The organism is Neobacillus sp. DZ-9 (assembly GCF_059587065.1).
In genome coordinates, this window is record NZ_JCAIOL010000016.1 from 1 (window position 1) to 57,671 (window position 57,671).

The 57,671-nt window shown below is 40.4% G+C and carries 32 protein-coding genes and 1 rRNA gene (1 of these 33 running past the window's edge); 25 read left to right on the forward strand and 8 right to left on the reverse strand.

Going from position 1 to position 57,671, the window contains the following annotated elements:
- Positions 1 to 149 precede the first annotated feature (149 nt).
- Positions 150 to 266: ribosomal RNA gene (gene rrf / locus AC59HZ_RS28270) — 5S ribosomal RNA — on the forward strand.
- Between the two features lie 121 nt (positions 267 to 387).
- On the opposite strand, the gene AC59HZ_RS28275 is transcribed toward rrf, so the two are convergent.
- From AC59HZ_RS28275 to AC59HZ_RS28285, 3 genes are all read right to left on the reverse strand, one after another.
- Positions 388 to 2,235 (reverse strand): diguanylate cyclase, encoded by a 1,848-nt coding sequence (locus AC59HZ_RS28275; protein WP_496549096.1) that lies wholly within the window; start codon positions 2,233 to 2,235, stop codon positions 388 to 390.
- A gap of 172 nt (positions 2,236 to 2,407) precedes the next feature.
- Entirely contained in the window at positions 2,408 to 3,004 is a 597-nt protein-coding gene (locus AC59HZ_RS28280; protein ID WP_496549154.1) for a DUF5317 domain-containing protein, read from the reverse strand.
- A gap of 215 nt (positions 3,005 to 3,219) precedes the next feature.
- Positions 3,220 to 3,525: a DUF4359 domain-containing protein gene (locus AC59HZ_RS28285; protein WP_496549097.1), complete on the reverse strand. Its 306-nt coding sequence runs from the start codon at positions 3,523 to 3,525 to the stop codon at positions 3,220 to 3,222.
- 356 nt (positions 3,526 to 3,881) lie between these two features.
- Here AC59HZ_RS28285 and AC59HZ_RS28290 point away from each other — a divergent pair, with 356 nt between their 5' ends.
- On the forward strand, positions 3,882 to 4,808 hold the full coding sequence (locus AC59HZ_RS28290) for a CPBP family glutamic-type intramembrane protease (protein ID WP_496549098.1): 927 nt from the start codon (positions 3,882 to 3,884) through the stop codon (positions 4,806 to 4,808).
- A gap of 17 nt (positions 4,809 to 4,825) precedes the next feature.
- Here AC59HZ_RS28290 and AC59HZ_RS28295 read toward each other — a convergent pair whose 3' ends face one another.
- Positions 4,826 to 6,733, reverse strand: a complete 1,908-nt coding sequence (locus tag AC59HZ_RS28295) for a hypothetical protein (protein ID WP_496549099.1) — start codon at positions 6,731 to 6,733, stop codon at positions 4,826 to 4,828.
- A gap of 584 nt (positions 6,734 to 7,317) precedes the next feature.
- On the opposite strand from AC59HZ_RS28295, the gene AC59HZ_RS28300 reads away from it, so the two are divergent.
- From AC59HZ_RS28300 to AC59HZ_RS28380, 17 genes are all read left to right on the forward strand, one after another.
- Positions 7,318 to 12,093, forward strand: a complete 4,776-nt coding sequence (locus tag AC59HZ_RS28300; RefSeq protein ID WP_496549100.1) for a 5'-nucleotidase C-terminal domain-containing protein — start codon at positions 7,318 to 7,320, stop codon at positions 12,091 to 12,093.
- A gap of 503 nt (positions 12,094 to 12,596) precedes the next feature.
- Entirely contained in the window at positions 12,597 to 16,754 is a 4,158-nt protein-coding gene (locus AC59HZ_RS28305) for a S8 family serine peptidase (protein WP_496549101.1), read from the forward strand.
- A gap of 260 nt (positions 16,755 to 17,014) precedes the next feature.
- Positions 17,015 to 17,434, forward strand: coding sequence for a VanZ family protein (locus tag AC59HZ_RS28310; RefSeq protein WP_496549102.1), 420 nt, complete (start codon positions 17,015 to 17,017; stop codon positions 17,432 to 17,434).
- Positions 17,435 to 17,744: 310 nt separating this feature from the next.
- Positions 17,745 to 21,962: a S8 family serine peptidase gene (locus AC59HZ_RS28315; protein ID WP_496549103.1), complete on the forward strand. Its 4,218-nt coding sequence runs from the start codon at positions 17,745 to 17,747 to the stop codon at positions 21,960 to 21,962.
- A 426-nt stretch (positions 21,963 to 22,388) separates the two neighbouring features.
- Positions 22,389 to 25,223, forward strand: coding sequence for a glucosaminidase domain-containing protein (locus AC59HZ_RS28320; RefSeq protein ID WP_496549104.1), 2,835 nt, complete (start codon positions 22,389 to 22,391; stop codon positions 25,221 to 25,223).
- Between the two features lie 126 nt (positions 25,224 to 25,349).
- Positions 25,350 to 27,104 carry a M14 family metallopeptidase gene (locus tag AC59HZ_RS28325; RefSeq protein ID WP_496549105.1) on the forward strand — a complete coding sequence of 585 codons (1,755 nt, stop codon included), beginning with the start codon at positions 25,350 to 25,352 and terminating at the stop codon, positions 27,102 to 27,104.
- Between the two features lie 156 nt (positions 27,105 to 27,260).
- Positions 27,261 to 29,141: a phosphotransferase gene (locus AC59HZ_RS28330; protein WP_496549106.1), complete on the forward strand. Its 1,881-nt coding sequence runs from the start codon at positions 27,261 to 27,263 to the stop codon at positions 29,139 to 29,141.
- Positions 29,125 to 30,096, forward strand: coding sequence for a DMT family transporter (locus tag AC59HZ_RS28335; RefSeq protein ID WP_496549107.1), 972 nt, complete (start codon positions 29,125 to 29,127; stop codon positions 30,094 to 30,096). Before AC59HZ_RS28330 ends, AC59HZ_RS28335 begins: the two co-directional genes overlap by 17 nt.
- 33 nt (positions 30,097 to 30,129) lie before the next feature.
- Entirely contained in the window at positions 30,130 to 30,822 is a 693-nt protein-coding gene (locus tag AC59HZ_RS28340) for an NTP transferase domain-containing protein (protein ID WP_496549108.1), read from the forward strand.
- 677 nt (positions 30,823 to 31,499) lie between these two features.
- The gene (locus AC59HZ_RS28345; protein WP_496549109.1) at positions 31,500 to 32,993 is read left to right on the forward strand and encodes a glucosaminidase domain-containing protein; all 1,494 of its coding nucleotides are present in this window, start codon (positions 31,500 to 31,502) and stop codon (positions 32,991 to 32,993) included.
- 337 nt (positions 32,994 to 33,330) lie between these two features.
- Complete coding sequence (locus AC59HZ_RS28350; RefSeq protein ID WP_496549110.1) at positions 33,331 to 34,077, forward strand: C40 family peptidase; 747 nt, start codon at positions 33,331 to 33,333, stop codon at positions 34,075 to 34,077.
- A 143-nt stretch (positions 34,078 to 34,220) separates the two neighbouring features.
- Complete coding sequence (locus AC59HZ_RS28355; protein ID WP_496549111.1) at positions 34,221 to 36,269, forward strand: leucine-rich repeat domain-containing protein; 2,049 nt, start codon at positions 34,221 to 34,223, stop codon at positions 36,267 to 36,269.
- Positions 36,270 to 36,554: 285 nt separating this feature from the next.
- A complete protein-coding gene (locus tag AC59HZ_RS28360; protein WP_496549112.1) occupies positions 36,555 to 37,829 on the forward strand; it encodes a nucleotide sugar dehydrogenase in 1,275 nt (424 codons plus the stop codon).
- A 77-nt stretch (positions 37,830 to 37,906) separates the two neighbouring features.
- A complete protein-coding gene (locus AC59HZ_RS28365; RefSeq protein WP_496549113.1) occupies positions 37,907 to 38,614 on the forward strand; it encodes a WecB/TagA/CpsF family glycosyltransferase in 708 nt (235 codons plus the stop codon).
- Between the two features lie 67 nt (positions 38,615 to 38,681).
- Positions 38,682 to 39,422: a LicD family protein gene (locus AC59HZ_RS28370; RefSeq protein ID WP_496549114.1), complete on the forward strand. Its 741-nt coding sequence runs from the start codon at positions 38,682 to 38,684 to the stop codon at positions 39,420 to 39,422.
- A gap of 60 nt (positions 39,423 to 39,482) precedes the next feature.
- Positions 39,483 to 40,937: an oligosaccharide flippase family protein gene (locus AC59HZ_RS28375; protein ID WP_496549115.1), complete on the forward strand. Its 1,455-nt coding sequence runs from the start codon at positions 39,483 to 39,485 to the stop codon at positions 40,935 to 40,937.
- Between the two features lie 225 nt (positions 40,938 to 41,162).
- Positions 41,163 to 42,608 carry a flippase gene (locus AC59HZ_RS28380; RefSeq protein ID WP_496549116.1) on the forward strand — a complete coding sequence of 482 codons (1,446 nt, stop codon included), beginning with the start codon at positions 41,163 to 41,165 and terminating at the stop codon, positions 42,606 to 42,608.
- A 151-nt stretch (positions 42,609 to 42,759) separates the two neighbouring features.
- Here AC59HZ_RS28380 and AC59HZ_RS28385 read toward each other — a convergent pair whose 3' ends face one another.
- Complete coding sequence (locus AC59HZ_RS28385; RefSeq protein ID WP_496549117.1) at positions 42,760 to 43,131, reverse strand: GtrA family protein; 372 nt, start codon at positions 43,129 to 43,131, stop codon at positions 42,760 to 42,762.
- 247 nt (positions 43,132 to 43,378) lie between these two features.
- Between AC59HZ_RS28385 and AC59HZ_RS28390 the strand changes: the two genes are divergently transcribed.
- The 3 genes from AC59HZ_RS28390 to galU all read left to right on the forward strand — a co-directional run bounded on the left by AC59HZ_RS28390 (position 43,379) and on the right by galU (position 46,877).
- Positions 43,379 to 44,437 carry a glycosyltransferase family 4 protein gene (locus AC59HZ_RS28390; protein WP_496549118.1) on the forward strand — a complete coding sequence of 353 codons (1,059 nt, stop codon included), beginning with the start codon at positions 43,379 to 43,381 and terminating at the stop codon, positions 44,435 to 44,437.
- A 24-nt stretch (positions 44,438 to 44,461) separates the two neighbouring features.
- Complete coding sequence (locus tag AC59HZ_RS28395; RefSeq protein WP_496549119.1) at positions 44,462 to 45,892, forward strand: O-antigen ligase family protein; 1,431 nt, start codon at positions 44,462 to 44,464, stop codon at positions 45,890 to 45,892.
- A 94-nt stretch (positions 45,893 to 45,986) separates the two neighbouring features.
- Positions 45,987 to 46,877, forward strand: coding sequence for a UTP--glucose-1-phosphate uridylyltransferase GalU (galU, locus tag AC59HZ_RS28400; protein ID WP_496549120.1), 891 nt, complete (start codon positions 45,987 to 45,989; stop codon positions 46,875 to 46,877).
- A 65-nt stretch (positions 46,878 to 46,942) separates the two neighbouring features.
- On the opposite strand, the gene AC59HZ_RS28405 is transcribed toward galU, so the two are convergent.
- Both AC59HZ_RS28405 and AC59HZ_RS28410 read right to left on the reverse strand, forming a co-directional pair.
- On the reverse strand, positions 46,943 to 48,046 hold the full coding sequence (locus AC59HZ_RS28405; protein WP_496549121.1) for a hypothetical protein: 1,104 nt from the start codon (positions 48,044 to 48,046) through the stop codon (positions 46,943 to 46,945).
- A gap of 12 nt (positions 48,047 to 48,058) precedes the next feature.
- Positions 48,059 to 49,501, reverse strand: coding sequence for an MBOAT family O-acyltransferase (locus tag AC59HZ_RS28410; RefSeq protein WP_496549122.1), 1,443 nt, complete (start codon positions 49,499 to 49,501; stop codon positions 48,059 to 48,061).
- 185 nt (positions 49,502 to 49,686) lie between these two features.
- On the opposite strand from AC59HZ_RS28410, the gene AC59HZ_RS28415 reads away from it, so the two are divergent.
- Together AC59HZ_RS28415 and AC59HZ_RS28420 are read left to right on the forward strand one after the other, a co-directional pair.
- Positions 49,687 to 50,799: a glycosyltransferase gene (locus tag AC59HZ_RS28415; protein ID WP_496549123.1), complete on the forward strand. Its 1,113-nt coding sequence runs from the start codon at positions 49,687 to 49,689 to the stop codon at positions 50,797 to 50,799.
- A gap of 232 nt (positions 50,800 to 51,031) precedes the next feature.
- Complete coding sequence (locus AC59HZ_RS28420) at positions 51,032 to 52,093, forward strand: glycosyltransferase family 4 protein (protein WP_496549155.1); 1,062 nt, start codon at positions 51,032 to 51,034, stop codon at positions 52,091 to 52,093.
- Positions 52,094 to 52,198: 105 nt separating this feature from the next.
- On the opposite strand, the gene AC59HZ_RS28425 is transcribed toward AC59HZ_RS28420, so the two are convergent.
- Positions 52,199 to 53,281 (reverse strand): LCP family protein, encoded by a 1,083-nt coding sequence (locus tag AC59HZ_RS28425; RefSeq protein ID WP_496549124.1) that lies wholly within the window; start codon positions 53,279 to 53,281, stop codon positions 52,199 to 52,201.
- Between the two features lie 392 nt (positions 53,282 to 53,673).
- Here AC59HZ_RS28425 and AC59HZ_RS28430 point away from each other — a divergent pair, with 392 nt between their 5' ends.
- Positions 53,674 to 57,671 carry the 5' portion of a bifunctional 2',3'-cyclic-nucleotide 2'-phosphodiesterase/3'-nucleotidase gene (locus tag AC59HZ_RS28430; RefSeq protein WP_496549125.1) on the forward strand. Its footprint extends 73 nt past the window's final position, so only the first 3,998 of its 4,071 coding nucleotides appear in the window; its start codon is at positions 53,674 to 53,676; its stop codon lies beyond the right edge, outside the window.

Sequence of the window (57,671 nt, forward strand, 5' to 3'; positions counted from 1 at the left end):
TTGATAGGTCAGAGGTGGAAGCGCGGTGACGTGTGGAGCTGACTGATACTAATCGTTCGAGGACTTAACCAAGTCATTAAGGTGAACTCGTTTTTACAAACTTCTTCTGCATTATCTAGTTTTGAGGGAATGAACCCTTATTAATATAGTCTGGTAATTATGGCGAGAAGGTCACACCCGTTCCCATACCGAACACGGAAGTTAAGCTTCTCAGCGCCGATGGTAGTTGGGGCACGCGCCCCTGTGAGAGTAGGACGTTGCCAGGCACGAAAAGGGACAGCTAAATAAGCTGTTCTTTTTTGTATACCCAAAAAAGCAATGAAAATTAAAAACAAAGGCAACGGATTTTCTCCATCGCCTTTGTTTTTTTATGGCTGTAGTGCGATTTTAACTATTCACAGCAGGTGATATCTCTTCTAATTCTTCCCCCGAGTTATCAAGCTGCTTAATTAGTTCAATAAATGGCTCGACGAATTGTGGGTCAAATTGTTTCCCGGAACAGGCCCGTAATTCAACAATGGCTTCTTTAAATGTTTTCGTCTTTTGATAGGGCCGCTCGGTGGTCATGGCATCAAACGAGTCAATGACGCACAAGATACGGGCTAACTTTGGGATAGATTTCCCGGCTAGACCATACGGGTAGCCTTTACCATCAAAGCGCTCATGATGGAGCTCGACCAATGGGATTAAATCCTCTAATTTCTTATTGGTTGAAATAATTTCTTTACCCCAAGTCACGTGCTTTTTCATCATTTCCCATTCATGCGGATCGAGCTTTCCTTTTTTATTTAATATATCCCTTGGGATTTCAATTTTTCCAATATCATGAATTAAAGCACCAAGGATTAGCGTTTTCCGTTCGTGGTCAGTTAAATGAAGCAGCCGTGAAAAGTCAACAGCATATTGGTAAACCCTTTTACTATGACGATAGGTATAAACATCCTTCGAAAGGAAAATTTTTAATTGCTGTTCTGCTTCTTCCAGCTCTTTTTCAAGAGCGAGAGAGCGCTGGACCGAATACTCAGAGTGTTCATTGTATACCCTGACCAAATTTTTTCCTTGGTCTTTTGCCACGTACATTGCCTGATCTGCCTTATTGAGCAGCTCAGAAATACTGTATGTTTCCTTTTCACATTCAGCAATTCCAGCAGAAAATGAAAGACAGCCATAGGGAAGTTTCTCGACCCCTTTATAATAGGTATCATTTGCTTTCTTCCTAAGACCATTCATAAAGTCTAAGGCTGTTTTGCGGTTCGTGCTGGGCATCAAAATTGAAAATTCTTCGCCTCCGTATCTAGCAACGGTATAGTTGTTTGCTTCTGATTCCATTTTTAAAAGTGTCCCAAATTCCTGCAGAAGATGATCCCCTTGAATGTGTCCAAATAGGTCATTGTATTTTTTAAAATCATCCAAATCCAGAAGGACAAGACTTAAGGAGTGTTCATTTTCTTTTGCAAAGGAAACTTCTTTTTCTAAAAGTTCCTTAAAATAGCCATGGTTATTAAGTCCAGTAAGGAAATCCTTATTCGCTTTGTCCAGTGTAGCCTGATATAACTGAAAATGCTGATTAAAAGCCACTGATAAAAGAATAGCGATACAAACAAAGAGAAAGGGGCCAAAAATTTTATGATGCTGCAATAAAATTCCAAGTACCATCGAGAGTAATAATGTACTCAAATAGCTTACTAGAAAAGTTTTATCTTTAACAATGCCCCTCATTAATTTGATGGAGCTTTCTGTTTGTTGAAGAAAGAAGTACATACTAATTAATGCTGTATTTAAAATAAAATAAATACTTAAAGAAATGATATATGGTATTAAATGAACCGTTTTTATTACCCCAACATCACCTGTTGAAAGAATAAAAGAATAAAAGGAAAGGATAATCATAATACAATAAATGGAGAAATTAAATAAATGCTTCCACCAGGCAATCCTCCGTTTATAAAGCAAATAAATAATGGAATTTAGCAATAAAATATCTAAAGTAAAATCTAAACCGAAATAAAAAATGCTGGCCAAATATATGGCGGAGTCCATCGAAATGGAATTTCCTTCAGGCGGAATGGGAATCGTGTAATGGTTAAGAAGTAAAATTGCCCCAACTAAAGCGAAGATTGTTAAAATCTTATCCCCCACATTATAATCAAATGGGTTTAAGATGAGGAATCCCAAACACCCAATTAACGTTACAAAAAATAAATAAAGGTTAGCAGGTTGTTTCATTTTATCCATTTTCAACCACTTCTATCTAAAAATTTTAGAGGGGAGAAGTAAATATGTTTACTTCTCCCCTTTCCTAATTAAATAAGTTTCATTCCTGATGTTAAAGCAACGATTAAAGAACCGATAATAATGGCATTGTAAAGAATGCCTGTTAATTTAATTCCTTCAGGCTTTTGCTGTTTCATCCTGTCTCACCTCCCTTAATGGAGGATGAAAATTTATCACGCCTTCCTGCTCTAGCATTTTTAAGCATTAAATACTGTACAAAGAGGAAGCCCCCGATATTCATAATGATATCTCCGATACTAATAATTTGAGTTTTGGGATATGGCTTGGTAATCGGGATGATATCTCCCAAAATGCCCAGTTTTGTTGATTCCGTCAATACGGCGTGCTTTGCGTATAATTCCTCTTTAAGTACATCCAGGTATCCTGGCTCCAAAACCTTAGCAGCCTCCAAGGACACCGGCATTCTGCCACCATTGACCGCCATCACTAAAAAGTTGAGAAAAACCCCAATTAAAATTAGTAGAAAACCAGGATTTTTACGATTCAAAAATAAAAATATTAATCCTAATACATATACGGCCATGTAAATGTAACCGCTTAATTGACCAAGGAATTTATAATCATTTTGTAATGTAAAAATGACAAGTTCTATTACTAGTAATAGTGGGAAGATCCAACCGCATTTTAGATTTAACTGTGCTAAACCTCTTAAATTACCTTTTCTCAAAAAACCAATAACAAATGAGAGAATAATTCCGTCAAAAACCATCAACAATTAACCTGCCTATCAGCAAATTTTAAATAAAATGTATATATTTGGAAATTATTATATAGGAATAATATCCTATAAATATAATAGTTTTTAGAATTGTCGAATACAAGAGTGAATTTTGAAAAAATATAGTATTTTTTGAAAAATTTTATCGAACTGGAAAAAGTCGAATAAAATCAAAAAGGCCGAGTGGGTTACCATTCGGCCTTTTATTATTGCTTTTCAAAACTCGACAGCGGAATAAATTGATGAAAAATTCCAATGGATTTGACTTTTCCCATTCCTACATCGGAAAAATCTGTTTCGTAGATGGAAAAAATAAAGTAATCGGATTGTTTAGTTCCTGCATCGAAAATAGGTTTTCCAGCAAGTGAGAGAATGCCTTTTTGCAGCAGATTTGATGACTTGTCCATCGTTTTGTGATTAATCCAGTCGATATATTCTGCGCGATCAGGATTAGTGGAGGATAATACAAAAATCACCACAGCCAGCAGAATAATAGAAGCAAACTGTTTCATTTTAAAGACCCCTATTCGTAATAAAATGTGAAAACTAGTATAAGATGTATTAATGCTTGGAAATAAACTCACACTGCTTGTACATTCATATGTTAAAAGGGCTGAAAAAATAACGATTAAATGATTAAAATGGAAACAATATTTTGGTGATAATTGCCTTCCAGTATGTTAAATTATAACTATTATAATCTTGTAAAATGTTAAAGGAGAATTGCCATGTCAAGAAAATGGAAGTGGGTCATAGCCTGCTCTTTATTCCTGCTTTTATTTAACGGACTCGGAATCCTGGCAGCCAATATTCTTGGTAAATAACAGGAGATTTTTCACCCAAAAATCACAGGCAAGGAATGACGCGGATGACATCAAATTTAACTAAACCGATATCGAAAAAGTTACTCTTTGCGATGCTCATTGTGGCGATTGGCGCTGAAGTCCTTCTTTATCTAGCCCGTTACAGTTATATGGCCAGTACCCTGTATGATGCGGTTATGGTTTCATCCTTTTTTGTTGGATGGAAGCTATACCGGCGGCTGGGTTATGAGAGTGCCCAACAGAAAACCAACCGGCAGCGGATTCTGCAATTCACCGGTTCTTTTCTGATATTTTTCGTCGGAAGCACGATCATTAATATATACTCCAGTATGATGTTTACGGATTTCAACGATGATTATGACCAATACGTTGAGGATTATACCGACTATCAATCCTTCGCCGCGGAAGACGATAAGACAGTCGCAACGGATGGTCCCGTTTGGGCCTTTTTTGATAAGATCGATACGATTGGCGAGGATTTATATACGGATGCCCTTGCCGGTTTAGAAGAGGTCTGGCGCCTATGTTATATCATTTTGCTGCTAATGGTGTTTAAAAAAATCTTCCGCCGCCGCTGGGAAAGCGGCTCTAGAGACAGATTCCTGATGATCGCCTTGTTCTTGACCTCGATTATGTTCGGAATTGACCACACCTTGGATACAGAGCAGCCGTGGTCGATTAAATTAGGGGCAATCGTCACGTTCGGCAACATGGGTTTATTGTTAGGCCTCATCCTCCTGTGGACGCGAAGCTTGTGGTTAACGGTTATCGTCCACTCGCTTTACGATATCACGGCCACCTTGTCATGGTATTATATCGATTATGCCGTTGAATATTTTGCGCTTGTTGTTCTTTTTGTCCATCTGGTGCTGTATACATTGGAAAAAATGCATCAAAAACGCCCGAAACACCAGATGGGTATGCAGGAATTATCAAATTTGCCCGAAGAAAAAGGTACGGAATCATTTTGATTCCGTACCTTTGTTTTTTATTTTATCCAGGCACCATCGGCACCAAGTTTATATCCGCCAATCACCGTATTTTTGGCCATTTCCCCGCTTGGGTAGAAATAATACCATTTTTTGTTGATTAACAACCAGCCCCTAGCCATCGCGCCGCTGGTATTTAAATAGTACCATTTCCCGCCGTCGAACAACCAGCCAGTCATCATCGACCCGCTACCGTTAAAGTAATACCACTTTCCGCTCACGGACACCCAGCCGGTCTTCATGATGCCGTCCGCATCAAGGTAGTACCATTTGCCTCCATCCTGAAGCCAGCCGGTTCTTTTTTTGAAGGTTTTTGGATCGAAATAATTCCAATTGTAGTCAAACTGACTCCAGCCGGTAATATTCCATGATTGGGTATAAAGATTAAACGTATCGGCCTCATAAGTATCCTCATCGCCTACTGCAATCAGGTCAAATGTATGATATCCTGCGTAAGGCTTCAACCCTTCCCACTTATAATAATGGGTGTTTCCATCCATTTCGGCCAATAATTCATCATCCATATACAATTCAAAGCTGACAGGTTCTACCCCGTTAAAGTACCAGGCCAATTCCCACGTATTATTTGTATAACGGTTTCCAGTATATTCAAACACATTCACATAGACACCGCGATTAATCAGCTCGGTTACAATCTTATCCGCAGGACTACCCTTTTTCCAAACGATATTATATAAATCATCAATGTGTACTTCCTGCAGATTTGGAATCGATTTTAATGGTGCAAGGTCTGTTGCAGGATTGTAGGAAACATCGAGATATTCTATACTTGGCAGCTGGCTGATTGGTTTAAAGTTTGCAATTTTATTCATATTAACATCTAAATATTGAAGCTGCTTTAATTGCGAGAGAGGACTTAAGTCAACCACTAAATTACTCGGCACTTCTAAGACAGTCAAATTAACTGCAAATTCCAAACCCTTCAGGGATCGGATACCGAGGTCTTTTTCAACAGAAAGCTCGGTCAGGCTCTCTAAATCGCTTATCTGTAAACTACGGTTAAAGACCAAGAGTTCCTCTTTTACAATTCCCTCAAGAACCTTATCTTCCATCGAAATGATTTTTCCGGAAGGAAGCGGCTCTGTCGTAAACTCAATGGTTTGTTCTTCACCTGTTTCGACGCCATCTTTTAGGACTGCAATCGTTACCGAATAATCGGTATTTGCCTTTAAGCCTTTAATCGTGAAGGTTTTTTCCTCGCTTTTTCCATACTCTCCGTCATTAAGGAAAATTTTATAGCTTGTATTTTCTGCCCAATCGCCATGGTATTCCCATTCGATTCTTATGGCGCTTTCACTTGTTACGGCATCTAAAATTTCCACAGGCCCATAAGGCGGACAATCGATTTCAACGCCTGCTTCGAACAGTATATCAAGTGTTTGCCAGGCATTTCTATCGTTGTACCAATCAATATCTAAGTCCATCACAGATACATAAGCTAAATTAGGCAGGGTGGTTAAGCGGTAAATATTTGTGATATTTGTCCCGCTGATGTCAAATTCCTCTAGGGAGATTAACCGCATCAAATACCCAAGGTCTTCAATCGGGTTATAGGAAATATTAGCTGCCTGTAATTTTGTCAAATTCAGGATTGGTTCAATTGATTCTATATTATTGTCAGAGACATTGAGCTCTTCTAGGTTGATTGCTTTCTCTAAACCTTTCAAGCTATGAATCTCGAGCCCCTCGGCATCAAGAGTAACGAGCCCTTGGAGTTTCTGTTCTGTTATTGGCTCCTCATCCGTTAAGGATAAGGCCTCTCTGACTGATTTTTCAAGTGTCTTATCCTCGAAAAGAACGACAGAATCGGCAGCCGCTTCCGATAGATTTGGCAGCGAGAATATCGCTCCAAGGAAAACTAGTAAAAATAAAAGATTCTTTCTCATTTCATCCCCCTAAAACAAGTAATACTTGTATTATACTTTATAGCTAATTTTTAAAAATACTGGAATTTTTAGGGATATTTTAAGAAAAATAAAGAAGTCTAGCATTAGACTTCTTTACGAAAAGATTTTTTTCCGAGGTCTGTTCCGGACCTTTATGTAGGTATTGCCTTCTTTACAGCGAAACACTTTAATCCCTATTAGTTTTAGGGGAGTGAATATCTCCTTCATATGCAAAAGCGGCATACCTTCAGCCTCCTAAAATAGTAGTTATTTCCATTATAATGGATTTCCAGGAATGGGAAAACTGATATATCTCGATAAAAATCGACTGGATTCACGAAAATGCAACGTAAAACAGTGGGATTTCCCGAGAAATGACGATTTTGGTCTAGGATGGATTGTAAAGATAAAGTAAGTTTGGTGTGTTAATTTGGTAAAATTGTTAAATATTGTAGATTGATAGATTGTTTTAAAGTAGAATAGTAGGTGAACGACAAAAGTAACTAGAAGGGGGAATGCCTATTTAGTATGTTTACTACCATTAAGTCGCAGGTATAAACATTCAAAAAGAGGAGGCGTAGAAATTGAGGTTTTTTAAAAAACAGCTTTTTATTTTAACCACTATTTTAACATTACTAGCAAGCTACGTACTGCCATACCTTCATCATGCGAATGCAGCAGAAAATTACATAACGGTAGCACAAGCCATTGCAAATAACTCCGGAACGGCAACCGTGAAAGGATATATTGTCGGCTATGCAAAGTCAGGAACGAACTATCAGACTGCAGCACCATTTCCAGATGATTTCAATTTTGGTATTGCCGATAGTGCAGCTGAAACAGACCCGGCAAAAATCCTTCCAGTTCAAATAACTTCAGGTTTCAGAGCGGAGTTTGGGTTAAAAACGAATCCTGCGAATATAGGGAAGGTTGTTTTTATCACTGGAACATTAACCCCCTATTTTAGTGTGCCAGGATTAAAATCCCCAGCTGCCATGAGCTTTACAGCTCCAGACGGAGGCGGTCCCGTTGATCCGCCACCAGTCCCGGAAGATGGCATCAAAATCAGTGCCATTCAAGGGGAAAGCCATACTTCGCCATACAATGGCAAAAATGTTACTGGGGTGACCGGAATCGTCACTCAGGTGATGGACGCAAACAATTTCTACATGCAGGACGCAGTTCCGGACAATAATCCGAAAACCTCCGAAGGGATCCTGGTTTACAAAAAAGCCCACGGATTTGTGAAAGGCGATAAGGTGGCTGTTGACGGATTAGTTAAGGAATGGGTCATTGATGGCTACAGCGACAAGCTGGAAACGGACCTTCCATCCACGGAAATCGATGCAAATGCAGGGAAAACTACTAAGCTAGCGAGCGGACAAGAATTACCGCCTGCCCTTGTCTTTGGCAAAGACATCAACCCGCCTTCACAAGTCGTAGATAATGACAAATTTGCCAGCTTCGATCCTGAGGAAGACGGAATCGACTTTTTCGAAAGCATTGAAGGAATGCGGGTGGCCATAGAAAATCCAGTCGCAGTTGCGCCGCAAAGATACGGCGAGGTTCCAGTGATAGCCGGGAAAGTTGATGGCAAGAACTATACAACTCCAGGCGGAATTCCGATTACAAAGGGCAACATGAACCCTGAAAGACTGCACCTGCTGTTTGGCAACAAAAACTTTGTTTCCAAAACGGGTGATCGCTTTGAAGGTACCGTTTATGGAGTCGTTACGTATACCTTCCAAAACTATAAAATTCTTACCGATGAAGCTGCTTTGCCAAAGCTGGTGGAAAGCGATTATAAGCAAGAGGTAACCGACATCGTCAAGAACGACGAAAAGCTTACTGTGGCTTCTTATAATATGGAAAACTATACAAAAGCAGATGCAGCGAAAACGAATAAAATCGCACAGTCGATTGTACAAAATCTGAAAACTCCTGACATAGTCGGTTTAGTAGAGGTCCAGGATAATAACGGTGAAACAGCTGGCGGTGGAACAGATGCTTCACAAAATTATCAGGCCCTGATCGATGCGATTAAAGCAAACGGCGGACCTGGTTATAAGTGGACAGATATTGCGCCTGTTGACAATCAGGACGGCGGCGCTCCAAATGGCAACATTCGTGTCGGCTTCATTTACAATCCTGACCGCGTCACCTTAAAGGCAGGTGCGGCAAAAGGTACCGCCACACAAGCTGTCGGCTATGAAAATGGCTCGTTAACCTTGAACCCGGGAAGAATCGATCCGGCTAATTCGGCATTCTCTTCCAGCCGTAAACCGCTTGCTGCTGAATTTATCTTTAAAGGCGAAGACGTAATTGTCATTGCCAACCACTTTAACTCCAAGGGCGGCGACCAGCCGATTTTTGGAAAAAATCAACCGCCGGTACTGGGCAGTGAAGCCAAACGGGTGCAAATCGCCGGCATCGTTAACAACTTTATTAAAGATGTAAAAAGTAAAAATGCGGATGCGAATGTCGTCGTACTTGGTGACTTGAACGACTTTGAATTCTCCAATCCGTTAACGACACTAAAAGGAACAGAATTAGCAAACTTAATCGAAAAAGTTCCTGCACCTGATCGCTTTACCTACAGCTATCAAGGAAACTCGCAAGTGCTTGATCACATGCTCGTGTCTAACAATCTAGCAGATCGTTCCGAAATTGACATCGTCCACTTGAATTCACCATTCACGGCAGCACAGGGACGTGTCAGTGACCATGATGCAGTACTGGGGCAGTTCAACCTGAAAACAGAAACTGCGCCTCCGGCTCCTAAGGCCATTGACCTGTCAATCATGCACGTGAACGATACACATGCTAATGTGGAACAGTATCCAAAGTTGACGACGGCCGTCAACCAAGTGAGAGCCGAAAAGCAAAATGCCTTGCTTGTTGACGCAGGGGATGTGTTTTCGGGAACGCTTTACTTCAATCAATATCTTGGAAAAGCTGATTTAGGCTTTATGAACACGCTTGGCTATGATGCGATGACATTTGGTAACCATGAATTTGATAAGGACTCTGCCACTCTGGCAAGCTTTATTCAAGACATGAAGTTCCCAATGCTAAGTGCAAACGTCAACGTAACCAAGGATCCTACTTTAGGACCGCTTTTCAAAAATCAAATCAGTGACTCGCCAGAAGGCGGCAATATTTATCCAGCAATCATCAAAGCGGTTGATGGTGAAAAAGTCGGCATTTTCGGGTTAACAACGGAGGACACTTCCTACCTTGCGAATCCATCCGATGAGATTGTGTTTGAAAATGCGACAGAAAAAGCGAAAGCAACAGTTACGGCGCTTAAAGCTGAAGGAGTCAATAAAATTGTCGTTCTATCTCATTTAGGCTATGGACCAGACCAGGAGCTTGCAAAAGCGGTGGATGGGATCGATATTATCGTGGGAGGACATACCCACACAAAGCTTGATCAGCCAGTTGTGATTGAAAAAGCAGAACCAACCGTCATTGTTCAAGCAAACGAATACCTCAAATATTTGGGTCTATTAAATGTTAGCTTTGACGAAAATGGTGTGGTGACTGCGCAGAACGGCAAGCTGATTGACCTAGGGCCAAATTCTACGGTTGTGCCTGATGCAGCAGCACAGGAGAAGGTGAACGAATTAAAAGCTCCGCTAGAAGAGTTGAAAAAGACAGTTGTCGGATCTTCTAATGTTCTTCTAGATGGTGAACGCACAAATGTACGCTACAAGGAAACGAACTTAGGTAACCTTGTTGCCGATGCGATGGCCTATAGAGCTAATCAACTGGTGCCTGGAACCTTTATCGCAATGCAAAATGGCGGCGGCATCCGTGCCTCGATTGACCAGGGAGATGTCACGCTTGGTGAAATTTACACGGTTATGCCATTTGCTAACTTACTAGTTACATTAGATCTGACCGGAGCCGAAATCTGGAAGGCACTTGAACACAGTGTCAGTAAGGTGGAAAGCGGTGCAGGTCAATTCATGCAGGTTTCTGGTATTCAATTTAAATATGATCCTGCTAAACCTGCATTTGATAGAGTTTGGGATGTGAAGGTTAAAACCGCGCACGGCTTTGAGCCAATCGATTTGGCGAAAACCTATTCTGTCGCAACGAATGCATTCGTTGCAGATGGCGGTGACGGTTATACTGTCTTCAAACAAGCGAAAACAGAAGGACGCATTCACGAACTTCTTCTTGTCGACTATGAAATTCTAACGGATTATTTTGCAAAAAATATCCCGGTTTCTCCATCAGTTGAGGACAGAATCACGGCCGGTGCAGAGCCGCAGCAGCAAAATGGCTGGGTGCAGGCAGACGGTAAATGGTATTACTATGAAAATGGGGTCATCCATACTGGTTGGTTAGAATTAGAAGGTAATAAATATTACCTTAACCAAGATGGAGTGATGCAGACCGGCTGGGTAACGATAGAAAAGTTAAGCTATTTCTTCGGTCCTAACGGTGTCATGAAAACGGGCTGGGTTAATGCTGCTGGAAAGTGGTATTTCCTTGGTGCAGATGGTGCTATGCAAACCGGACTTGTTGAAATAAATGGCAAAAAATATTACCTCGGAACCGACGGGGCAATGCAGACCGGCTGGATCACAATTGCTGGAAATGTCTATTTCTTTAATGCCAGCGGCACTATGCAAACAGGATGGCTGGATTTAGGCGGCAATCGTTATCACCTTGGAACAGACGGCGTCTTACAGACAGAGTGGGTTGAGATTGAGGGCAATTGGTATTTCTTCGATGAGACTGGCGCCATGATCACCGGATGGGCACAAATTGACGATGAGTTCTATTATTTCGATCCAGACGGCATCATGACAATTGGATTGAACTACATTGATGATGAACTCTACTATTTTGACGAATATGGTGTGAATCAAATTGGCTGGGTTGATATCGAGGGACAGTGGTATTACTTTAATGAAGATACAGGTGCCTTAAAGCTAGGCTGGGTATTTTCAGGTAAACAGTGGTACTTCCAGGATGAAGACGGTATTGTAACCGGCTGGGTGAAGGACAAGGGGAAATGGTATTTCTTGAACTCCGACGGTGTCATGAAAACAGGCTGGGTGAAGGACGCCGGCAAGTGGTACTTCTTAGCCTCTTCTGGTGCGATGCAAACAGGCTGGATTAAACCAGATGGAAAATGGTATTATCTCGACGCATCCGGTGCCATGAAAATTGGCTGGGCCTATGTCAATGGCTCCTGGTACTTCATGAATAAAAGCGGTGTTATGCAAACCGGCTGGTTGTATACAGGAGGTAAATGGTACTACTTATATACAACTGGAAAAATGGCTAAAAACACCACTATTCAGGGCTATAAGCTCGGCGCTGACGGCGCTTGGATCCGCTGATAACTCATAGTAAAAAAGACCAACTCTACTTAGAAGGGTTGGTCTTTTCTATTTTAATATAGAAATAACATTCCCCAACCAGGAAATAGGCAGCTTGTTTTATTAGATAAAAGCTCTATTAAATGCCCTATTTTAACCGAGAAACCATATGAATCATGCCTTTCCGACACAATAAAATGGCACGCTCCGTGTCTATTCTCTCAATTTTTACAAAAAATGATCTTCATGAATATGACAAGATGAATCTATAAAAAACATCTAAATACAAATTTTTTTTCCCAATATGCCGTATTGTGGAGACATGAACCTATATATGACTATAGTCGCACTCCTTTTTGTCGAAAATTGCGAAAAATACTTCTTCGTTCTCCGAATAATCTATTGCCAATTCTAGACAAAAATACTAAAATTATATTTGTATATTCCGACTTTTCTAACTTGATAGAAAAAGGGATAAACAAATAAGTAGAATTACATATTTTACATTAGGGGGGAAATCTTTAATGAGTAAAAAGAACCACAATAAAAAACGCAAAATTGCTACATACGCATTAGCGTCTGCTCTTGTACTAACAAACTTCAATTTTGTTTCCCAAACTAAGGCTGCAACTTACAAGCCAGGTGATTTAGAAGCAAAGCTTAAGCAATTCAAGCAAAACCAAACAAGAACTGTATTTAAAAAAGATGCAGCTAAAACTAGTGCACGCGACAATCTTAAAGCGACTGACAAGGTTCGTGTTATCGTAGAGGTTGACGGACAAACTCCAGTTGAATATGCAACCAGTCAAGGTGTCCTATATAAAGAATTATCAGAAGATAAAAAATCTTCAATCGCTGCCAAAGCTGAAAGTCAGCAAAAGTCTGTAAAAGATAAAATTGCGGCTAAAGGTGTAGCGATTAAGTACAAACAAAAGTATTCCACTGCCTTCAATGGTTTCAGCGGTGAAATGGCTTACGGCGACCTCGCTAAGATTGAAAGCGTTTCCGGTGTAAAAGCGGTTTACTTAGCAAATGAGTATAAAAAGCCTGAAATGGAACCAAATCTAAAAACGAGCCACAACTTCATTCAATCCCGGACAACTTGGAAAGATGCCGGATTTAAAGGCGAGGGTATGGTTGTAGCGGTAATCGACACTGGTGTGGACCCAAGCCATCGCGACTTTAAATTGACTGACACTTCGAAAGAAGGATTAACGAAACCAGCGGTTGATAAAATTGTAGCTGACAAAGGCTTAAAAGGACATTTCTACACTGACAAGGTTCCTTATGGTTACAACTACTATGATCAAAACAACACCATCCTTGACTTAGGACCTGGCGCAAGCATGCACGGTATGCACGTTGCTGGTATCGTAGCAGCAAACGGTGACGAAGCTAATGGCGGTGTTAAAGGGGTTGCACCGGAAGCGCAAGTTCTTGCGATGAAGGTATTCTCTAACGACCCAATTTACCCATCTACATGGTCTGACGTCTATCTTGCAGCGATTGATGACTCTATTAAACTAGGTGCCGATGTTCTAAACATGAGCCTTGGTGATGTCGCTGCATTCTATCAAGAAAACGGAGCAGAAGACCTTGCGATTAAGCGCGCTACTGCCAACGGAATCGTTTGTGCAATGTCTGCTGGTAACTCCAACCATATCGGTGACGGCTGGAAAAACCCATATGCTGAAAACCCTGATATCGGTGTTGTGGGGGCACCAAGTTTAAATCCTGACGGTATCTCTGTAGCTGCTTCTGGCAACGAAGCATTCTTGTATCAAACAAATGTTACAGTTGACGGACTAGCAGGATTCACAGCTTTAGGTAAAGGTATTGACGATTGGTCAAAGCTGGCTGCAGACAACGGCGGTAAACTTCAACTTGTCAGTCTTGGAGGCGATAAGGTTGGTTCTCCAGAAGACTATAATAATGTTGATGTAAAAGGTAAAGTAGTACTAGTTCCACGCGGTACTTTATCTTTCTTTGATAAAACGAAAAATGCTGCCGATGCAGGTGCAGCAGGGATCATTGTTTATAATAAAACAAATGGTGTATGGTTCGATAACCAAGGCGGCTGGAATGTACCATTCATGTTAATCCCTGGGGCAGAAGGCGCAACTCTTGAACAGCAGATTGCTAATGGTCCAACGTACATCAACGTTGCTACAGCCAATAAGCAAGAAAGTCCTGAAATGGGTCGTATGACAAGCTTTACTTCATGGGGTGTTACACCGGATCTACACTTGAAGCCTGAAATTACTGCTCCTGGTGGAAATATTTTTTCTACCGTTAACAACGATCAATACGAAGTAATGAGCGGTACTTCCATGGCATCACCGCATGTTGCCGGCGGATCTGCTCTAGTTCAGCAATACTTGCAATCTGATGCCCGCTTTAGCAGCCTTTCTGTTGCTGACCGCACGCACCTGGCAAAAGTATTATTAATGAACACAGCTCATGTGATCGAAGACTTAAACGGCCAGCCGTTCTCACCACGCCGTGAAGGTGCTGGAATGATGCAAACCTATTCAGCTGTTACAACACCTGCTTATGTTGTAAACAAAGCCACTGGCGATTCAAAAGTAGAATTGAAGGATTTCCAAACTAGCAAATTCGAAATGACATTCACAGTGAAAAATATCTCTAAAGATAAATCTGCAACATACACTGTAGATACTAGTGTGTTAACAGATACTATTCAACAAGTGAAAAATAGCCCAGAAAACAATGCTCTTATTGCTGGGGACCTTGAAGGTGCAGTGGTGGATGCTCCTAAAACAGTAACGGTTCCAGCTGGAAAATCAGTTGATTTTACAGTAAAAGTTGATTTTACAAATGCAAAAATCCCGGTTGTTGACGCTGATGGCAACCCTAAGCTTCCTATTAACTTGAAAAAGAACATTTTCGTTGAAGGTTCCGTTAACTTAGTAAGCGCTGATGCAGCTGTTCCAAACTTAACCGTTCCATATGTAGGTTTCTATGGCAAGTGGGATGAGCCAAAGATTGTTGATGGATTTAAGACTCTTGGCGAAAACCGTTACTATAATTTGGATCGTCTGTTTGATGGCGGTACAGACGTAGAAGTAGACGGACAATTCTTCGGCACATCTGTTGATAACAAATTTTATGCTCTTTCACCAAATGGAGATGGATTATTGGATACAATCAACCCAATTCCATCCTTCTTAAGAAATGCTGCTGAAGTTCAATTCAACATCTTGGACAAGGACGGCAATCAGCTTAAGCGTGTGAAGGCAGAATCTGATGTTTACAAAAATGCCTACGATGGCGGACAAGGCTCAGCGTTCTCTTATAAAGCAGACCGCGTTTGGGATGGAAAAGTAAATGGCCAACCTGTTAAAGACGGCTTGTACTACTACGAGATTAAATCTGTAGTCGACTATGCTGGTGCCCAATGGCAATCGAAGAAAATTCCAGTTTATGTAGACACTACTAACCCAGTGGTTGCTTCTACTTACGATCCTGAAAAGCAAGCGGTAACTTGGAATACAACTGAAAATGGATCTGGTGTTGAAAGCTACCTTATTCTTGTAAATGGCGAAGAAGTAGCTCAAGTAGATGGCAAGGCAACTTCTTACTCATTTGCCAGCCAAGAAACTCCAGTTCCTGATAAAGCAATTGTTCAGGTAGTGGCTTTTGATAATGCTGGAAACGTTGGCTATGATACCGCTGCAATCGGTGATGTAGACCTGCCGCTAATCATCATATCTGATGGATCGAAAGATGATGATGGAAATTATATTCCAAATTCACCAGAGCCATGGGGCGCATACAGTACAAAAGAAGTTCCTGTAAAAGGATTCGTTTCTGATGATACTGGCATCAAAGCCATTAAAGTAAATGGAAAAGACGTTGAATTCTCGCAAAATGAAGAAGATGGCAAATTCTACTTCGATACAACTGTTAAGTTTGATAAGGACGGCTTATATGATATAACGGTTGAAGCGACAGATCACTCTAATAAGTCCTTTTCGATTGCACGTAAAGTCTTTATCGATACAACTAAACCAGTAATCAACGTAAACGCACCTTCCCGTGTAGATAAGAATGTGGATAAGGTTACCTTAAATGTGAACCTTCAGGATAACTTCCACTACTTAAGCTTCTATGTAAATGAAGATAACGAGTTTGAAGTTCCAAAAGTAAGCCCGATTGATGATATTCAACCATTGAATAAAAACTATTCCGTAACTGTACCACTTAAGGAAGGCGAAAACAAAGTAACCTTAAGAGCAAAAGACCTTTCCGGTAATGAAACAGTGAAGGAAGTTGTCATCAACCGTCAGGATGCAGTCGTACAGAAGAATGGCTGGAAAATGGAAAATGGTTCTTGGTTCTATTATGTAAATGATGTTAAATCAACGGGCTGGGTTAAAGACGGCGGCAATTGGTACTTCCTGAAGAATGACGGCCAAATGGCTACTGGCTGGGTATTTGATAAAGGCGCTTGGTATTATCTAACTAAGTCTGGCGCTATGAAGACTGGCTGGTTATTAGAAGATGGTAAGTGGTATTACCTAAACGGTAACGGTTCTATGGCAACTGGCTGGAAACTAATTAACGGCAAATGGTACTACCTAAACAAAAATGGCGTTATGGCTGCTAACACAACTGTAGACGGCTATAAGCTAGGAAAAGACGGAGCCTGGATTAAGTAATAACGAGATCCAATGAAGGCGAACAGATTCCCATCTGTTCGCCTTTTCGCTTGATAAGCGTATAATTGTCGACTTTGAGAATTGTCCAGCTCCAGCGCCTAGCCCCTCGAGGTCATAAGCCACTCCCAAATAGAAGGCAAAAAGCGCCTTCTTTTTGGGAGCGTCTTATGCTTGTCGGGGCTTACCAAGGCGCTTCCGCTTTTCTTGTGTATACTTTTCTCCTTCTAAGTCGAAAATGGATTTTGAAGGAGGAACCATTCATGAGAGTAATCTTTATCCTATTTTGGACATTATCAATCTTTGTTTTTACCTGTACCGCAAACTTTTCGGAATTGCTGGCAACAGGAGCGGTTCACTTCAAGTGGGATGCGCACCCGCAGTTTACGGAGTTACTGGAGCCCCTTCCTGTTAGTATAAACATGGATTTCATCATACAAAAAATAGGGCACCTGACTGCCTTTTGCATCTTAGCGCTATTACTTCAGACCAAAGTTCGTTCCAAATTTGAGGTCTTTATTTTTGCGGGCTCCTATGCAATATTTACCGAGTTTCTTCAATTATATTTCACCAGGGACGGCAGGCTGTTTGATATCGGGATTGATAGTGCTGGTATAATTCTGTCATTAGCCATAGGCAGCTTTGTGAACGCAAGGAATTCGAAGGAAATAAGTCATTCCTAATGAGGGAGTGGCTTTTTTCATGTCCATAATGGTGAGATTTCTAATTAGTATCCAGTAAATTTTGAAAACTTCAAAAAATCGGTCGTAAATTCCTGAAAATATGTAGTTAGTTCCTCAAAATGTGTCATAAGTCCCTCGAAATATGTCATAAGTAGCTGCACCAACCCCTAATAATTTTTCAATACCATTGACCCATTCCTCTTACTCTACTAAAATTGAATTAGCATTTGGATTTTTCTAACAAATATGTAATAGACTACTAGAATAGAAATGTTTAAGTGTAAGTCGTGTCTATTAGGGGGAAAACGGAATGAGTTTTAAGTCATTGAAAAAGAGAAAAAAAATGACTAGTTACGCGTTGGCGTCCGCATTGGTGCTATCCAATCTCGGATTTGCCGCACCATCCAAAGCAGCAACAACACAAGCGCAGGTGCCAAAAAAAGATTACACCACCATGATCGAGCAGTTTAAAAAGAAACTAAATGTAAAAAGCGGCGAAAAGTTTCAACTAAAGAATAAGGTTAAGGCGCAATTTAAGGCGCAGGACAAAGTCCGTGTAATCGTGGAGGTCGAAGGACAGACACCAGTCGAGCTGGCCACCGAGCAGGGGAAATTGTACAAAGAATTATCAGAGAGCACAAAATCCTCTGTTGGCGAAAAGCTTGTCAAACAGCAAAAAACAGTAAAAGACAAAATTAAGGCTAAAGGAGTTAAGTTTACATACAAAAATCACTTCTCCACCGCCTTTAATGGCTTCAGCGGTGAAGTGCAATTTGGTGATATTTCCAAGCTTGAAGAAATTGACGGCATTAAACATATTTACTTAGCCAATGAATATAAACGTCCCGAAGAAAAACCGGATATGAAAACGAGCAAATCGTTTATCCAAACGAGCCAAACCTGGGCCGATGCCAAATTAAAAGGCGAAGGTATGGTGGTGGCGGTCATCGACACAGGCATAGACCCATCCCATAAGGATTTTGTCCTGACGGATCCATCCAAGGAAGGTCTTACAAAGGATAATGTAGCGACGATCGTGAGTAAAGACGGGTTAAAGGGTAAATTTTTCACGGATAAAGTCCCATATGGGTACAATTACTTTGACCAAAACGACACGATTCTCGATAAGGGAGCTACGGGCATGCATGGCATGCATGTGGCCGGGATTGTCGCAGCAAATGGTGATGAAGAAGCGGGCGGCATCAAAGGGGTGGCTCCGGAATCCCAGGTGCTTGCGATGAAAGTTTTCAGTAACGACATCCTGTTCCCTTCTACATGGTCTGATGTGTATTTAGCGGCCATCGACGATTCGATTAAGCTTGGGGCAGACGTCTTGAATATGAGCCTCGGCGAAGTTGCCTCTTTTTATCAAGAGCAAAGTGCTGAAGACATAGCGATCGCAAGAGCTACCAACAATGGAATCGTTTGTTCAACTTCTGCAGGAAACTCGAATACGATTGGTTATGGATGGGACAACCCTTTCTATAAGAACCCTGATATCGGAGTGGTCGGAGCACCGGGAATCAATCCTGATGCCATTTCAGTCGCAGCATCTGGAAATGTTTCCATGCAATATCAGCATTCCCTTACAATCGATGGTGTTGAGGGGAATCCTTTCACAGGGTACGGAATTGATGACTGGTCTAAGCTTGCTTCAGAAAACGAGTCATTAGAGCTAGTAAGTTTGAATGGAGCACCTGGTTATCCTGAAGACTATGAAGGATTGGATGTGGCCGGGAAAATTGTCGTCCTAGAGCGTGGCGAGTTATCCTTTGCTGATAAAGCCTGGATTGCCGCAGAGGCCGGAGCTGCTGGGATTATCGTCTATAATAGCAGCGGCGAAACCCTTTATAAAAATCAAGGCGGCTGGGATATACCATTTATGCTGATCTCGGCAGAAGAGGGTGCGGCCCTTGAAACAGCGATTGCGGAAGGCCATACAACCCTTCACGTAACAAAATCGGGTGAGCAGCTCGATCCGGAAACTGGCAGGATGACGGAATTTTCCTCTTGGGGTACAACACCATCCCTTGAGTTAAAACCGGAAATCACCGCTCCTGGCGGAAAAATCCTTTCGACGTTAAATGATAATCAATATGGGGTATATAGCGGTACTTCTATGGCGGCGCCGCATGTGGCCGGCGGTTCAGCACTCATCCAGCAATTTTTACAGAACGACAGCCGTTTCAAAGGTCTTTCAGTCAGCGCACGCACCCATCTTGCCAAGACATTATTAATGAATACGGCAAAAGTCATTGATGATGTTAATGGACATCCATTTTCACCGCGCCAGCAGGGTGCCGGGATGATGCAGACCTATAATGCGGTGAAAACACCTGTTTATGTTGTTAACAAAAGTACTGGTGCTGCGAAGGTTGAACTGAAGGATTTTACAACAAAAGAATTCACCATGACCCTGACGGCTAAAAATATTTCAGATAAAGATGTGACGTATAATGTCAGAACGGATGTGTTAGCCGATACTCTTAAAGAGAATTCAGAAGGCGAAGCACATAACGCTTTGATGGAAGGGCAATTGCAGGGAGTGAAATGGGATGGCCCAAGAACCATTATGGTTCCTGCAGGAGGATCTAAAGATCTAATTATTCATGTTGATTTAAGTGGGGCAAAGGTACCCGCTATTGACACAGATGGAAACAAAACGACAGTCCCTTTAATGGAAGATATGTTTGTTGAGGGGTTTGTCCGATTAACGGATGCGGACAGGACCACAGAAGGTAAAAAAGAGCTTAGTCCAGACCTGACCATCCCTTATGTTGGCTTTTATGGGAAGTGGGATCGTCCATCGATACTTGACGGCTTTAAGGATTTAGGGGAATCTCGTTTCTTTGATCTGACAGGATTGTTTGACGGGGAAGATGAAGAGGGTAATAAATACGAAGAGCCAGTGCATGATATGCTCTCCGATGACTGGTTTTTAGCACCCGTTCCAGAAAAGAACGTCTATGCATTCTCGCCAAATGGGGACTGGATGCACGATGATATTAATGCTATTCCAGCATTTTTAAGAAATGCTTCAGATGTACAGTTCAATATTTTAGATGAAAATAAAAAATTACTACGCCGTGTAAAAATAGAAAAGGACGTATTTAAAAATTATTTTGATGATGGTCTTGGCATGCCTTTTTCCTACAACTATGACCGGACATGGGATGGCAAAGTAAATGGGAAAACAGTCAAGGACGGCTTGTACTATTATCAAATCAAGTCCGTCATAGATTATGCAGGAGCGCAATATCAAACAAAGGATATTCCGGTATTGGTTGATACAACCGCACCGCAAATTAAAGCCAAGTATAATGAAAAAACCTCATCCGTTGTTTGGGATACGGTTGAAGACGGCTCAGGGGTTCAGGCATATGCCATCTTTGTCAATGGGGAAATCATTGATGAAGTCACGCCTGATGTGAACCGGTATGTGTTGAAGGATCTGCCAGAAAATGCGATTATCGATGTTCTTGCTGTCGACTATGCCTTTAACTTTGGCGGCGATTCGGTTCCGGTTGGCGAGGTTGAGGACGCAGAACCGATGATCATCATCGATCCTTGGTCCACGATGCCATATGGTGCATACAATGCTAAAGAAATTCCAGTAAGCGGCATTGTTTTCGAAGAATTAGGATTAAAATCTCTGACGGTAAATAATAAAGACGTTTCGTTTTCACAAACTGGACCTGGCATGTATTCCTATTCGACCACAGTGGCCTTTGAGAAGGATGGTTTCTATGATGTCATTGTAAAAGCGGTGGATAACGCTGGTCAAGCATCGTCGATTTCCCGGAAGGTGTTTATTGATTCAACAGCACCAATCATTGATCTGAAAGTGCCAAGCCTTGTCCCTGAAAGTGTTGATGAAATCACGCTTAAACTTAACCTGAAGGATAATTTTAACTATCTATCCTTATTCGTGAATGATAATCACGAGTTTGAGAAGGCTGTTGTTGGCCCGGTTGATGTACTGGCACCGGCGAATGACTCAGTCGAAGTTAAGGTTGCCTTAGAACCGGGGCAAAACAAAATCAGTTTAAAGTTGCGTGACCTGGCAGGAAATGAAACCGTAAAAGAACTTTCCATCCAAAGGGCAAATGTCAACGGATGGGTTCAGGAGAACGGTTCCTGGTATTTCTTAACCAACAGTGTCAAAACGTCAGGCTGGGTTAAGGATAAAAATTCCTGGTATTATCTAAATGCCGATGGTAAAATGCAAACCGGCTGGTTAAAGTACAAAAACAAATGGTATTTCTTAAATAAAAACGGTGCGATGGCTGTCAATCAATGGGTGTATGAAAATCATAAATGGTATTTCATTGGAGCAGAAGGCACGATGCAAACCGGCTGGATTGCCCCGACTGGCAAATGGTACTATTTAAATTCCAAGGGTGAAATGGTTACCGGTTGGATTCAACTAAGCGGCAAATGGTTCTATTTCTACCAATCCGGCCAACTCGCCGTCAACACCACCATCAACGGCTACAGAGTCGGCAGCGACGGAGCGTGGATTAAATAATTATGGTGTCAGGCACCATCCTAGGACATTAGTCCACATACAACGGATACTAGCAAAAAAAGCGAGCAGTGTGATCTGTTCGTCTTTTTTTGTAGTTCCAATTATTAACTTCATATGACAAATATGTTAAAAACGACATAATTTTCAAATTTTTTGTTGAAAAATTGTGACAAAATGAGAGAATATAGGTATACATAATAGTTTTGAACGGGAAAGTTGTCTTGGGAAGGATAGGCTAGTAGAGTCGTTTACTAGATTTTCCATATCCATAAAATTGGGAATTTAGTATAATCGTCATAGTGTATTATAAATCAATTAGTTATTAATGCTTATTTTCCACGTAACCATCCTCATCCTTAAGCAACTTTTTCAAAAGTAAAAATAATAGTTTAATAGATAGAGTAATTTATAGTGGGGGGAAAGAGTTTGAAGAAAAAACGGATCACTGCTTTGGTCTTGGCAGGCATGTTGTTCTCTTCGTCTGCATCAGGTACCCAAGCAGCTGGAACCTATTCATGGAAGTTTCAGAATAACAATTGGTATTACTATACCTCAACAGGTAAAGCTGTAACCGGCTGGGTCCAATACAAAAATAGCTGGTATTATCTTGGAAGTAATGGGGCGATGAAGACCGGCTGGCTAAAGTATAATAATCAATGGTACTTCCTTGATAAGAACACAGGAATCATGAAAATGGGCTGGCTCAAGGATAATAATCTTTGGTATTTTCTACAGCCGAGCGGTGTGATGAAAACTGGTTGGTTATCTAATGCAAACAGCTGGTATTTCCTCGACCAAAGCGGTGCCATGAAAACCGGTTGGATCGAAGATAAAAATTTAAAATATTACTTAAGCACAAGCGGAGCTATGGTTACCGGTCAAAAAATGATTGATGGTAAGCCATATGTTTTTGCCTCATCAGGAGCCCTAAATACTGCGCCGATTACCGGCTGGTTCCGCGATGGAGCTAGTGTGATGTACTTCGATCAAGATGGATCGTTGCACAAAGGCTGGCTGGCCGAGGGCGGTAAGAAATATTATTTTAACCAGAATGGGCAAATCTATTCAGGCTGGCTGACAGAAAATGAAAAAAATTACTTTTTTGCTAAGGACGGTACGATGCAGGTCGGCTGGATTACCGATGGGGATAAACGCTTTTACCTTAGTATAGATGGCGCAATGCAAACAGGCTGGCTCCAAGACGGAGGAAACTCCTATTACCTAGGAACCGATGGAGTCATGTACAAGGGCTGGCTGACCGAAGGTGATAAAAAGTATTACTTCGGTTTGGACGGCGCGATGACAAAAGGCTGGCAAACCATTGATGGTGTACGCTATTATTTTGCGCAGGACGGATCCTTGCAATCCGGCTGGTTGACCGAAGGCGAGAATTCTTACTATCTCGGCACAGACGGCATCGTGTATAAAGGCTGGCTGACCGAAGGTGATAAAAAGTATTACTTCGGTCAAGATGGAGCAATGACAAAGGGCTGGCAAACCATTGAAGGTGCTCGTTATTTCTTTGCATCCGCAGATGGCGTCATGCAAACAGGCTGGCTGCAAGATGGCGGCAGCACTTATTACCTCGGCACGGACGGTACCATGTACAAAGGCTGGCTGACCGAGGAAGAAAAAAACTTTTACTTTAATTCAGAAGGAAAAATGCTGACTGGCTTGCAAACCATAGAGGCTCAAATATACTATTTTGGTACCGATGGCGTTATGCAAACTGGCGGCTGGAAGCAAATTGAGAATAAAATGTACTATCTTGGTACAGACGGTAAGGCCTTAAAAGGTTGGCTGACCGAAAGCGATAAAAAGTACTTCTTTGGATCCAATGGAGTGATGGTGACCGGCTGGCTGACGGACGGCGGCAGGAAGTATTATTTTGATACGAATGGTATTATGATTACCGGCTGGCTGGCTGCTGATGGCAAATCCTATTACTTAGGAGCCGATGGGGCTGCCCAAACAGGCTGGCTGACGGACGGTGGCTATCGTTATTATTTTTCCACAACCGGCGAGATGCAAATCGGCTGGTTATTACAGGATAATAAATGGTACTATCTGAACAGCGACGGGAAAATGGCTGCTGGCTGGTCATTGGTCAATGGAAAATGGTATTTCATGAACATCGATGGTATCATGCAAACCGGATGGTTAACCGATAAGGGCGCTACGTATTATTTAACGAAAAATGGCGATATGTATCTTGGATGGCTGGCGCTGGATAGCAAATGGTACTATTTTGATGCTAATGGAAAAATGGTTACCGGCGAGAAAGTCATCGACGGCAAGACCTATAACTTTTTCGATAATGGTGTCTGGAACACCGGTCCGGTTATAAAAACCACAACATATAACGTGACTTTGCAGCAAATGCTTGATATGGAAATGCAAAAAAGTCCACAAACGGATAAATATCGAAACAGCCCTGCATATGTCAGCAGTACGTATGTATTAAAGGATGCTTTGGACCCAACAAAGGGTGTGGTCACTTCATCTACGTTAAATGTTCGCGAAGAGACAAATGCAAATTCTTTTATTTTCGGTGCCTTAAAGCAGAATGCTCAGGTCCAAATTGTCGCAACTGTCGGTACCTGGTACCAAATTAAATATGACACATGGCGGAATGCAAAAGAATCGGATGTTTCTTATTATGTAAATCCAAATAACTTTAGTTCAACTAGTGCAGAATATTTTCAATTCCTTCTCTTAAACAAGAGTGCCGGAGCCGAAGCACAGGATATTAATACAAAAGTCTTGTCCGGAAAAGGCGTTCTGCAAAATATGGGGGATGCATTTATTCAAGCCGGCAAGCAAAACAATGTTAATGAAGTATATCTCATTTCCCATGCCTTGCTTGAAACCGGAAATGGTACCTCTCCACTATCAACTGGAAAAATAGTCGTTAGTACGGTGGATGGAAAACCGGTAGATCCAAAAGCGGTTTATAACATGTATGGCATTAATGCCTTTGACAGCTGCCCAAATACATGCGGGGCAGAATATGCGTATAAGCAGGGCTGGTTTACACCTGAAGCAGCAATTATCGGCGGTGCAGCTTTCATTGGCAATGGCTATATTAACGCTGCCACCCCACAAAACACACTTTATAAAATGAGATGGAACGCACTTAATGTGAATCATCAATATGCGACCGATATTGGCTGGGCAGTCAAGCAGGTCAATAATATCAAAAAGATCTACGATTCTCTAAGTTCGTATACTTTATATTTTGATGTTCCGGTATATAAATAGGACTAAAAGGACTGTGCGTGTGCACAGTCCTTTTGTCACTTTTTCTCGAAATTTGTCTATGATATTCTGAGAAATGGTGAAATTAGAGTTTCATAGTTTCATATATTTTTATTTGGGAGATGGAGAATGAAAAAAATTTTGATTAACCTTTTACTGTTTAACTTATTGGCTTTTCCAATTGAAGCGGCTGCTGAGGATACAGTAAATACTGGAGAAGTATCTGCTGGAAGCGAAAGCTTGCCAGGAACAGATGAAACATTAAATGAAGAAACAAATGCCGATGCCAATACTCCGACGGTTGATTCAATCGACCAACCGGTTTCTTCAGATTCCAATAACGTGAAGGCTGAAGTCCTACCAACAGCTGGAAGATGGGTTGAGGAAAATGGAGTAACTTACTATTATATCGGAGAGGAAAAAGCAAAAGGCTGGATGGAAATCAGCGGAAATAGATATTATTTTGATCTTGAGTCAGGAGCTCTTCAGAAAGGTTTTTTTCAAGAAGGAGAGCAAACCTATTACCTTGATGCGCAAACGGGTGCTTTACAATTAGGCTGGGTTCTCATTGATGGTAAATGGTACTATTTTAATCTAGATTCTGGGGCTATGCAAACCGGATGGATTAAGGACCAAAATACATGGTATTACCTTGATGAAAAAGGTGTAATGCAAACTGGCTGGGTTTTTTATCAAAACCAGTGGTATTTTTTGAAAAACACTGGTGTGATGATGACCGGCTGGGTGTTTGTGAATAACCAGTGGTATTATCTAGGACAAAATGGAATAATGCAAACCGGCTGGCTCTTTGATCAAAACAATTGGTTTTACTTGAGAGCCTCAGGTTCAATGGCAAAAGGGTGGCTGATGGTTGACGATGCCTGGTATTATTTTTATTCCAATGGAATAATGGCCAAAAATACGACAATCCAAGGTTCCACTTTAGGAAGCAATGGAGCCTGGGTTGCCAATTTAGTAAATCCAAAGCAGGTCTATTCCTACAATGACATGGTAGCTGACATTAATAAATTTCAAAAGAATTTCCCGGGTTTTATCAAGACTCAGATAATTGGGAAGTCTGTTGATGGCAGGAATATTTATGCGATAAAGCTGGGAAAAGGGGATAAGGAAATCTTTTTAAATGGTTCTCACCATGCCCGCGAGCATATGACCACGAATGTTTTAATGGAAATGCTTGATCAATATGCATCATCTTATTCGGCAAATCGCAATTTCAATAGTTACAATGTAAAAGCGCTTCTCAATAAGGTTTCCATCTGGTTCGTACCAATGGTCAATCCGGACGGTGTCATGCTTGTCCAGGAAGGTCGCTTCACTGCGAAAAACCCCAATTATGTTTTACAATTAAACGGGAACAAGACTGATTTTTCCTCATGGAAAGCGAATATCAGAGGGGTGGATTTAAATCGCCAATATCCCGCGGACTGGGCGAATATTGCGGGTAACACAGGCAAGCCGTCCCCTGAAAACTTTAAAGGTTACCAGCCACTAAGCGAACCTGAAGTACAGGCAGTTTACAATTTTACTAAAGCGCATCAGTTTAAAGTGGCCGTTGCCTATCACTCTTCAGGACGCATCCTTTATTGGAATTTCCATCAAGCAAAGGCAGAGTATGATCGTGATTATAAAATTGCCGTTAAATATTCTAATTTAACAGGCTATAGTCTTGTATTTCCAGGTCCTAATCCAAGCGGGGGTGGATTTACAGATTGGTTTATCCAAGACATGAAGATGCCGGGCTTCACACCGGAAATTTCTACCCATACGTTTAGTAAACCGGTACCGATTGCTAATTTTGATACCATTTGGAAAGAAAATCAGGCAGCAGGACTTATGATGGCACAGGAAGCCCTAAATCTTTAAAGGAGATGGATTATTCCATCTTCTTTTTTATTTCCTCTACATATGGAGAATACTAACCCCAAAACGATATTTTTTTTATTTACAGAATTTCTGGGCTGCGTTACAATGAACATGCGTTCAAATATTGAATTCATCAGAGGAGGGGGCCGACCCCATATGGAACAGCACTTACTTCAATTATTAGAAGCTATTAATAAAAATGCAAACTTAAATCAAAAGAAAATGGCGGAGCTTTGCGGCATCTCTATCGGCAAGGTGAATTATTTAATCCATGATTTAACCCACGGTGACTTTATATATAGTGAAAAAAAAGGCAGAAATATCAGCTACTATTTAACACAAAAAGGAATTGACTTCCTGCAAAGTGGAATCGAAGCTTACCATCATAAAAAGGTTAATATCCATCAAGAACCATTAACGGAAATTAAACAGGCCGTGATTTTAGCAGCGGGTACACGTAAAGATTTCAACAAGCCGGCCGGATTAATGGAAATCGACAGCACCACACTTCTCCAAAGGAATTTGGATATCCTTCAGGAAAACGGCATCAACCATATCGTTTTGGTTACAGGCTACAAGCCGGAAACGTTCAAGGATCATCCTGAGTTCAGCCATATCCAGTTTGTCCATAATCCTAAATACAAATGGACTGGATCAATGGCATCACTAGCAGTGGCACAGCCATATATCACCAACGATTTCCTTTTAGTCGAAGATGATATTTTAATTGAAGAGCGGGCGATTAAAGAAATCCTGCAGCATCCGCAACGTGACACGGTTCTGATCAGTAATGAAAGCGGCTCCGGAGATGAAGCGTTTGTCGAAATCCAAAATGGCTATCTTCATAAAATTTCGAAAGATGTTCATCAATTTAACCGCATTGATGGAGAAATGATTGGAATCAGCAAGATTTCCTATGACGTGTATTCCAAAATGGTCAGTGAATATCAACAAAACAATAAAAATCCACTTATACACTATGAATATATGCTGTTAGACATTTCCCGCCACTTCAATATCGGCTACTTAAAGATGCATAATCTGATTTGGGGCGAAATTGACACTCGTCAGCACTATGAAACAGTTATTGAAAAAACCTATCCGATGTTAAAACGGAAGGAAGCGGAATTCCGGGAAATTTATATTAAAAGTCATTTAATGGAGGCCCTTGACCTTGCCTATGAGGACATCGAGGACATCCAGCCGTTCGGCGGCATGACGAACAAAAACTTTAAAGTCGTCATCAAAGGCAAAGAGTACGTGCTCCGAATCCCAGGTAATGGAACGGAATCGATGATTAACCGCCGTGAGGAAAAATTCAATGCCGCACTGGTAAGTAAGTTAGGCATCGATACCGAGCTGCTATATTTTAATGAAGAAACCGGCGTTAAGATTGCCGAACTGATTCCAAATGCGGAAACAATAAACAGCAAAATGGCGAAGCGGCAGGATATCATGGAGCTGTCAACGGCTAACTTTAGAAAGCTGCACAACTCTGGTCTCGAGATGGCCAACCGCTTTAATGTATTTGAAAAAATGGATGAGTACGAGCGATTGATGATCGAGGCGGGTGGGCAGCCGTATCACCCATTTAAGGACGTAAAAGAACAGGTTATGGTTTTGAAGAGAATTTATCAAGGAATGGATATGAAACCTACACCGTGTCATATTGATCCGGTGCCTGAAAACATGGTGAAAAGCGGGGAAGATAAACTTTATTTCATTGACTGGGAATACAGCGGCATGAACGACCCGATGTGGGACCTCGCCGCACATTCCATGGAAAGCAGCTTTACCCCCGAAGAAGAGGAGCTATTTTTATCCCTTTATTTACAGCAGGATGAAATCCCGCTTGAAATTCAGCAGCGCTTGCTGATGAATAAAATTTTCCAGGATTTCCTTTGGAGCACTTGGACAGTTATTAAAGAGGCGAAGGGCGACGATTTTGGTACCTACGGAATTGACCGCTTTAACAGATGTAGAGAGAATTTAAAACATGACTTAATTAGGGAGATGGCATATGCATATAAAAAATAAAGGTTTATACTTCGGATTGTTTTCCGGATTCACTTGGGCTCTCGACACCGTATTAATCGGAATGGTATTATCAAAAGCATTGTTCGTATCCTCCGATGTGGTGATTTTCCTTGCACCGTTAGTGAGTACCTTCTTCCATGATTTATTGTCCAGCGTCTGGATGCTGATCTATATGACGATCAGGGGAGAAGTGAAGGTTCCTTTTCAAAAATTAAATACCCGAAGCGGACGATTCGTCATGCTGGGCGCATTACTCGGCGGACCAATTGGGATGACGGGCTACGTGCTTGCGGTTAAGTATTTGGGTGCTTCCTTATCGGCATCCATTTCAGCCGTTTACCCGGCGATTGGTGCGTTCTTTGCTTTCGTGATTTTAAAGGACAAATTAACGTTAAAAAACTGGATTGGACTTTTTATTAGTATTTTATTTATTTTCTTATTAGGCTTTGCTGGCGGCGAACCATCACCAAGCTACATTCTTGGTTTTTCGTTTATCCTTTTATGTATTTTCGGCTGGGGGATGGAGTGTGTTATTCTTGCATACGGTATGAAGGATGATGAAATCTCACCAGAGCAAGCACTACAAATTCGTCAATTGGTTTCAGCTGTCACGTACGGCGTATTGATTTTACCATTCTTCAAGGCGTATCCGCTTGTGGGCGAAGTGTTCAAGAGCAGTGAGTTTTTCTTGATCGCGGTGATTGCTCTTTCCGGAACAGCTTCATATGTATTTTATTACAAAGCGATTTACGTTATGGGTCCAACCCGTGCGATGGCCTTGAATATTACGTATGCTGCGTGGGCAATCCTGTTAAGCTTCGTTATTTTAGGCACTCCGATTACCTTTAAGCTTGTGTTCTTTAGTATAATGATTTTATTAGGATCCATTATTACGGTCGCTAGCCAAGAGGAACTTAAATGGTTGAATTTTGCTAGGGGCAGAAAGACAGCGTAATAAAATTTTTCAAGAGGAAGGAATTACAGCAAAATGAAGGCAATAATTCTTGCAGCAGGGATGGGCACAAGATTACGTCCACTAACATTGACAACACCTAAAGCACTTACTGTCGTAAACGGGAAACCAATGCTTGAGAGACAGGTGGAGTTTTTACAAGAAGTCGGCGTTTCGGAAATCATCGTGGTCACCGGCTACTTAGCGGAAAAGTTTGAGTATTTAAAAGAGAAGTACGGTGTAAAACTCATTCACAATGATAAATACGATGTTTATAACAATATGTACACTATGTATTTAGTGAGGGAGTATCTGCCGGATTCTTATGTTATTGATGGCGATAATTACTTGGACCGCAATTTCATGTTAGAGGCTCCGAAGACATCGATGTATTTCAGCGCCCGCAAACCCGATTTCAAAGGGGAATGGATGATTCGCTATAATGACGATTACAAGGTAACCGATATCGAGGTTGGCGATGGTGATCACGAGTACATTCTTTGCGGTGTGTCTTACTGGTCCGAGCAAGATGGACGTTATATTGTAGGGAAACTTGAAGAAGCTGTTGAAGGCGGTAATTTTGTGGAATTCTGGTGGGATGAAATCGTTAAGAATAACCTGCCTAACCTAAATGTCTTCCTTCAGGAAATTCACCCTGACGACAGCTATGAAATCGACTCCGTAGCAGACCTTGAAAAAGTAAATAAGCTATTAGCGGCGAAAAAATAAACGGGCACTTGGTGCCGGTTTATTTTTTTGTGCCTGAAAGATGTGATAAAAGTTGCAACGGTCACTGATGAGGACTCAGAGTGCCCATCGAAGTGGAAAAAAGTGCACCACGGCACTGTGAAGGGCTCAGAGTGCCCATCAAGTGGAAAAAAGTGGGCAGCTGTCACTGTGAAGGGTTGAGAGTGCCCGTTGAAGCGAAAAAAAGTCTGTCGCGGTCACTGTGAAGGGTTGAGAGTGCCCATCGAAGTGGAAAAAAGTGTGCAGCGGTCACTGTGAAGGGTTGAGAGTGCCCGTTGAAGCGAAAAAAAGTCTGTAGCGGTCACTGTGAAGGGTTGAGAGTGCCCATCGAAGTGGAAAAAAGTGTGCAGCGGTCACTGTAAAGGGTTGAGAGTGCCTGTTGAAGCGAAAAAAAGTCTGTAGCGGTCACTGTGAAGGGCTCAGAGTGCCCATCAAAGTGAAAAAAGCCTGTCTCGGTAATTGTGAAAAGTTCACAATTACTACATCAGGAAAAAGGAGCCATTATGGTCACTGTAAAAGTTATAGAGTCAGAAATCAAAAATAAAAAATGTATGAATATTCTATAACATTTATTGGCAACAGATGTCGAATTAGGGGTGGAAACGCTTGGAAAATATGATACTCTTATAAAGAGAATAATAGATTGAGAGGAGAAAATAGTGAAAAAAGTAGTTTTTCGTAGTTTCTTAGTTGTCCTATTGTTGATGGGAATCTTTCATAGCAAGGCATCAGCAGCACAAACAACGGCCACATCAGTCACGAGCGAAATGAGTGTATTCGCCACAAATCTGCCGGTCTATCGCAGTTTTGAGGAACTCTCGGATTTTCGAATTCATTTGGACCCCAATTATCAGCAATACGCAGAATTGAAGTTTAACGACAAAGTAACCATCCTCAGCCAAAAAGACTATGCGGCCGAAATTCAAATGGCTGACGGCAGAACGGGATGGGTTCATAAAGACTATTTAACCGGTGACCTATCCAAACTAACCTGGCTGGTGAAGGAATGGAGAAATGTCAGAGAGAACCCTAATACCCCTCCAACAAGCGGGAAAATCATTCCTAATCATTCAAAGGTATATGTCCTTGATTATGACCCGGCAAGTAATTATTTTAAGGTCCGTACTGCAGATGGCTTAATAGAAGGCTGGATATATGGTTTGTACCTGAAGGATGAATCATATAAACCGGGTGCGGGAAGCAATATTATTCCGTATGAATTTGAAAATGAAGGAAAGCTCACGAACAATATTACCATTTTTACCCCATTAAATACGAAAGCCGATGTCACGGTTAATCAACTTAACCAGTTTATTAACTATAAAACTGGATGGAAACAAACCTTGATGACTGGTATGGGTTCAGCTTATTTGGAAGCCCAAAATAATTACAGTGTCAATGCGATCTATCTTTTGGCACATTCCGGTCTCGAAACCAAATGGGGCACATCTGATATCGTTAAAACAAAAATGAATTTCTATGGAATTGGAGCAGATGATAATCAGCCTGCTAGCAATGCAGATACGTTTTCGGCAGCAAGAAGTGGAATAGTGGATGGGGCAAAATGGATCAATGAGTATTATATAAGCAGAGAAAAATCCAATCTGGATTATCCGTTTTCACAGCCAACGCTTGATAATATGAGATTCAACCATTCCTTCCATCAATATTCAACAGACCAGGCATGGGCTGGAAAAATAGCTCAAATTGTAAAGGAATATAATGCTTTTACGGCTAACACAGGCTGGAAAAATTTAAGCGGTAATTGGTATTTTTATAATAATGATTGGACACTCAAAACAGGGTGGCTGCAATCAAACGGCAAATGGTACTATCTTAATGCATCAGGCGTCATGCTCACAGGCTGGCAGTATATCAACGGCAAATGGTATTATTTAAATACTGCTGGAGATATGAAAACCGGCTGGCTGAATTCCGGCGGCAAGTGGTATTTCCTTGACCAAAGCGGTGCTATGAAAACGGGCTGGCTCAGCAATGGCGGCAAATGGTACTACATGAATAACAACGGTGTCATGCAAACAGGCTGGGTCAAGATTAGCAGCAAATGGTATTACTTATACAATGACGGCCATATGGCAGCGAACACGACCGTTGGCGGCTACCGTCTAGGAAAAGACGGCGCCATGATTTAAACAAAAACCACTCCTTTCAAACGAAAGGGGTGGTTTTATTATTAACTAGAATAATAAATGTGAAATCATCGTCGAAATATCTTTGTATCATTTCTGACATATTTCATCGTCTTCCTACTAATCAATAGGATAAAAAGCATAAAATAGCTATGTCGTAAACCCTATTTTTCGTTAGTTTTGACGTTTTTCTGAAAAATCCGATAACAAAGTCGAAAAAGGTCAGTTTTTGAAACAATCCTGTAATAATATTAAAAAATAACTGTAAATTAAATCTATTAAAATTTATGAGATACTAGTATTAACAAAAATAGAGAGAAAAAGAAGCACGGAGGTTGTCATGAAGAAGTTAATGGTTACTGGTCTACTATCATGTTCTTTACTCTTGAGCGGATTAATCGGCGGACATAAAACAGAAGCAGCATCATTTGGTGATACGGTTACAGACATAGCTCTTGATTATATTGGGGTTCCATATGTATGGGGAGGAACTTCTCCAAGCGGATTTGATTGTTCTGGATTTACAAGTTATACATATAAGAAAGCAGGGGTTACATTACCTCGTACAGCTTCAGATCAATACACAAAAGGGCAAGCGGTTTCGAAAAGCAATTTGCAGGAAGGCGATTTAGTTTTCTTCAGTACATATAAGGCTGGGGCTTCCCATGTTGGCATATACTTAGGTGAAAATAAGTTCGTGCATGCCTCTTCAAATGGCGTTAAGGTTAGTTCTTTAGGAGAATCCTATTATACTAAAACATATATCGGTTCCAAACGAATCGGCAACACTAGTTATGGATGGGTTCAATCTGGCAGCAAATGGTTTTTTTATAAAAATGGAGCTAAGCAAACAGGCTGGATGAAAGACAGCAGCACTTGGTACTATTTAAATTCAAACGGTGAAATGCAAACAGGATGGTTATTACTAGATAATAATTGGTATTATTTAGCACCAAGCGGTGCGATGCTTACTGGCTGGGTTTATTCCGGCGGTAAATGGTATTTCTTACAATCTGATGGTTCCATGGCTAAAGATACAACGATCGGCGGATATGTACTTGGCAGTGACGGAGCTTGGATTCAGTAAAGACATTATAATAGTTAAAAGCGAAACCTACTCTAGCGGTTTCGCTTTTTATTTTTCTATCATGATAAAAAATTTTCATATTTTTCCACCTTAAAGGTAATATTTTGGTATAATATACCTATTAAATAAGGGGGTTAATAGAGATGAAGAAATTAAGCAAGATTATGCTGGCCTCTGTTCTATCGCTTTCATTCATGGCTCCATTGAATATGAAAGCCGCAGAACAAACCAAAACGGTTACACAAACCGCGCCGGCCGCTGCCAAAACGGCAAAATTGACAAAAGAATCCTTTAAGCAAAAAGCACTCAATGATTTGCAGAGGCAAAAACCAAGATTAAGCCAACAAACACCAAATGCAGTGACACAAGGATCAACTGATGTGGTTCAATTCAAGGATGCCAATTTAGCAAAAGCTGTGCGTCAATCTTTAGGCCTCAGCTCCACAACAGCTATCACCCAAGGTAAACTAGCAACATTAACAGATTTAGATGCAACAGAATTAAACATAACTGATTTAACAGGTCTAGAATATGCAGTAAATGTAAATTACCTTAATCTATCATTTAACAATATTAGCAATCTATCACCATTAAGCAATTTAAGCAATTTAATGTTTGTAGGCATAGATCATAATAAGCTTGTGAACAGCAGTTTAGCTTCCCTTAACGGGCTTTCGCAATTACAGTTTTTAGATCTATCAAACAATTTAATTAGTAGCGCCTCAGGATTAACGAATTTGCCAGGCTTAGAATACTTAGGCTTGGGATATACCCAATTTGTGAACAGCAGCATATCTACGCTTAACGGGCTAACAGTATTAAAGTATGTAGATTTATCCGGTAATAATATTAGTGACGTATCCGGATTAAGCGAATTACCGGAGTTAATGGGATTAGGGTTAACGGAAAGCAATTTCAGTGACCTTTCTTCACTTAGCGGGCTCACTAACCTGGTAGATTTAGATTTAACCAACAATGGAATTACTAATATTTCCCCCTTGAGCAGTCTTACTAAGTTGGAATATTTATCTCTTTGGGAGAATGGTGTTAGTGATCTTACTCCAATCTCTGATTTAACATCTTTAACCACTTTGGATTTGGACTCCAATCAAGTGTCAAACCTACAGCCGCTGAGAGGTTTGACCAATTTAACGTACTTATTTATTTCTTCTAATCCAGTATCTGATATATCATCATTACTTGATTTAGTCAGCTTGGAAAATGTTATGATGACGGATATGCCGAATCTTGATTTGACTGAAGGTTCTCCAGCGATGCAGGTGATCAGCGAGCTTTTCGCAAAGGGTGTTCAAGTGGATTATGATGGTAATTATGATCCTGGGATCGAATATGGCTGGACCACAGATGATGAAGGAAATTATTACTACTACGATGAAGACGGCAATATGGTTAAAGGCTGGTATGATATTGACGATGTTAAATATTACTTTGACCCTGTTACGGGTGTGATGGCCTCTAACAAATGGATCCTCGATGGAGGCAAATGGTATTACGTTGATGAAGAAGGTATGATGGTAACGGGTGGCGTTCTTGAAATCGGCAATGCCCACTACTTCTTTGATAACAATGGTATCATGAAAACCGGCTGGGCCTATGATGGCTACTCTTGGTACTATGCCAACAGCAAAGGACAATTGTTAAAAGGCTGGCTAAGCCTTGGCGGCAAATGGTACTATTTAAATCCTGATGAATATTCTTACGGTCAAATGGTAACTGGTGTCTATCTGATTGGCGGCACGCCATATTATTTTGATAACAATGGTGTGATGAAAGCAAATGGCTGGTATTTAGACGGCTACACCTGGCACTATGCTAAGAGCAGCGGAGCACTTTACAACAAAACATGGTTACAATATAAGAACAAGTGGTATTACTTCAACGCTTACGGCGATTCCGTAACAGGCAGAAACTTAATCAACAGTAATTATTATTATTTTAACAACAGCGGTGCCATGGTTACTGGCTGGGTAAAACAAGAAAACACTGCTTATGAATATCGTTATTATAAGAGCAACGGTGCAGAGCTGCGCGGCTGGTTAAAATACGGGAAGAATTGGTACTACTTTAATGCAGATGGCTATATGGTTCACGGAGGCTATCTAACCATCGGCTGGGAAGTTCACTATTTTAACCTTGATGGAACATGGGGCGGTTCAAGACCAATTAACTAATCGTTTAACGAACGGGTGGGTATTTTCCTCCCGTTTTTTATTTTGTTACATAAGTTAAATAGTCGGTGTTTTTTGAAAGAAACTTCAACATTTAAGTGAACTTATGAACAAAAAGGGCAATTTCCGACATCGTTCGCCCCTAAGAGTTTCTTTTACTATCGTTTTTTGTTAAAATTAGTTGGGTAAAAATTTAATCGTCATCTTTTGGGCGGCTAGACTAACGTTTAAAAGTAAAATATAAGCTTATAGGATATTTAAAGCTGGTTAACGAAAGGAAGTCACTTAATGAATAAAATTTGTGTCATCGGTCTTGGTTATATTGGTCTTCCAACCTCTGTCATGTTTGCCAACAACGGTATTCATGTTCACGGTGTGGATGTAAATGCTGCGGCCGTAGAAAAAATTCAAAATAAACAGCTTCATATAGAAGAAAACGGTTTACAAGAACGTCTAAGTGCGGCCATTGACAGCGGCAATTTTACTGTTTCGACTACACCGGAAAAAGCTGACGTATTTATTATCGCCGTTCCATCGCCAATTAACCCTGATAAAACAGCAGATATGAAATATGTTGAAGCGGCAACTAAATCGATTGTTCCTTTCCTTGAAAAAGGAAATCTTGTCATTCTCGAATCAACAGTTCCTCCAAGAACAGTTGAGGATGTCATGATGCCGATTTTAAAAGAGAGCGGACTTGAAATAGGAACTGAACTCCTGATTTCTCACTCTCCAGAACGGGTTATTCCAGGACGTGTGTTTGAAGAGTTGGTCAATAACAGCCGGATTGTCGGCGGCATTAACGAAGAGTCTTCAGAAAAAACACGGGATCTATACCGCGCTTTCGTAAAAGGTGAAATTTTCTTAACCGATGCGACTACCGCCGAAATGGTTAAGGTCATCGAGAATACCTACCGCGATGTAAATATAGCGTTTGCTAACGAGCTTGCTCGTGTCAGCGAAAAACTTGGTGTCAATGTGTGGGAGGCTATTAAGCTTGCGAACCATCACCCGCGTGTAAATATCCACACGCCAGGTCCTGGTGTCGGCGGCCACTGTATCGCGGTCGATCCTTGGTTCCTTGTGGAGCAGGATCCGGAAAATGCGAAAATCATTCATCTTGCCCGTCAAACGAATGATTCAATGCCGCTATTTGTGGCAAATAAAGTGAAAACCATTGCTGAGCAGCAGCAAATTAAGAACCCTAAGGTGGCTGTTTTGGGCTTGTCCTTTAAGGCAAATATCGACGATATGCGCGAAAGTCCGTCTGTCGAGGTTATCCATCATTTAAAGGAATTGAATCTGGAGCTAACGGCTTTTGATCCTCATATTAAAGAAAAGAAAATGCCGCAGCAGGCCTTAAAGCTCGAGGAAGCCTTACAAAATGCGGATATTGTTGTCATCTTAACTGAGCATGATGAATTCAAAATTCTCGATCCGAAGCAAACGGCAAATCTTGTTCGTTCCAAAATTGTTTTGGATACAAAAAACTGTCTGCCTCGTGAGGCGTGGGTTAAAGCAGGATTTGATGTTCGTGTGTTAGGGGATTCTAAACATAGTTAATTGTTGAAACAAGCACTGCGGCCGATGGAACAATGCCGCAGTTCGTTTCATAGGTGAAGTCCAAAAGGTGGTACGTTATGAAGGAAAACTTTCTTGGGGTTGATGTTTGTAATTATGATTACGACGAACTCGCCTCATTATTAATGCAGGACATTGAAAAGAAAAAGAAGTCATTTATCGTAGCAATTAATCCTGAAAAAATTATGAAGGCACAAGAGGACGAAGCATTAAGAAAGCTTCTGAATCGTGCGGATTATCAAATCCCAGATGGCATTGGCGTTATTTTAGCGTCAAAACTGAAGGGCGGACAGGTGACCAGCCGTGTCACCGGCATTGATATGATGTTAAAGCTTTGCCAAACAGCAGCGGCACAAGGAAAACGGATTTTCCTGTACGGCGGCAAGCCTGGAGTTGCAGATGCAGCCAAGGCAGAGCTTGAAAAGCAAATCCCTGGCATTCAAATAGTAGGAACGTTACATGGCTATGAGAAAGATGAAAAAGTAATCGTTGATACCATTAATCAACATCAGCCAGAGATTATGTTCGTGGCATTAGGAAGCCCCACGCAGGAATATTGGATTGTCAATCACATGGATAAAGTCTCACCATATGTCTTTCAAGGGGTCGGCGGTTCGTACGATGTCATATCCGGCAATCTAAAGAGGGCACCGGAGCTGTTCCAATCAATAGGCCTGGAGTGGTTCTACCGCTTAATGAAGGAACCATGGCGCTGGAAAAGACAACTAATCCTGCCAAAATTCCTATTAAAAACATTGAAAAAGTAAAAAGGGGAAACAGCCTTTCTCGAAGCTTAAGGGAGAGGCTTTTAGTTCATGGGAGGGGGTCCACATAATGGCAACGCTTGTTGATAATTTGATTAAACACCTGCGAGCGAGCAAATTCTATCGGGTGGCGAAGAGCAATCCGGTCCTGATTAATATAAAACGAAAATATGATAAAGCCCAGTATCAGAAGCAGAAGGACATGGTCCATGTTCACGGTCTGCAAACCTTGAAATATATGAAGGAAGGCTTTGCAGAAATCGGAGAGGAATTTTGGCTTGATTATGGAACACTTCTTGGTGCCGTTAGGGAAAAGGATTTTATTGGGCATGACAAAGACCTGGATATCGGCTGCTTTGATTTTGATGACAAAAAGAAAGACGAACTCGTGCGCGTATTAGAGAAAAAAGGTGTCATGCTCTTTAAACAATATGAAATGAACGGCAAGATTTTTGAACAGGCGTTTCATTACAATGGCCTGCATATTGATATTTTCTATTATTGGGAAAAAAGCGACGATATTATTTGGTGTTATTTCAGCGAAATCGGTTTAAATATGTCATTTGAAAACCACCCTAATTATCAAATTGCTAAAGGATATCGCACGTCTACGGTTGAATCTCATTTTAATGGATTAATGGATTATGAATTCAAAGGCGAAATCTTTAAGATTCCAACCAATTATCATGAGTATTTGATTGATAATTACGGACACACCTATATGCAAAAAGATGAAAGCTGGGTAGCGGGGGAATCGCCGGAAAATATTAAACTGGTGGATACACCTGTCATCGTCAAGGAATATATTTAAGATTGTATTGGGCCCACGCTGCGGACGGGCCCTTACCTGTTCTAGTAAAGGGCTGTTTTCATGCAAAAATCGTTAGTAAAAAACGCTATTTATAAAATTACGTTAAACTTTTTTAATCTGATTGTGCCGGTGATCATTGGGGCCTATGTTTATCGTACATTAGGAACAGATGCGATCGGCCGGGTGAAGACCGGCGAAACCATTTTTAACTATTTCTTTATTTTCGCCGCCTTTGGCGTTTATCAATACGGCCTCCGTGAGGTCAGCAAAATCCGAAATGATAAGGAAAAGGTGAATCAACTATTCACCAGCTTATTTACCTTAAGCTTATTGACGAATGTTGTGACTCTTCTGGTTTATCTAGTCGTTTCTTACATTGGCTATGGTGAAAAAGCGCTATTTCCTGTCTTAATGGTTTATTCAACTAACTTCTTCCTCAACATATTTTTCGTTGAATGGGTTAATGAAGCCTATGAAGATTATGGATTCATTACGATTAAGACGGTGATTGTCAAAATCATTTACGTCATTTTGCTGCTGCTATTTGTAAAAAGTGCTGATAACTACTTGATCTTTATCGGTTTGTTAGCGTTAACGACCGGTTTAAATAATATTATCAGCTTTATTTATGTAAAAAGAAGAGTGAAGTTTGACTTCTCGAACATCCGGTTTGCCCCGCATCTTAAACCATTGTTTCTCGTCGTCATTTTCTCTAACGGAAATATTTTGTACTCCCAGCTGGACCGCTTCATGCTCGGACAGTTTGTCAGCGAAAAGTCAGTTTCCTATTATACGATGGCCCAGCAAATTGCTACGATGATCAATGCTCTTATGCTAAGTATCATTCAGGTTACTATTCCGAGGCTGACGTTTTTATCAGGCGGGGAAAATGACGAGCAGTATTTGGGCCTGCTTAATAAAATCGCTAAAATTTATTCGGCGCTTTTATTTCCGGCGGCGATTGGCCTTTATGTCATTGCAGACCTTGGTGTCGTCCTATACGGTTCGAAGGAGTTTATCCCAGCAGGTCCGGTTTTGAAGATATTTGCCCTCTATATGATTACGATTGGTTTTGAATCGATTCTTTCTAACCAAGTAATATATATTAGAAAGAAAGAAAATATCCTAGTCCGCTTCATTTTTATCTGTGGTTTAGTAAACGCTATATTAAACTCACTTTGTTTATATCTTGGAGTACTGAATGCTGAGACTGCTATTCTCACCACAGCTATCGCTAATATTTTGCTCATTGCTCTGGAATATGTTTACGTTCGAAAATATCTCCATGTACCAGTTCGGTTATTATCATGGACGAATTTGAAATATCTTGTTTTTTCGTTATTATTTATTCCAGTATCATTTGCGATTCGCTCTGTATTCAGCGGGACTCTCGTGCTGTTTATCCTGATTGTTGCAGTATGCGGGCTAATCTATTTGGTTATTTTATTTATGACGAAAGATGAAATGATTACCTTGTTCACAACTAAAGTAAAAGGGAAATTTTCGAAAAAATAGACTGCTTATTATTAAGCAGTCTATTTTTATTGTTGTTGTCGAATACTACTTTTATCTTTACAGAACTTAAATTTGCTAGTAAGATTAATTAGTTCAAAAATTGAATATATCTTAGCTGTAATATATTGAAACCATTTCTTAAGAAAAATTTAAGGAAAATCCCATACTGTATACATAGTTATTTACTATTATTTTATTAAATAAAGTCATATGTACGAGGTTGTTATGTCTACTTTAAAAAAGAATTTCCTTTATGTTTTGCTGCAGCAATTTATCCTTTTAGGGCTGCCATTTTTAACGATTCCTTATATTTCGCGGGTTTTAGGCCCGCATGGTGTGGGGCATTACAGTTATAGTTTTTCTTATATCACACTCTTCATCAACGTGTTTTTGCTTGGGTCCAATTTGTATGCGATTAGAGAAATTGCCAACGTGAAAACCGACCAGCTGCAGCTGTCACGCTCATTCAGCGAAATTTTCTTCATTAGGACAGGGCTGTTGCTGATGGCGACAGTAATCTACTTTATCTGTGTACCCATCGTTTGGGAAAATGACGCTGTTTTTTACTGGCAGTCTTTAAACCTGATTGGCGCCTTCTTTGATATTACCTGGCTTTTTCAAGGGCTGGAGCAGTTTAAAAAGGTAGCCACCCGAAATATTATGCTGAAGCTCCTCGGCTTCGGCAGCGTATTTATTTTTGTAAAAGATCAAAATGACCTGGTCTTATACACGATTATTATGGGGGCAGCTGTCATTGTCGGGAACGTCGCCCTTTTTTACCGCTTGAATAAACATGTTCATTTTAAATGGTCTCATCTTCAATACAAGCGTCATTTTAACCAGATGCTGATCCTATTCATTCCGAGCTTTTCGGCCATGATTTATTCCGTACTCGACAAAACGATGCTTGGGATTATGTCGACGTCGGTGCAGGTTGGTTACTATGAGCAGGCTTATAAAATTGTCTATATGATTTCTTCGCTAATTAATATTTCCGGTGTTGTGATGCTGCCGCGGACCTCTTCGCTCATTGCTGAGAAAAGATTCGAAAAGCTGCTCCAGGTGCTTCGTGACGGTGTTCTCTTGACCATTTTTCTTGTTCTGCCGATTACTTTTGGCTTTTTGGTGATTTCCGATGATTTTGTAGAGTGGTTCCTTGGGGCAAAATTTAAGCCAAGTGGAACGATTGCGATGATTATGGCTCCGATTATCATATTTAAATCTTTAGGGGTTATCTTTGGTTCGTGGTATTTGGTTCCTATGAAGAAGAATAAGGAGTATACCCTGCCAATTGTGATTGGCGCCGTGTTAAACTTCATCCTCAATCTTGTCCTTATACCAAGATATGGGGCAGAGGGAGCAGCGATTGCGACGACCGTGACGGAAGGGCTCATTTTGGCTGTCCAGTTGTGGTTCTTGAAGGATGTGCTGGACTTTAAATATCGTGCGAAACAAGCGATTGTGTCTTATTTGCTGGCATCCATCACCATGGCCATTATCGCGTATCAGCTAAGTGTGTATTTCCACTTTTCATTGCTGCTTTCCATTGTGGTTAAGGTGGTCGCTGGCATCATTATCTATGCGGCGATTCTGCTTCTCTTCAAGGAACAGCAGGCTATTGGCCTTGTGAAAAAAATGCTGTTTTTGAAAGCAAAAGTGACTGGCAGGTAAACGAAAGGAGGACGCCTATCTGAGGCGTCCTCTTCTTTTTTTATAAAAGCTCCTAAAGGCAATGACGACAAGGGTAATGATCGAAACTATTGGTAAAGGGGTATTGTGCTTAATCCGCGTTGTTTAAAAAGCATTAATTACGAAACATCCGCTAACCATTATTCGTTAAAATATATCGTGAGGCAACGAATGTAAAAGGAATAGCCAGTACGGAAGCTAGTAAAGGCGAAACTTTTTCATTCATTCCTAATAAGTCTACTAAAACATAAATCGCTGTTGTCGAAACCACGATATTAATAACGTACGTTAAAGGAAACTTAAGAAACTTTTTTAAGGTTGGTTTGATTTTATAGGTAAAATAGGAATTCATATAAAAGGAACCGACCATGCTGATCAAAAAGGCGAGAATATGTGCCCATATGTATGGGATGGATAAAATTGATTGAAATAGTAAATATAAAAGGTAATAATTTAATGTGTTGGCGATTCCAACTAGAACAAAGCGAATTATTTGTTTAATCATCGTTTTTTTTACTCCAATTTGTAATTTTCTTTCCTTATAAATATCTTTTCTTATCATAGCTTTTCAAATACTCTATGTAAACGACTCAATATAATGCTAAAATAATTTTATCTAAATGAATATAATCTCTTCTCCAAAGGAGGAATTTCCTGGCTCGTAACTAAAACTGCCAAATTACTTGATAAAACAAATGATTAACGATAACATTAATTTGGTTTGTTAAAATGTCTATCAAGAGGGGTTACCATTGACAAAAATTCTTTTTCTATTAAATTTCGTGGGCAAAGGCGGTACGGAAAAGTACGTCTTAGACTTAATTTATGCGGTTGGGGCCGAGAACTGTGTATTTGTCTATTCGGAAGAGGGACCAGGTCTAGACGAGTTTAAACAATCAAAGGTGAAAATGCATCAGGTAAAGATGAGTGGACCGTTTGATTTCACGGCTGCTAAGCAGATAAAACGGATTATTCAAGCGGAAAAGGCAGACGTGGTCCATGCACAATTTTTGCGGGAAAATTATCTGGCCATTATTGCGAAAATGATGGGAGCACGATGTAAGGTGGTTTGGACCTATCATGTAGATGTTCCAATGGGGAAAGCGATTCGTACCCTTAATAAAATGATGACGAGTTTCAACCATAGAGTCATTACTGTTTCCCAGTTTATGTATCGCCAGCTCCAGCAAAAAGGGGTGTCAGGCGCTAAGCTTGAGTTGATTTATAATGGTGTCGAAGGCCCAGCAGAAAAACACCCATTAACCCGTTTAAGAGAAATTCCAGTCATTTCCGTTGTTGGCCGCCTCCGTGAAGAAAAAGGACAAGCCTTCCTCATCAAAAGTTTAGCTCTCCTAAGCTCCAAGCAGCCAGAGTTGAAATGGGAATGCCATATTTATGGCGAGGGACCAGAGCGGGAAGAACTGGCTGAATTGGTTCAGGAGCTGCAGCTTGAAAATTTTATTCATTTTAAGGGTTTTTGTACAAATAAGGAAATGCTATATCTAAGTAGTGATATTGTAGTGGTTCCGTCGAGGAATGAAGCTTTATCTTATGTAGCAATGGAGGCACTTTCTTATAATCGGATTGTCGTTGCCACAAATGTTGGCGGGCTGCCAGAGGTTGTAAAAAACGGGGAATCAGGCCTGCTTGTGGAGTATGGAAACAAGGAAGAGTTAGCTGATATTTTTTACCGGCTTTTTACCAACGAGGACCTGGTTCAACTGCTTTCTGCTAAGGGAAGAGTCTTTTTTGACGAAAACTTTACCTTGGCAAAGATGATTGAAAAAACAACTGCGCTTTATAAGCAATAAATTTTTTTATAGGAGTACAAGTGAATGAATTTACTTCAAAGAAACCTTGCGATTTTATTCGTAGGCATACTAGCGGTAATAGCGGGCCTAATCTTGCCAATTTCGAAAGCGGCCATGCTTATTTCGCTGGTCATTGCGATTATCGCATTTTGGAAAAAGGAAATTGGAATCTTATATTTACTTATCTTTATACCGCTTCGACCATTTTTGATTACAGTAAATCCGGGCTTTAAAATTCTCGGCGATGCCATCATCGGCTTTTTGCTCATTAGAACTCTTTGGGATTCTCGGAAGGATTTGAAGAAACTTTTCTCCTTCCATCCCTTTGAATTGGCGTTTTTGGCCTTTGCGATTATTGGCGTTTTATCTGCCCTTATCACCGATGTATCCATAAAGGCCATCATTGTCCAGCTGCGTGCATATTTCCTCTTCTACATTGTTTATTACGTGGTTAAACGAATGGAAATGACAACAGATTTGGTTCGAAAAATGTCTTATACCACCTTTTTTCTGGCAATCATCCTTTCTATTCAAGGAATTGTTGAAAAAATTTCTAATAAAACAATGTTAATGCCGCAGGAATGGCAGGAGTGGTGGCTCTCGCCGACCAATCGGATCCGTGTTTACGGATTGTTAAAGGGTCCGAATGAGCTTTCCCTTTACCTATTAATTGCCTTCTTCGTCGCTTTGTATTTATTAAAGCATATTCATGGGAAGGTTCGTTATTTTGTTTATGCCGGCATGATGTTAATCGGAACGACGATTCTGCTTACGTATTCACGGGGAACGCTGCTAACCCTGGCTGCCTTTTTGGTGGTTTATCTTGTCGTCAGCCGGAAATGGCGCCCTCTTATCCCAATTAGCCTGGTGGCAATTGTCTCTATTGGTTTATTTTTTTCCGTTAATCAAGCGGCGGATCAATATAAACAATATTTGACAGCGGGCGGTGGGAAACAAGCTCAAGAAGAAGAGGAATCAGAGGGCGGCAAACGATTTAAGAATGCTTTCTCTGAAGAATCGATTGGCCAAAGTAATACAAGCGGCCGGATTTACTATGTAAAAAAGGCTGTGGAAATCTTTAAGGACCATCCTATCATCGGGACTGGATTCGGAACCTTTGGTGGTGCGGCCACACTTGCCTACTCCTCTCCGATTTATAAGGAATATGGGATTGAGACGAACTTTTACTCGGATAATCAATATATCTTAATTCTTGCGGAAACTGGTGCACTCGGCATGCTAGCCATTTTCATAATTGGTTACTTTTTACTGATTGTCACCTGGAAGCGCCGAAAAGAATTTTATGGTCCGCTTCTCGTTTATTTCTTTGTGGCTTTGATTGTTGGCGGTGCCGTTTATAATATTTTGGAAAATGATACGTTTATGATGTGTTACTTTATCATGCTGGGGATTGTCCTTCCAATGAGAGAAGGCAGTATTGAACGCAGAGCCTAATGGTGCTCTGCGTTTTTATATGCTCTGCAAAGAAAATAAACTGATTGCTATGATATAATACTTGTAAAAATATTCCGAAAGAGGGGGAACGAATGTGAAAAAAGTACGAAAAGCCATTATTCCAGCTGCTGGGCTTGGGACTAGGTTTTTGCCTGCAACGAAAGCAATGCCTAAAGAGATGCTTCCGATTGTTGATAAGCCGACTATTCAATATATTGTCGAAGAAGCGATTGCGTCCGGAATAGAAGATATCATTATTGTTACGGGAAAAGGTAAGCGTGCTATCGAAGATCATTTTGATTTTGCACCAGAGTTAGAGAAAAATTTACTGGAAAATGGAAAATATGATCTTTTAAATAAGGTGAATTATTCCTCTAATCTGGCTGATATCCATTATATCCGGCAAAAGGAACCAAAAGGGCTTGGACATGCTGTTTGGTGTGCTCGGAATTTTATTGGTGATGAACCGTTTGCTGTTCTTTTAGGTGATGATATCGTCCAAAGTGAAACCCCGTGTTTAAAGCAACTTATTGAACAATATAAGGAAACCTATTCTGCGATTATTGGCGTTCAGCATGTGTCGGAAAATGAAACCCACCGTTACGGAATTATCGATCCCCTACAGCAGGATGGGCGAAGATATCAGGTCAAAAATTTTGTAGAAAAACCAGCAAAAGGAACTGCACCATCCAATTTAGCGATTATGGGGAGATATATCTTAACCCCTGAAATTTTTATGTTTTTAGACCGGCAAGAAAAAGGGGCCGGGAATGAAATACAACTAACAGATGCTATACAAAAATTAAATCAGATTCAACGCGTGTTTGCCTTTGACTTTGAAGGGAAGCGTTTTGATGTGGGCGAAAAAATTGGATTTGTCAAAACAACACTAGAAGTTGCCCTACAGCAGGAAGACCTCCATGATGAACTAATGCAATTTATTAAAAACTTGATTGATAATAATGAGGCCAACAGCAGTCATTAAGATGCCAATAGAGCTTTAACTAAAAAAAGTGCCTGACACCCGCCAAAAGGGTGCCAGGCACTTTTTTAATTTTGAATAGCATAGCGTTCTTTAAATGGAGTTTCGGTTTGAAGCTGACTGATTTGAAAGTTTGTAATTTGCCTCTTGAAATTAGACAGCTTGGCCGCATATTCCTTCTCGGATTGAATGGGTTTGTTTTTGGCCAGATAATCAATAATCCAATTATTAATGAAGGAATAATAATGGACGGTATCCCCTTGATAATTTCCAATGTTAAACGTAATTTCCTTCATATCCTGAAAATCATAAAGCTCCACATTAGGGTATTTCCTCGTTAAATCAAAAACCTCTTTTTTAAACTTTAATCTTTCGGAAAGATAATTTGGATGTTTTTTATAAAAAGATACATGGTTATAAATTGGGTATGGCGCAAAAAACAGCGTGAATTTCGTTTCTGGATGGGCTTCGGCGAGCGATATGACATTTTCCTTAAAGGACTTTAACTGAACTGCTGACTTTTCGAAAGCGGGCAGCTGATCCATCGGTTGAACCGCATTTAACCAAGTCTTAACATGTTCAATCGATTCGACTGGCGCCACCTGGCCGAATTTATATAAAGGTTCAACCTCCCTCCACCGTTCATCTCCTGTTTTATTCGCCATCAAGTTTTTATATAAGACCTCAAAAGAATAAGAACTGAATAAATAGCGTATATCGTTGATTTTAGAATTATCATACATATAGGTAGGGAAATCGCTGGGAGGACCAGATACCCATTCAGGGTCTCCCGCGAAGGAATAGTAATTCAACTCCCAAATGACCTGCTTTAAGCCAGGCTTATCACGCAGTGCGGCCTCGGTAACCATCGATTGCTCGTGTGCTGTTGAGGCTGGCAGAGAAGCATTAAAGGTCTTAGCTTTTAGTTTTTCATTGGCATAGCTTTCACGGAAATTCCGCCCCATGGATGTTGCTGTGAATACTGTATCATAGACCTGATTTTTTAATAGCCCGGGCATTTGATATCGTTCAGTTGCTGTATATTGTGGGCGGTAAAAATCTGTTTTTCGATAATAAAATAATGGGTCAATGATATACATCAACACTGAAACAATTAAAACTAAGACGGCAGCCACAGCTGCCGCTGCCGCAAGGAATCGTTTATATGACATTTGGTAAACTCCTTAAAATTTAAAATACAAAAATTCGCTGACTCTGTTTAAGTATAGTAAGGCAATGACTGCGATTAGGCTGACGAAGGCAGCCGTCCGATAGCTCGGTTTAAAGGTGTTTAAGCGCTCAATCGAGTTCTTGGCGAATAGGACAATTCCAAGCACCAGTACAAAAAGTATGACAAGCTTCAAATCAAAATAATAAGTTGTTGGGATGAAGTGAGTCCCGAGATTTTCGTTTAAAAGGGTTGTTAATCTTGCAGGGAAATGGAACGATTGAATCGCAAACATTTTCGAAAGCATCACCTTGGCTGTCGCTAAATCAGGTGAACGGAAGAAAACCCAGGCGATGTGAACAAATAAAAAGGTGATCAACCAGGCTAAAAGCTTTGGCAGCCTGATATTAAATGTGGACCAGAATCGGTAGATGACGCTGGCAACCCCGTGCATGATTCCCCAAATAACAAACGTCCATCCGGCACCATGCCAAATGCCGCTGACAAAGAAAATTATGAATAAGTTAATGTATGTGCGTACACTGCCCTTTCTGCTTCCCCCAAGCGGTATATAAAGATAGTGAGTGAAGAAGCGTCCTAGGGTCATATGCCATCTCCGCCAAAAATCTTGGATATTAAGTGATTTATATGGCGAGTTAAAGTTGACCGGAAGTTTAATGTTAAAGAATAATCCTAAGCCGATAGCCATATCGCAATAGCCGCTAAAATCAAAATATAATTGAAAGGTATAGGCGAGGGTGGTAATCCAGGAATCGAACAGCGTCAAAGAAGCAAGATTGTTGTAACCCAGATTCGCCCAGCCCGCCAATGTATCGGCGATGATCACTTTTTTAAACAAGCCAATTGCAAAAATGTACAGTCCCGAAGAAATGTTTTTTGACTTCATTTTATAATTCGTCCCGTCATGAAGCTGATCAATGATCTCACGATGATGGACAATCGGCCCCGCAATGAGGTGGGGAAAGAAGGTCACAAAGAACGCGTAGTCGAGCAAGGTATATTCCTTCGTTCCTTCTCGGAAGGTATCAACCAAATAAGCAATTTGCTGAAAGGTAAAAAAGCTGATAGCGAGCGGCAACGCCAAATGTAATAAAGAAATATTGGTGTGGAAAACGGCATTAATATTGGTCATGAAAAAATCGTAATACTTGTAATAACCAAGAAGCCCTATGTTAAAAAGAATTCCAGCGGTTAAAGTGATCCTTTTCAAGACAAGCCCTTGAATTTTATTCAGGATGGTTGCCAGTGTAAAATTTATCGCGATCGATGAAAGGATAATCGGCAGATACTTTACATTCCAATAGCTATAAAAATAAAGATTGGCCACTACGAAAAAGATCTTCGCAATATTTTTGTTTTTAAAGTTCAAAAGCAGGTAGTACGCTGCAAATACGATCGGAAAGAAACCGAGTATGAATATGTAGGAATTAAATAACAAATTTCGAACCTCCAATAGATGATAAAAGAACTAAGTTATTATAACATATGGAAGATTACTCTCGCATATTGTTGAGAAATGTCAAATGATAAGAAATTGAAACGAATATGTAACTTTTAGTTTGTGTAATTCGTCAAATTTCATGGTATATTATTAAGAACTATGTATGTCCAACAGGAGATTTCATGAAACATAAAGTAACTGTCATTTCAAACATGTATCCGACGAGAGAACATAAGAGCTTTGGAATTTTTGTGAAAAATCAAGTAGAAGCTTTGCGGAGCAGGGGATTGGACGTAGATGTCCTTGCGATTGACAATCCTAACAAAGGTAAGCTGAATTTGCTGAAGAAATATGGAAAATGGATGATTTCTTTTGGAGCTCATTTGCTTTTTAAAGGCAGCAGAACATCCGTTGTCCATGCCCATTATGTGTTCCCTAGCGGCTGGCTTGCGCAGTGGTACAAAAAGCTTTTTGGAGCCCGTTTAATTGTGACTGCCCATGGCGGTGATATTGATAAAATGGTGAAGAAAAGCGGACGTATTCAAAACATGACCAAAAATATTTTAGCTGAGGCTGATCACGTCATTGCCGTTGGTCAAGAATTATTTGCCACACTTGAAAACGAATTTAAGGTGCCGTCATCAAAGCTATCCCTCATTAATATGGGGGTAAACCTTAGCGTTTTTAAGCAGGTGGATAAAGGGAATGCCCGGATGAAGTGCGGAATTCCTCCAGGGAAAACGCCAATATTGTTTGTTGGCAATATTATTGAACAAAAAGGTCTAAATGAATTGATTGAGGCGTACAGCACTCTCAAAAATGATCATCCTGATTATGAACTGTACATACTCGGATCGAATAAGGACCAAGGCTATTTTCAAAAAATTAATACCCTTATTTCTGAAAATGGGCTTTCACAGAGCGTTCATTTTCTTGGGACTAAAAACCAGGCAGAGGTTGCTTTATGGATGGCTGCCGCAGAGGTGTTTGTCCTGCCTTCGCATATTGAAGGATTCGGCCTTGTAGCCCTAGAGGCGATGGCTTGTGGAACACCGGTCGTTGGAACGAATGTCGGGGGACTCAAGTATCTTCTCGATGATGGAAATGGTGTGCTGGTGGAGGTAAAGAATGCGGATTCGCTAAAAAAGGGAATTCAATCTGTCCTTGAATCGGAAGAGGTTAAACAGGGGCTCATTCAAAATGGCTTAGAAATGGCAAAGGAAAATGATCAAGACATCATGACGGACCAAGTTATACAGCTATACCAAGTGGAAAATGTAAGGGGCTTAAGCTAATGTCCCTTTCTCCTTTAGTTTCATCTATTAAAATAGTAACTTAGTGAAGTAAATGGAACATATGAAATATTTAGTAATTTACTTGAAAAAGAAAATCTATTTAAAATAAAATTTAGCTGTGTTATAATCCACATGGTACATTCGTTAAGTTGTTATGTAATTGATTGTTAAATAGATAACTAACTTTCTAGTAACCTAGATGGTTACGGCCAATTATCTGAGGAGGATCATGATGATCTACATCACCCTGATATTATGTTTTATTAGTTCCATTCTTCTTACGCCTTTAGTAAAAAAACTTGCCTTCAAAATTGGGGCTACTGATAAACCAAATCAAAGAAAAGTGCATCAAAAAATCATGCCGCGTCTTGGCGGATTAGCCATATACCTAAGCTTCATCATCGGAATGTTAGTGCTGCGTCCTGGAGGACCACATGCGCTGCCGATTATCATAGGTAGTATTATCATTGTCATTACTGGAATACTAGATGATATGCTAGAGCTTTCCGCAAAAATTAAATTTATTGCTCAGATTGCTGCTGCAGCCATTGTTGTTATGTGGGGCGGCGTCCATGTTCAATTTATCAATCTGCCATTTGGCGGCCAAATTGAATTCGGTTATTTAAGTATTCCGCTGACCATTATCTGGATCGTCGGGATAACCAATGCTATCAACTTGATTGACGGTTTAGACGGACTAGCTGCCGGTGTTTCTTCCATTGCCTTGATTACCATTTCTGGAATGGCGATTATCATGGGAGATGGGTATGTAACTGCAGTTGCCTCAATCGTTCTAGCAAGCACTCTTGGATTTTTGCTTTACAATTTCCATCCAGCCAAAATATTTATGGGTGATACAGGAGCCTTATTCTTGGGCTACATGATTTCTGTTTTATCCTTATTAGGCTTTAAAAACGTAACACTAATTTCTTTTATCGTTCCTGTTATTATTCTTGGCGTACCGATCTCAGATACCTTCTTTGCAATTATTCGCCGAATTGTGAATAAGAAGCCATTATCTGCACCAGATAAGTCGCATTTACATCACTGCTTGCTGCGTACTGGCTTTACCCATCGTCAGACGGTGTTAATCATTTATGCAATGGCCGCATTCTTCGGTCTTGCGGCAATCATCTTTTCACAGGCAAAGCTTATGGGAGGATTCTTCCTCATTCTCGTCTTATTAATTCTAATAGAATTGATTGCGGAAGCCGTTGGGCTTGTCGGCAAGAACTACCGCCCATTAATTAAAATGATGCGCGTTTTACTAGTTACTACAGTACGAAATAGATAAGGTGTAAAGCCTGGCCAAAGCGGTCAGGCTTTTTTTACTTAATAAAAAATGATAAATGGACATACAGTAAAAAAACCGCATCACGAATGATGCGGCTTTTTTTTACTAATTATTATTTTCACTTGAGTTTGTATCAGCATTATTTGAATCAGAATCACTGCTATTACCTGTGCTGTCTGTTGTGCTAGTGTCATCGGCAGGTGAATCGGCAGCTAAATGTGCTTTTAAGATTGATTTCGTTTCTTCAAGCGATGCATCATCAAGCTTGTAGTAGTAAACTCGGTTAATATAATCATCCGCACCCTTTAAGTTCAAGGTGTCGATTTGTAAGCCGCTGCCTGCAAGGCCATAATCCATCAACGACTTCATATCATTAAAGGACATATTCGTCTGCATATTGTTGCCAACTGCCTCAATCATGTCAGCATGTTTGGTAATGGAACCAAGTGATAGTGCTTTTTTGAAAATCGCTTTAATAATTTCCTGCTGTCTCATCCCGCGCATTATATCGGTATCCTTATGACGCGTTCTTGCAAGGGCAAGCGCTTGCTCACCATTCAGCGTTTGGAGACCAGGTTTTAAGCGGATGGCATCGTGATGGTCTTCGGAATCCTTTTCTGAAATAGCATAAGGGACATCGACATCAATCCCATCTAAAGCATTTACCACATCAATAAAAGCATAAAAGTTTACTTTAACATAATAATCAATCGGAATATCAAGAAGGTTTTGTACAGTATCGATTGTATACTTCGGACCGCCGTAAGCGTGAGCATGGGTAATTTTATCATATTTATCTTTGTCGGGAATATAGACATACGAATCACGCGGTATACTTAACAGCTTGACGGACTTTTCCTTTTTGTTTAAGGTCGCCACCAACAGGGCATCAGATCGGACCGCATCGCCATATTGCTTTTTTCGGCTCTTACTTTCGTCGACCCCAATCAGGAGGATCGAGATATTATCCATATCAGGGTTAGCTTTGACTGTTCTTTTTGATACTGTCTGAACGGGCTTATACGATTTATTGACGACTGACTCTGCTTTTTTTAGTATAAAAGTCGCATATGCGGCACTACATAGGGCAACGATTAAAAACGGAACGAAAATCCACATAAAAACCCGCTTTTTCCGGATTTTTTTCTTCTTCTGTGCTTTCCGCTGTGTGCGTTGAATTTCGGACATAAATTTTCTCCTTTATATCAATATCATCATGATTCATTTTTTTAAATTTTTTAAAAGTATAAAAGACCAACTTACATTTTACCCTTTTTTAACAGTTACGTAAACTGTAGTTTAGTGTCGAAATTTGAAAAATATTATTCTTCCATTATTCTACCTTTCTTGCAGAATTCTTCCTCATAATAGACGTTTTTCAGCTTAGAAAAGTTACATGTGATTATAAAATAATAAGCAGCTCGAACCCTTGAAAATTCTAAATATTCGAGCTAAAAACAATTTACGAACTTTCAACAAAATACCAACAAATATTTTACAAAAAAGACTATGAATCTATTTGAAAAATTAGTAGAATAGTCTTGCAATACAAATATTTTTTGTCGAAGGGCGGAAAAAGTGTGAAGAGAAAGATAAAAAGAAGCATGAAGAGACGCATGCTTAATAGTTCTCTAGCTGTTGCGTTAGCGCTTACAACAGTTCCTATGAATATTTTCCCTCATACTGCGAAAGCTGCAGGAACAGGAAACACTGCTACACTTCGTATCTTGGAAACGACTGACTTGCATGATGCTGCAATGGCATACGATTACTACCAAGATACTGATCAGGGTATTAACTACGGCTTAGCAAAAACAGCGAGCTTGATTCAACAAGCAAGATCAGAGGTAGACCCAAGCAACTCAATGTTGTTTGATGCAGGTGATTTACTGCAAGGAAATCCAATGGCTGATTATGTAGCAAAGGTAAAGCCTTTAACTGCTGATGAAACGCATCCAATGTTTAAGGCTATGAAGCTATTAAATTATGATGGCGGTATCGTAGGAAATCATGAGTTCAACTATGGCTTGGACTTCCTTAACACTGCGATGAAGAATGCACCGTATCCAATTGTAAACGCTAACATATACAAGGATGATCATGACAGTGATCCAACAAATGATCAAAACTATTTCACACCATATCAAATTATCCCTAAAAAGATTAAAGATGCTAATGGTGTTGAACATACAGTAAACGTTGGTGTTGTTGGTTTTGCACCACCACAAATCCTTCAGTGGGATAAAGATAACCTTCAAGGTAAAGTAATCGTAAAAGATATCGTTAAGACTGCAGAAAAATATGTGGCAGAAATGAAATCTAAGGGTGCAGATGTTATTGTTGCGATTGCCCACTCTGGCTGTGACGTTACAAATGATGGCCAACAAGATGCAGAAAATGCTGTATTCTCTTTAAGTAAAGTTTCTGGCATTGACGCACTTCTTTTTGGTCATGCACACTATGCATTCCCTGCTGGTAAAGAGTTCCACCAAGGAAATGATTTGAAAAATCCAGATTTAACAGGACTTGACACAAAGCAAGGTACAATTAACGGTACTCCTGCAGTGGAAGCAGGCTTCTGGGGTAATAACCTTGGTGTACTAGATTTAGCATTAGTACAAGATGAAAATGGAAAATGGACAGCAGATAAAACTGCATCAAAATCTGTTGACATGCCTGTAACAGCTACAACTGCTGTTGATCAATCGATTGTTGATGCTGTAAAACCAGAGCATGATGCAACGGTTGCATATGTTAATGGAAAAATAGGTGAAACAACATCACGTATGCAAAGCTATTTCTCACGTGTAATGGATGATCCAACAATCCAAATCGTTAACAATGCACAAACTGATTATGTTAAAAAGTGGATTGCAACAAATAAGCCTGAATTGAAGGATATTCCAGTTATTTCAGCGGGTGCTCCATTCAAAGCAGGCCGCGGCGGAGCTGGAGACTACACTAATATTGCAAAGGGCAATCTTTCTATTAAGAGTGCCAATGACCTGTACCTGTTCAACAACACATTAAAGGCTGTTGAATTAACGGGTGCTGAAGTTAAAGAATGGTTAGAAATGTCTGCATCCCAATTCAATAAAATTGATCCAACTAATGCAAATGCACAAGAATTAATCGATTACGGATTCCCAACATACAATTTTGATGTAATTGATGGCGTCAAGTATCAAATCGATGTAACGCAGCCTGCAAGATACAAATATAGTGATGGAACTATCCTAAATGCAGATGCACACCGTATCATTAACTTTACGGATATGAATGGAAAGCCAATCGATCCAGCTCAGAAATTCATCGTTGCAACGAATAACTATCGTGCAAGCGGCGGCGGTAACTTCCCAGGAACAAAGGGCGGAAATGCCAAAGTTGTAGTTGATTCACCATATGAAAACCGTCAGATTTTAATGGATTATATTAAAGAGCAAGGCGTTGTAAATCCTTCAGCAGATAACAACTGGAAAATCGCACCTGTTGGCGGAGTGGCAAAAAATCTAACATTTAAATCTTCACCAGCAGCAAAAGATGTTTTGGCTTCTGCGCCAAATGTGAAAGATGTTGCTTCTGTAGCAGATGGTTTTGAACAATACACATTAGACCAAAATGTACACATTCAATTATTAGGCATCAACGATTTCCATGGTCAGCTTGACACTTGGAGATCCATTAAAGATTCTTCAGGTAAAGTAGTTGATTACTCAGGCGGTATCGAATGGCTTGCTGCTTACTTAAAAGACAGAGAAGCAACAAACCCTGCGAATACCTTAATGATCCAAGCCGGTGACCTTGTTGGAGCAAGTCCTCCAGTTTCTGCTTTAATGCAGGACGAGCCAACTATCCGTATGATGAATGAAATCGGGATGGACGTTGGTACGATCGGTAACCATGAGTTTGACGAAGGTGTTGCCGAGATGAAGCGTTTAATCAACGGCGGCAGCAATCCGAAAACAGAAAAATACGAAGCGAAATATGGCAAATTTACAGGCTCAACTATGGATTACGTAGTAGCTAACGTTGTCGATGAAAAAACAAATGAAAACATTTTACCTCCATACGTGGTAAAAGAAGTTGATGGCGTGAAAATCGGCTTTATCGGTGTCGTTACAACTGAAACTCCATTAATCGTTACTCCAAGCGGAGTTGCAGGGGTAAAATTCACAGATGAAGTAGAAGCGATCAACAAATATGCAAAAGAATTGACTGCTCAAGGTGTTAAAACGATTGTTGTTATGGCACACGATCCAGGAACTTCAAAAACAGATGGTACAGAAGCAACTGGAAAAGTTGTTGACATGGCTAAAGCAATTGATCCTTCAGTTGACGTTATTTACGGTGCGCATGACCATAAATATCTAAATACAACTGTTGACAATAAGACATTAGTACAATCTTGGTCATATGGTACTGCATTCTCCGATATTGATTTAACTATTGATGCTGTTACTGGGGATATTATTGACCGTAAAGCAGAAGTGGTAGATACACTTCACAGCAAAATTACTGCTGATGCAAAAATCAAAGCTGAACTTGACGGCTACCAAGAAGACATCAAACCGATTGTCAGCCAAGAAGTTGGTTCTACTTCTGCTCCAATCACAAACGTGGCCAATGATTCTGGTGAATCTGCTCTTGGTAATTTAATTGCTGATGGCATGCGCAAGGTCACTGGCACTGAATTAGGATTTATGAATTCCGGCGGTATCCGTAACCCACTTCCAGAAGGAAAGATCACTTGGGGCGATTTATTCAAGGTTCAACCATTTGGTAACGATTTAGTCACAATGAAGATCACGGGTGAGCAAATTAGAACATTGTTAAATCAACAATTCCAAGCACCTCCAAGCTATAATAAGATCATGGCTGTTTCTGGTCTAAAGTATACTTGGAATGACGATAAACCATACGGCGAGAAGGTTGTTGATATTACCCTAGATAATGGTAAACCAATTGATCCAAAAGCTGAGTATTCTATTACAGTTAACAACTTTATGGCAGACGGTGGCGATGGCTTTGCTGTCCTTAAATCTGGAAAAGATCGCGTAACTATGATGACCGATTTAGATGGATTTATCCAGTACTTTAAATCATTACCTCAACCTGTTACTGCAAAGGTTGAAAGCCGTATCTTAAAAGTAACTAATTCAGCAGTACAACAAGGCTGGGTTAATAAAGATGGAAAATGGTTCTTCTTTGATCAAAACGGCAATATGGAAACTGGCTGGATTCTAGTTAAGGGCAAATGGTATTTCTTAGCCAAGGACGGTGCTATGGCAACCGGCTGGTACAATGAAAATGGTAAGTGGTACTTCCTTGATAAGGTTAACGGAGATATGAAGGTTAACTGGGCAAAGGTAGACGGCAAGTGGTACTTCTTTGATATTCACGGTGTTATGAAAACCGGTTGGGTACTTGTGAACAAGAAGTGGTACTTCCTTGATACAACTACTGGTATCATGAAAACTGGCTGGGTACTATCTGGAAAAAACTGGTATTACTTAGCAAACAGCGGAGCTATGTTAACAGGCTGGGTACAGGTTAGCAATAAATGGTACTATCTATATAA

Excerpts from the sequence above, each read along its gene's own strand:
- AC59HZ_RS28310 (WP_496549102.1), top strand. The coding sequence starts at position 17,015 with ATGAGAGTAATCTTTATCCTATTTTGGACATTATCAATCTTTGTTTTT.
- AC59HZ_RS28385 (WP_496549117.1), bottom strand. The coding sequence starts at position 43,131 with ATGATTAAACAAATAATTCGCTTTGTTCTAGTTGGAATCGCCAACACA.
- AC59HZ_RS28285 (WP_496549097.1), bottom strand. The coding sequence starts at position 3,525 with ATGAAACAGTTTGCTTCTATTATTCTGCTGGCTGTGGTGATTTTTGTA.
- AC59HZ_RS28330 (WP_496549106.1), top strand. The coding sequence starts at position 27,261 with ATGGAACAGCACTTACTTCAATTATTAGAAGCTATTAATAAAAATGCA.
- AC59HZ_RS28360 (WP_496549112.1), top strand. The coding sequence starts at position 36,555 with ATGAATAAAATTTGTGTCATCGGTCTTGGTTATATTGGTCTTCCAACC.
- AC59HZ_RS28380 (WP_496549116.1), top strand. The coding sequence starts at position 41,163 with ATGTCTACTTTAAAAAAGAATTTCCTTTATGTTTTGCTGCAGCAATTT.
- AC59HZ_RS28335 (WP_496549107.1), top strand. The coding sequence starts at position 29,125 with ATGCATATAAAAAATAAAGGTTTATACTTCGGATTGTTTTCCGGATTC.
- AC59HZ_RS28395 (WP_496549119.1), top strand. The coding sequence starts at position 44,462 with ATGAATTTACTTCAAAGAAACCTTGCGATTTTATTCGTAGGCATACTA.
- AC59HZ_RS28325 (WP_496549105.1), top strand. The coding sequence starts at position 25,350 with ATGAAAAAAATTTTGATTAACCTTTTACTGTTTAACTTATTGGCTTTT.
- AC59HZ_RS28350 (WP_496549110.1), top strand. The coding sequence starts at position 33,331 with ATGAAGAAGTTAATGGTTACTGGTCTACTATCATGTTCTTTACTCTTG.
- AC59HZ_RS28280 (WP_496549154.1), bottom strand. The coding sequence starts at position 3,004 with ATGGTTTTTGACGGAATTATTCTCTCATTTGTTATTGGTTTTTTGAGA.
- AC59HZ_RS28415 (WP_496549123.1), top strand. The coding sequence starts at position 49,687 with ATGAAACATAAAGTAACTGTCATTTCAAACATGTATCCGACGAGAGAA.
- AC59HZ_RS28405 (WP_496549121.1), bottom strand. The coding sequence starts at position 48,046 with ATGTCATATAAACGATTCCTTGCGGCAGCGGCAGCTGTGGCTGCCGTC.
- AC59HZ_RS28365 (WP_496549113.1), top strand. The coding sequence starts at position 37,907 with ATGAAGGAAAACTTTCTTGGGGTTGATGTTTGTAATTATGATTACGAC.
- AC59HZ_RS28315 (WP_496549103.1), top strand. The coding sequence starts at position 17,745 with ATGAGTTTTAAGTCATTGAAAAAGAGAAAAAAAATGACTAGTTACGCG.
- AC59HZ_RS28275 (WP_496549096.1), bottom strand. The coding sequence starts at position 2,235 with ATGGATAAAATGAAACAACCTGCTAACCTTTATTTATTTTTTGTAACG.
- AC59HZ_RS28425 (WP_496549124.1), bottom strand. The coding sequence starts at position 53,281 with ATGTCCGAAATTCAACGCACACAGCGGAAAGCACAGAAGAAGAAAAAA.
- AC59HZ_RS28370 (WP_496549114.1), top strand. The coding sequence starts at position 38,682 with ATGGCAACGCTTGTTGATAATTTGATTAAACACCTGCGAGCGAGCAAA.
- AC59HZ_RS28420 (WP_496549155.1), top strand. The coding sequence starts at position 51,032 with ATGATCTACATCACCCTGATATTATGTTTTATTAGTTCCATTCTTCTT.
- AC59HZ_RS28375 (WP_496549115.1), top strand. The coding sequence starts at position 39,483 with ATGCAAAAATCGTTAGTAAAAAACGCTATTTATAAAATTACGTTAAAC.
- AC59HZ_RS28340 (WP_496549108.1), top strand. The coding sequence starts at position 30,130 with ATGAAGGCAATAATTCTTGCAGCAGGGATGGGCACAAGATTACGTCCA.
- AC59HZ_RS28290 (WP_496549098.1), top strand. The coding sequence starts at position 3,882 with ATGACATCAAATTTAACTAAACCGATATCGAAAAAGTTACTCTTTGCG.
- AC59HZ_RS28305 (WP_496549101.1), top strand. The coding sequence starts at position 12,597 with ATGAGTAAAAAGAACCACAATAAAAAACGCAAAATTGCTACATACGCA.
- AC59HZ_RS28355 (WP_496549111.1), top strand. The coding sequence starts at position 34,221 with ATGAAGAAATTAAGCAAGATTATGCTGGCCTCTGTTCTATCGCTTTCA.
- AC59HZ_RS28295 (WP_496549099.1), bottom strand. The coding sequence starts at position 6,733 with ATGAGAAAGAATCTTTTATTTTTACTAGTTTTCCTTGGAGCGATATTC.